This is a genomic window from Nocardia sp. NPDC003979 (assembly GCF_053605015.1).
Window position 1 is genome coordinate 1 of sequence record NZ_JBSGIJ010000008.1, and the last position, 56427, is coordinate 56427.

The 56427-nt window shown below is 68.7% G+C and carries 53 protein-coding genes, 1 rRNA gene and 1 pseudogene (1 of these 55 only partly in view); 24 read left to right on the forward strand and 31 right to left on the reverse strand.

Translation table 11 applies throughout. The annotated features are described in order from the left end of the window. The 4 genes from rrf to ACWEVR_RS18235 form a co-directional block, all read left to right on the forward strand. Window positions 1–85, forward strand: a 5S ribosomal RNA gene (rrf, locus tag ACWEVR_RS18220); the annotation flags it as partial. A 161-nt stretch (window positions 86–246) separates the two neighbouring features. Continuing rightward, the gene (locus ACWEVR_RS18225) at window positions 247–894 is read left to right on the forward strand and encodes a YdcF family protein (protein WP_452467899.1); all 648 of its coding nucleotides are present in this window, start codon (window positions 247–249) and stop codon (window positions 892–894) included. Window positions 895–980: 86 nt separating this feature from the next. Then, the gene (locus ACWEVR_RS18230; protein WP_067496887.1) at window positions 981–1790 is read left to right on the forward strand and encodes an SAM-dependent methyltransferase; all 810 of its coding nucleotides are present in this window, start codon (window positions 981–983) and stop codon (window positions 1788–1790) included. Window positions 1791–1838: 48 nt separating this feature from the next. Next, window positions 1839–3158, forward strand: a complete 1320-nt coding sequence (locus tag ACWEVR_RS18235; RefSeq protein WP_067496892.1) for a sensor domain-containing diguanylate cyclase — start codon at window positions 1839–1841, stop codon at window positions 3156–3158. Here ACWEVR_RS18235 and ACWEVR_RS18240 read toward each other — a convergent pair. Further along, window positions 3146–4132, reverse strand: coding sequence for an acyl-ACP desaturase (locus tag ACWEVR_RS18240; RefSeq protein WP_452467900.1), 987 nt, complete (start codon window positions 4130–4132; stop codon window positions 3146–3148). The two genes, ACWEVR_RS18235 and ACWEVR_RS18240, sit on opposite strands and share 13 nt — an antisense overlap. Window positions 4133–4313: 181 nt before the next feature. On the opposite strand from ACWEVR_RS18240, the gene ACWEVR_RS18245 reads away from it, so the two are divergent. After that, window positions 4314–5534, forward strand: coding sequence for a KasA/KasB family beta-ketoacyl-ACP synthase (locus ACWEVR_RS18245; protein WP_452467901.1), 1221 nt, complete (start codon window positions 4314–4316; stop codon window positions 5532–5534). Further along, a complete protein-coding gene (fadD32, locus tag ACWEVR_RS18250) occupies window positions 5534–7408 on the forward strand; it encodes a long-chain-fatty-acid--AMP ligase FadD32 (RefSeq protein WP_452467902.1) in 1875 nt (624 codons plus the stop codon). Before ACWEVR_RS18245 ends, fadD32 begins: the two co-directional genes overlap by 1 nt. A gap of 66 nt (window positions 7409–7474) precedes the next feature. Here fadD32 and ACWEVR_RS18255 read toward each other — a convergent pair whose 3' ends face one another. From ACWEVR_RS18255 to ACWEVR_RS18275, 5 genes are all read right to left on the reverse strand, one after another. After that, entirely contained in the window at window positions 7475–8923 is a 1449-nt protein-coding gene (locus ACWEVR_RS18255; protein ID WP_452468078.1) for an LCP family protein, read from the reverse strand. Between the two features lie 125 nt (window positions 8924–9048). Continuing rightward, complete coding sequence (locus ACWEVR_RS18260) at window positions 9049–10251, reverse strand: L,D-transpeptidase (RefSeq protein ID WP_452467903.1); 1203 nt, start codon at window positions 10249–10251, stop codon at window positions 9049–9051. A gap of 26 nt (window positions 10252–10277) precedes the next feature. Then, window positions 10278–10823: a YceI family protein gene (locus ACWEVR_RS18265; protein WP_452467904.1), complete on the reverse strand. Its 546-nt coding sequence runs from the start codon at window positions 10821–10823 to the stop codon at window positions 10278–10280. Between the two features lie 90 nt (window positions 10824–10913). Then, a complete protein-coding gene (locus ACWEVR_RS18270; protein ID WP_452467905.1) occupies window positions 10914–11108 on the reverse strand; it encodes a hypothetical protein in 195 nt (64 codons plus the stop codon). Beyond that, window positions 11105–12304: an MFS transporter gene (locus ACWEVR_RS18275; RefSeq protein WP_452467906.1), complete on the reverse strand. Its 1200-nt coding sequence runs from the start codon at window positions 12302–12304 to the stop codon at window positions 11105–11107. Before ACWEVR_RS18275 ends, ACWEVR_RS18270 begins: the two co-directional genes overlap by 4 nt. Window positions 12305–12409: 105 nt before the next feature. Here ACWEVR_RS18275 and ACWEVR_RS18280 point away from each other — a divergent pair, with 105 nt between their 5' ends. Further along, window positions 12410–13240 (forward strand): DUF72 domain-containing protein, encoded by an 831-nt coding sequence (locus ACWEVR_RS18280; RefSeq protein ID WP_452467907.1) that lies wholly within the window; start codon window positions 12410–12412, stop codon window positions 13238–13240. Between the two features lie 314 nt (window positions 13241–13554). After that, the gene (locus ACWEVR_RS18285; protein WP_067496918.1) at window positions 13555–13863 is read left to right on the forward strand and encodes an Rv3235 family protein; all 309 of its coding nucleotides are present in this window, start codon (window positions 13555–13557) and stop codon (window positions 13861–13863) included. Window positions 13864–13869: 6 nt separating this feature from the next. Here ACWEVR_RS18285 and ACWEVR_RS18290 read toward each other — a convergent pair whose 3' ends face one another. Next, on the reverse strand, window positions 13870–14358 hold the full coding sequence (locus ACWEVR_RS18290; protein WP_452467908.1) for a DUF4254 domain-containing protein: 489 nt from the start codon (window positions 14356–14358) through the stop codon (window positions 13870–13872). 96 nt (window positions 14359–14454) lie between these two features. Continuing rightward, window positions 14455–15600: an acyl-CoA dehydrogenase family protein gene (locus tag ACWEVR_RS18295; RefSeq protein WP_452467909.1), complete on the reverse strand. Its 1146-nt coding sequence runs from the start codon at window positions 15598–15600 to the stop codon at window positions 14455–14457. A 330-nt stretch (window positions 15601–15930) separates the two neighbouring features. On the opposite strand from ACWEVR_RS18295, the gene ACWEVR_RS18300 reads away from it, so the two are divergent. After that, a complete protein-coding gene (locus tag ACWEVR_RS18300) occupies window positions 15931–17217 on the forward strand; it encodes a hypothetical protein (protein ID WP_452467910.1) in 1287 nt (428 codons plus the stop codon). A 63-nt stretch (window positions 17218–17280) separates the two neighbouring features. Here ACWEVR_RS18300 and ACWEVR_RS18305 read toward each other — a convergent pair whose 3' ends face one another. From ACWEVR_RS18305 to ACWEVR_RS18350, 10 genes and pseudogenes are all read right to left on the reverse strand, one after another. Further along, window positions 17281–18759 (reverse strand): AIM24 family protein, encoded by a 1479-nt coding sequence (locus tag ACWEVR_RS18305; RefSeq protein WP_452467911.1) that lies wholly within the window; start codon window positions 18757–18759, stop codon window positions 17281–17283. Window positions 18760–18825: 66 nt separating this feature from the next. After that, window positions 18826–19386, reverse strand: a complete 561-nt coding sequence (locus ACWEVR_RS18310) for a GNAT family N-acetyltransferase (RefSeq protein WP_067642682.1) — start codon at window positions 19384–19386, stop codon at window positions 18826–18828. Next, window positions 19383–20357: an ABC transporter substrate-binding protein gene (locus tag ACWEVR_RS18315; protein WP_452467912.1), complete on the reverse strand. Its 975-nt coding sequence runs from the start codon at window positions 20355–20357 to the stop codon at window positions 19383–19385. Before ACWEVR_RS18315 ends, ACWEVR_RS18310 begins: the two co-directional genes overlap by 4 nt. 32 nt (window positions 20358–20389) lie before the next feature. Continuing rightward, entirely contained in the window at window positions 20390–21469 is a 1080-nt protein-coding gene (locus ACWEVR_RS18320; protein ID WP_452467913.1) for a FecCD family ABC transporter permease, read from the reverse strand. Then, the gene (locus ACWEVR_RS18325; RefSeq protein WP_452467914.1) at window positions 21466–22368 is read right to left on the reverse strand and encodes an ABC transporter ATP-binding protein; all 903 of its coding nucleotides are present in this window, start codon (window positions 22366–22368) and stop codon (window positions 21466–21468) included. The genes ACWEVR_RS18320 and ACWEVR_RS18325 overlap by 4 nt, the downstream gene beginning before the upstream one ends. Continuing rightward, window positions 22365–23351, reverse strand: coding sequence for a GHMP family kinase ATP-binding protein (locus tag ACWEVR_RS18330; protein ID WP_452467915.1), 987 nt, complete (start codon window positions 23349–23351; stop codon window positions 22365–22367). Before ACWEVR_RS18330 ends, ACWEVR_RS18325 begins: the two co-directional genes overlap by 4 nt. Further along, window positions 23348–24613, reverse strand: coding sequence for an MFS transporter (locus tag ACWEVR_RS18335; protein ID WP_452467916.1), 1266 nt, complete (start codon window positions 24611–24613; stop codon window positions 23348–23350). The genes ACWEVR_RS18330 and ACWEVR_RS18335 overlap by 4 nt, the downstream gene beginning before the upstream one ends. 299 nt (window positions 24614–24912) lie before the next feature. Beyond that, a pseudogene (locus ACWEVR_RS18340) lies at window positions 24913–25935 on the reverse strand (PLP-dependent cysteine synthase family protein); the annotation flags it as partial. Beyond that, window positions 25932–26753 carry a hypothetical protein gene (locus ACWEVR_RS18345; protein ID WP_452467917.1) on the reverse strand — a complete coding sequence of 274 codons (822 nt, stop codon included), beginning with the start codon at window positions 26751–26753 and terminating at the stop codon, window positions 25932–25934. The pseudogene ACWEVR_RS18340 and the gene ACWEVR_RS18345, both read right to left, overlap by 4 nt. Next, on the reverse strand, window positions 26750–28009 hold the full coding sequence (locus tag ACWEVR_RS18350) for an ATP-grasp domain-containing protein (RefSeq protein ID WP_452467918.1): 1260 nt from the start codon (window positions 28007–28009) through the stop codon (window positions 26750–26752). Before ACWEVR_RS18350 ends, ACWEVR_RS18345 begins: the two co-directional genes overlap by 4 nt. A gap of 100 nt (window positions 28010–28109) precedes the next feature. On the opposite strand from ACWEVR_RS18350, the gene ACWEVR_RS18355 reads away from it, so the two are divergent. After that, window positions 28110–28802: a hypothetical protein gene (locus tag ACWEVR_RS18355; protein ID WP_067642667.1), complete on the forward strand. Its 693-nt coding sequence runs from the start codon at window positions 28110–28112 to the stop codon at window positions 28800–28802. A 94-nt stretch (window positions 28803–28896) separates the two neighbouring features. Beyond that, window positions 28897–30321, forward strand: a complete 1425-nt coding sequence (locus ACWEVR_RS18360) for an amidase (protein WP_452467919.1) — start codon at window positions 28897–28899, stop codon at window positions 30319–30321. Window positions 30322–30325: 4 nt separating this feature from the next. Here ACWEVR_RS18360 and ACWEVR_RS18365 read toward each other — a convergent pair whose 3' ends face one another. Beyond that, complete coding sequence (locus ACWEVR_RS18365; RefSeq protein ID WP_067642662.1) at window positions 30326–30550, reverse strand: hypothetical protein; 225 nt, start codon at window positions 30548–30550, stop codon at window positions 30326–30328. 199 nt (window positions 30551–30749) lie between these two features. Then, window positions 30750–31199: a MarR family winged helix-turn-helix transcriptional regulator gene (locus ACWEVR_RS18370; RefSeq protein ID WP_452467920.1), complete on the reverse strand. Its 450-nt coding sequence runs from the start codon at window positions 31197–31199 to the stop codon at window positions 30750–30752. A 69-nt stretch (window positions 31200–31268) separates the two neighbouring features. On the opposite strand from ACWEVR_RS18370, the gene ACWEVR_RS18375 reads away from it, so the two are divergent. From ACWEVR_RS18375 to ACWEVR_RS18405, 7 genes are all read left to right on the forward strand, one after another. Further along, window positions 31269–31643, forward strand: a complete 375-nt coding sequence (locus tag ACWEVR_RS18375; protein ID WP_452467921.1) for a cupin domain-containing protein — start codon at window positions 31269–31271, stop codon at window positions 31641–31643. 67 nt (window positions 31644–31710) lie between these two features. After that, on the forward strand, window positions 31711–32640 hold the full coding sequence (locus ACWEVR_RS18380; protein WP_452467922.1) for a metal ABC transporter substrate-binding protein: 930 nt from the start codon (window positions 31711–31713) through the stop codon (window positions 32638–32640). Beyond that, window positions 32637–33365, forward strand: a complete 729-nt coding sequence (locus ACWEVR_RS18385; RefSeq protein WP_067642650.1) for a metal ABC transporter ATP-binding protein — start codon at window positions 32637–32639, stop codon at window positions 33363–33365. Before ACWEVR_RS18380 ends, ACWEVR_RS18385 begins: the two co-directional genes overlap by 4 nt. A 41-nt stretch (window positions 33366–33406) precedes the next feature. After that, a complete protein-coding gene (locus tag ACWEVR_RS18390) occupies window positions 33407–34234 on the forward strand; it encodes a metal ABC transporter permease (RefSeq protein WP_210740780.1) in 828 nt (275 codons plus the stop codon). Between the two features lie 31 nt (window positions 34235–34265). Next, window positions 34266–34616, forward strand: coding sequence for an MmcQ/YjbR family DNA-binding protein (locus tag ACWEVR_RS18395; RefSeq protein ID WP_067642645.1), 351 nt, complete (start codon window positions 34266–34268; stop codon window positions 34614–34616). Between the two features lie 13 nt (window positions 34617–34629). Then, entirely contained in the window at window positions 34630–35172 is a 543-nt protein-coding gene (locus tag ACWEVR_RS18400; RefSeq protein ID WP_452467923.1) for a YaeQ family protein, read from the forward strand. Between the two features lie 85 nt (window positions 35173–35257). After that, window positions 35258–36169 carry an alpha/beta hydrolase fold domain-containing protein gene (locus ACWEVR_RS18405; RefSeq protein WP_452467924.1) on the forward strand — a complete coding sequence of 304 codons (912 nt, stop codon included), beginning with the start codon at window positions 35258–35260 and terminating at the stop codon, window positions 36167–36169. Here the strand turns inward: ACWEVR_RS18405 and ACWEVR_RS18410 are convergent. Then, on the reverse strand, window positions 36160–36741 hold the full coding sequence (locus ACWEVR_RS18410; protein WP_067642643.1) for a TetR/AcrR family transcriptional regulator: 582 nt from the start codon (window positions 36739–36741) through the stop codon (window positions 36160–36162). The genes ACWEVR_RS18405 and ACWEVR_RS18410 overlap by 10 nt on opposite strands. Window positions 36742–36834: 93 nt before the next feature. Between ACWEVR_RS18410 and ACWEVR_RS18415 the strand changes: the two genes are divergently transcribed. After that, the gene (locus ACWEVR_RS18415; protein ID WP_452467925.1) at window positions 36835–37872 is read left to right on the forward strand and encodes a beta-ketoacyl-ACP synthase 3; all 1038 of its coding nucleotides are present in this window, start codon (window positions 36835–36837) and stop codon (window positions 37870–37872) included. Here the strand turns inward: ACWEVR_RS18415 and ACWEVR_RS18420 are convergent. Both ACWEVR_RS18420 and ACWEVR_RS18425 read right to left on the reverse strand, forming a co-directional pair. Further along, window positions 37869–38333: a CinA family protein gene (locus ACWEVR_RS18420; RefSeq protein ID WP_452468079.1), complete on the reverse strand. Its 465-nt coding sequence runs from the start codon at window positions 38331–38333 to the stop codon at window positions 37869–37871. The two genes, ACWEVR_RS18415 and ACWEVR_RS18420, sit on opposite strands and share 4 nt — an antisense overlap. Continuing rightward, window positions 38282–38653: a hypothetical protein gene (locus ACWEVR_RS18425; protein WP_157105087.1), complete on the reverse strand. Its 372-nt coding sequence runs from the start codon at window positions 38651–38653 to the stop codon at window positions 38282–38284. The genes ACWEVR_RS18420 and ACWEVR_RS18425 overlap by 52 nt, the downstream gene beginning before the upstream one ends. Window positions 38654–38938: 285 nt before the next feature. Here ACWEVR_RS18425 and ACWEVR_RS18430 point away from each other — a divergent pair, with 285 nt between their 5' ends. Both ACWEVR_RS18430 and ACWEVR_RS18435 read left to right on the forward strand, forming a co-directional pair. Next, entirely contained in the window at window positions 38939–39583 is a 645-nt protein-coding gene (locus ACWEVR_RS18430; RefSeq protein ID WP_452467926.1) for an MspA family porin, read from the forward strand. A gap of 34 nt (window positions 39584–39617) precedes the next feature. Further along, the gene (locus ACWEVR_RS18435) at window positions 39618–40283 is read left to right on the forward strand and encodes an MspA family porin (protein WP_067496968.1); all 666 of its coding nucleotides are present in this window, start codon (window positions 39618–39620) and stop codon (window positions 40281–40283) included. 195 nt (window positions 40284–40478) lie between these two features. Here the strand turns inward: ACWEVR_RS18435 and ACWEVR_RS18440 are convergent, their stop codons facing one another. The 6 genes from ACWEVR_RS18440 to ACWEVR_RS18465 form a co-directional block, all read right to left on the reverse strand. Next, on the reverse strand, window positions 40479–41861 hold the full coding sequence (locus ACWEVR_RS18440; protein WP_452467927.1) for an ATP-binding protein: 1383 nt from the start codon (window positions 41859–41861) through the stop codon (window positions 40479–40481). Beyond that, entirely contained in the window at window positions 41848–42549 is a 702-nt protein-coding gene (locus tag ACWEVR_RS18445) for a response regulator transcription factor (protein ID WP_452467928.1), read from the reverse strand. The genes ACWEVR_RS18440 and ACWEVR_RS18445 overlap by 14 nt, the downstream gene beginning before the upstream one ends. Further along, on the reverse strand, window positions 42546–43073 hold the full coding sequence (locus ACWEVR_RS18450; RefSeq protein ID WP_452467929.1) for a TerD family protein: 528 nt from the start codon (window positions 43071–43073) through the stop codon (window positions 42546–42548). The genes ACWEVR_RS18445 and ACWEVR_RS18450 overlap by 4 nt, the downstream gene beginning before the upstream one ends. 15 nt (window positions 43074–43088) lie before the next feature. Further along, entirely contained in the window at window positions 43089–44378 is a 1290-nt protein-coding gene (gene nhaA, locus ACWEVR_RS18455) for a Na+/H+ antiporter NhaA (RefSeq protein WP_452468080.1), read from the reverse strand. Window positions 44379–44534: 156 nt separating this feature from the next. Continuing rightward, window positions 44535–45116 (reverse strand): TerD family protein, encoded by a 582-nt coding sequence (locus tag ACWEVR_RS18460; RefSeq protein ID WP_067496979.1) that lies wholly within the window; start codon window positions 45114–45116, stop codon window positions 44535–44537. Between the two features lie 56 nt (window positions 45117–45172). Next, on the reverse strand, window positions 45173–47245 hold the full coding sequence (locus tag ACWEVR_RS18465) for an acyltransferase family protein (protein ID WP_452467930.1): 2073 nt from the start codon (window positions 47243–47245) through the stop codon (window positions 45173–45175). A gap of 170 nt (window positions 47246–47415) precedes the next feature. On the opposite strand from ACWEVR_RS18465, the gene ACWEVR_RS18470 reads away from it, so the two are divergent. Beyond that, the gene (locus tag ACWEVR_RS18470) at window positions 47416–48477 is read left to right on the forward strand and encodes a hypothetical protein (protein WP_452467931.1); all 1062 of its coding nucleotides are present in this window, start codon (window positions 47416–47418) and stop codon (window positions 48475–48477) included. Here the strand turns inward: ACWEVR_RS18470 and ACWEVR_RS18475 are convergent, their stop codons facing one another. Continuing rightward, on the reverse strand, window positions 48478–48846 hold the full coding sequence (locus tag ACWEVR_RS18475; RefSeq protein WP_452467932.1) for a MerR family transcriptional regulator: 369 nt from the start codon (window positions 48844–48846) through the stop codon (window positions 48478–48480). A gap of 1 nt (window position 48847) precedes the next feature. Further along, window positions 48848–50365, reverse strand: a complete 1518-nt coding sequence (locus ACWEVR_RS18480) for a SulP family inorganic anion transporter (RefSeq protein ID WP_452467933.1) — start codon at window positions 50363–50365, stop codon at window positions 48848–48850. A 306-nt stretch (window positions 50366–50671) separates the two neighbouring features. On the opposite strand from ACWEVR_RS18480, the gene ACWEVR_RS18485 reads away from it, so the two are divergent. Further along, a complete protein-coding gene (locus ACWEVR_RS18485) occupies window positions 50672–51700 on the forward strand; it encodes an Acg family FMN-binding oxidoreductase (RefSeq protein WP_452467934.1) in 1029 nt (342 codons plus the stop codon). Window positions 51701–51991: 291 nt separating this feature from the next. Then, window positions 51992–56427 carry the 5' portion of an ATP-binding protein gene (locus tag ACWEVR_RS18490; protein WP_452467935.1) on the forward strand. Its footprint extends 1021 nt past the window's final position, so the window shows 4436 of its 5457 coding nt (coding positions 1–4436); it begins with the start codon at window positions 51992–51994; its stop codon lies off the right edge, out of view.

Consider the following 56427-nt stretch of genomic DNA (forward strand, 5'->3'; position numbering starts at 1 on the left):
TCCCATTCCGAACCCGGAAGCTAAGGCCACCTGCGCCGATGGTACTGCACTCGACAGGGTGTGGGAGAGTAGGACACCGCCGGACAATCATTCACGAAAGCCCTCTGACTACGGTCAGGGGGCTTTCGTCGTTTCCGGGGGTAGTTCCGGGCACGAAACAGAACCGACCAGCGAATGTTTCGGATTCGGCAACGGCGGAAGCGCTTGTCCGTCACCATGATGCGACGTCGCTCTGGAGGTTGTCGCATGGACCGGCTCGCTCATCAAGTTCTCCGTCGCGGCGCTGCCGCGCTCGTGCTCCCCGCCGCCCTCATCGGGGCGGTCCTCACCGCCGCACCGGTAGTCGCCGAACCGAAACCCGACCCGCTCGCGGGCATCACCGACCGGGTCACCGCCGACATGCTCGGCGCCGCGAATTCCCTTGCGGGGGTGGCGGGAATCGACCTGCCCGAAACCTACGGCCCCGAGACGGCGATCGTCGTACTCGGCTACGGCCTGCAACCCGACGGCACCATGCGTGCCGAGTTGAGCAACCGGCTGCACGCCGCGCTTGTTCAGGCGTACATGTCACCCGCCTCGCCGGTGATCGTCACCGGCGGCAATCCGCGCAACGGGGTCACCGAGGCGCAGGTGATGGCCGACTGGCTGAATGCTCGGGGAGTAGCCAGGCACCGGCTGCACGCCGAAACCGAAGCCGGTTCCACCGTGCAGAACGCGAAATTCTCGGCACAGCTCATGGCGGCACTCGGCGTGCACAAGGCGGTACTCATCACTTCGGCCGACCATATGCGCCGGGCGCTGGAGAACTTTCTGGCAGCCGGGGTGCCGGTCGTCGCGACGATGACGCCGGACGTGGCGCCGCTGTGGGCGCAGCCCTACGGTGCGGACAAATGAACCGAACCGCGCCGATGTCGGTGCCGGAGTTTACGATCATCGAATGCCGCCGGGGCGCGGCACGGAAAGACAGGGGTTGATCGGCGATGGACAGGCCTGCCTGGGCACCGGACGGTGTCGATATGCAGCAACCGAGCCCGGCTCGGATGTACGACGCACTACTCGGTGGCTCGCACAATTTCGCGGTCGACCGGATGGCTGCCGAAATGGGAACCAAGTTGGTGCCGGATCTGCCGCGCTTGGCGCTGAGCAACCGTGCGTTCCTGCGGCGGGCGGTCCGCTTCATGCTCGACGCGGGCATCCGCCAGTTCCTCGACATCGGCTCCGGAATCCCCACCGCGGGCAATGTGCACGAGATCGTGCACGAACTCGACCCGCAGGCCCGCGTGCTCTATGTCGACATCGATCCGGTGGCCGTCATGCATTCGCGCACGATCCTGCACGGGAACGAGCGGGCGGGCGCGATCGAGGCCGACCTGCGCAAGACCGACGACCTGCTGGCCGCCGTCCGGGAGACCGGGCTGATCGACTTCGCGGAGCCGGTCGGACTGCTGCTGATCGCGGTGCTGCATCTGGTGTCCGACGACGACGATCCGGCGGGGAAGGTGGGCGCGCTACGCGAGGTGCTCGCGCCGGGCAGTCTCGTCGCCATCTCCCACCTGACCTCGGAATTGCGGCCGGAGGACGCGGGTAAACTGAGCGCCAACGCGGCGAACGAGAACCGGGTCGGTATCCATTTCCGGCCCAAGGACGCGATCGTCGCCATGTTCGATGGTTGGGATCTGGAGTCGCCGGGCGTGGTAGAACTGCCGGCGTGGCGACCTGAGTCGGAGCGAGATCAGCACGAGAAGCCCGGGCGTTCGCTCGGTCTCGGTGGGGTCGCGCGCAAGGGCTGAGCCCGTCGTCACGGCGGTGCGAGAGACGACGACAGGGGCGGATGAACGGTGGGGTCATGGGAGCTGGCGCAGCGGTGGGCTGACGCGCTCGACGGTGTGGTCGCTCCCACCCTCACCCGCTCCCAGATCGAGGACATGCTCGCCGCCCTCTGCACAGGTCTCATCGATGCCGCGCGCGGTGGTGAAGACCCCGATGTGGCCCGGCAGGCGGCGCGCATGCTGGTCGCGGTGAACTACCGCGACCCGGCCGCGGTGAGCCGCACGGTTCCGGTGCTGTGCACCGACCTCGTCGAGCACGCCGCCGCCGGCTCCGACGATCCCGCACTACCCGAAATACGCAGTCGGGCAGTCGCTTTGGCGGCCGACTTCGCGGCCGGTTTCACCGCCGCGCTGCGGGCGGCGGCACTGGCCGAACAGGAACAGACGCTGGCCGCGGTGCTCTCGGCCGCGCAGGAGGCCGAGGACCGCCGCGCCCTGTCGGAGGCCCGTTTCGAGGCCGTTTTCGACGGTGCGCTGGTCGGCATCGGCACCGTCGACATGACCGGCAGCGTGGTGAACTGCAACCTGACCCTGGCCGAAATGCTCGGACAGACCCCCGAGTCGATGGTCGGACGCACCGTCGCCGACATCCTCGGCCCGGCGAACCTCAACGATGCCTTCATCGAACTGCAGCGGATGGTCGCGGGGGAGTCGGAGAGCTTCCGGACCGAGACCGAACACATTCGCGACGACGGTCGGGTCACCTCGATCGATCTGTCGATGTCGGCGGTTCGTGACGCCGAGGGCGCGATCCGGTTCCTGGTCGGCGTCGCGGTCGACGTCACCGAGCGCAAGCAGCTGGCCGACCGGCTGTGGCACGACGCCAACCACGACGCGCTCACCGGCCTGCCGAACCGGTCGCACCTGTTCAGCCGCCTCGCGGGTGCCGAACCACCGGTCGGCGTGTGCTATCTGGACCTCGACGGCTTCAAGGAGATCAACGACCTGTGGGGCCACACCATCGGTGACCGAGTGCTGCGGGTGGTCGGCGACCGGCTGCGCGACACCCTCGGCCCCCGCTCGGCGCTGCCTGCGCGTATCGGTGGCGACGAATTCCTCGTGCTCGTCGAAAAGTGTTCGGGTGAACAGGCATTGACGGAGCTGGCCGACGAGCTTATGGCGGCGTTGTCGGCGCCGCTCGAGGTGGACGGGCACATGCTCGCCGTTGGCGTGAGCATCGGCACCGCCTTCTTCGAACAGCCACCGGCCGCCGCCGACGAACTGCTCCAGGCCGCCGACGCCGCGATGTACCGGAACAAACACCATGCGCGAGCGGCGATCCGGCCACAGGTGCACCGGTCGCCGCCCGCGCTCGATCAGACCAGCTGACGTTGCTTCGCGCGCGCGAGTGAACGATCGCGCTGTTCCTCGAAGCGCACCACGTCCTGGCGCAAGCGGTCGAGGAAGGCGGCCAGATCTTCGCGCGCCTTCTCACCCCGCGGACCGAAATCGGTGCGCTCGAAGATGTTCCATTTGCGCAGCACCGGCAGCAGGACTTCCTCGAGGTGCTGGCGCAGATCGTAGATGCCGTGCTTGGCCATCAGCACACCGTTGCGGCGCCACCCGGGCATGCCCGCGCCCGGCATCTGGAATCCGGCCACGATGGTCGCGATCGCCTCCATGGTCTGGTCGGGTGCCAGGTCGAGGGCGGCCGCGCACAGGTTGCGGTAGAAGATCATGTGCAGGTTCTCGTCGGCGGCGATGCGGGCGAGCATGCGGTCGGCGATCGGATCGTCACAGACACGGCCGGTGTTGCGGTGGCTCACCCGGGTGGCCAGTTCCTGGAACGTCACATAAGCCACCGAGTACAGGAGACCGGCGCCGGAGGTGTCGCGCACATCGAAGGCACCGGCCTTCTCGTCGACCACCGACATGGCCGAGTAGCCGTTGGTCATGTGGATCATCCGCGCGTTCTCGAGTGCCACCGGGTCGACGCCGCGCGTCACGACCAGATAGTCACGCATCACGATGCCGTGCCGGTTCTCCTCGGCGGTCCAGCGACCCACCCAGGTACCCCAGGCGCCGTCCTGGGAGAAGTTCTCGGCGATCTCCCGGTGATAGGACGGCAGGTTGTCCTCGGTGAGCAGGTTGGTGATCATCGCCGCCTTGGCGACCTCGTTCAGCGCCGATTGCTCGGGCGCCCAGTCGATTCCGCCCATCGATGCGAAATTGCGGCCCTGCTCCCACGGCACGTAGTCGTGCGGGTGCCAGTCCTTGGCCATCGATAGATGACGATCGACATTGCGCGCCGCAACATCTTCCAATTCGATCAGCAGTTCCAGCTGGGTGAGGTTCCTGGCCACGCTCGTGCCCTTTCGCTGCAGGGAAAAGCAAGAGTCGGTAATGTTGCCGGTCGTCGCCGAGAATAGACCCGGCACAAGGCACCTGGCGAAACGCGGTGCCATTCTCTACGCTTCACCAGTTCAGCTCCATCAGCGGTTCCCGTTCAGTCGTGGCATAGCTAGAGAGAGTGAGCGAAGAATTATGACGGACATCGTGGTCACGAGCCTTGCGGCGACCACGTCGATCGCGGGCGACGTCGACTCGACCTGGAAAGGTCTGCTCAACGGCGAGAGCGGGATCGACGTCCTGGAGGACTCCTTCATCGACGACTTCGACCTTCCGGTGCGGATCGGTGGTCACCTGAAGGTGTCGCCGGCGGCCTCGCTCACCCGCGAGGAGGCGCGCCGGCTGTCCTACGTCGAGCAGATGGCTGTGGCGCTCGGCCGTGAGGTCTGGCGTAACGCGGGCAGCCCCGAGGTCGACCTGGATCGGCTCGGCGTCTCCATCGGCACCGGGCTCGGCGGCGCCGAATCCCTGCTGTACGCGCGGGACAAGCTGTCCAACGGCGGCTACCGCAAGGTGTCGCCGCAGACCGTCGCGGCCATGATGCCCAACGGCGCCGCCGCGTGTGTCGGCGTCGAATTGGGTGCGCGCGCAGGCGTTTCCACGCCCGTTTCGGCGTGTTCGTCGGGTTCGGAGGCCATCGCCAACGCGTGGCGGATGATCGTGATGGGCGATGCCGACATGGTGGTGACCGGCGGGGTGGAAGGCTGCATCCAGGCGGTGCCGATCGCGGCATTCACCCAGATGCGTGCCATGAGCACCCGCAATGACGACCCCAAGGGTGCCTCGCGTCCGTTCGACGTCGACCGCGACGGCTTCGTCTTCGGCGAGGCCGGGGCGATGATGGTGATCGAGACCGAGGCCCATGCCAAGGCGCGCGGGGCGACGATCCACGCGCGCCTGCTCGGTGCGGGAGTCACCTCCGACGGCTTCCACCTGGTCGCGCCCGACCCCGACGGCACCGGTGCGGCCCGGGCGATGACGCGGGCCATGCAGACGGGCGGCATCAGCCGCACCGACGTCACCCACATCAACGCCCACGCCACCGCCACCCCCATCGGCGACACCGCCGAGGCCAACGCGATCGGCAAGGCCATCGGGTCGCATGCCTCGGTGTACGCGCCGAAGTCGGCGCTCGGGCATTCGATCGGCGCGGTGGGTGCGCTGGAATCGGTGATCACCGTGCTCAGCGTGCGCGACAGCATCGTCCCGCCCACATTGAACCTGGAGAACCAGGACCCCGCGATCGACCTCGACGTGGTCTCGGGTCAGGCGCGGCCGGGCCGCATCGATTACGCGGTGAACAACTCGTTCGGCTTCGGCGGGCACAACGTGGCCCTGGCCTTCGGGCGGTTCTGATGATCGGCGAGACACTCGACGACTACCTCGACGAGCAGGGCGCCATCCGCATTCCTGGTAACCAGACGCTCATCGATTTCGTCGACAAGCACAGCGAGGCCAACGGCGACGAGCTGGCCTACCGGTTCATCGACTACTCGCGCGAACGCGACGGCGAGTACCAGGAGCTCACCTGGCGTGAGTTCGGGGTGCGGTTGCGGGCGGTTGCGGCGCGCTTGCAGCAGGTCACCGAGCCGGGTGACCGGGTGGCGGTTCTGGCGCCGCAGGGGCTCGACTACGTGGTGGCGCTGTTCGCGGCGGTGTACGCGGGCAATGTCGCGGTGCCGCTGTTCGATCCGGAGGAACAGGGGCACAGCGACCGGTTGCACGCGGTGCTCGGCGACTGCGAGCCGGCCGCGGTGCTCACCGTCACCGGTTCGGCGGCGGGGGTACGCAACTTCTTCCGTGAACAGCCGAACACGCGCAGGCCGAGGATCATCGCGGTGGAGGCGATTCCCGACGCTGTGGGGTCGCGTTGGCGCAGGCCCGACATCTCGATCGACAGCGTGGCCTACCTGCAGTACACCTCCGGCTCCACCCGGGTGCCCGCCGGTGTGGAGATCACCCACCGCTCGGTCGGCACCAATTTGCTGCAGATGATCGACGCCATCGGCATCACCGAGAACGCGCGTGGTGTCACCTGGCTGCCGCTGTTCCACGACATGGGTCTGCTCACGGTGATCCTGCCGACCATCGGCGGCAAGTTCATCACCATCATGTCGCCGAGCGCATTCGTCCGCAGGCCCTCACGCTGGATCAAGGAACTCGCCGCGCAGGCCGACGGGGCCGAGATCTACTCGGCCGCACCGAACTTCGCGTTCGAGCACGCGGCGGTACGCGGGTTGCCCAAGGGCGACGAGACGCTCGACCTGTCGAACGTGATCGGGCTCATCAACGGCAGCGAACCGGTGTCGGTGGCCTCGATGCGCAAGTTCAACGAGGCGTTCGCGCCGTTCGGGCTGTCCAAGACCGCGATCAAGCCCTGCTACGGGATGGCCGAGGCGACGCTGTTCGTGTCGGCGACCCGCCGCGAGGACGAGGCGCGGGTGGTCTATGTGGACCGGGGCAAGCTCAATGCCGGGCGCATGGTCGAGGTCGACGAGCATGCCGCGCAGGCGGTGGCGCAGGTGTCGTGCGGGTATGTCGCCAGGTCGCAGTGGGCCGTGATCGTCGATCCGGAGACGGGCATCGAGCGGCGCGACGGCGAGGTCGGTGAGATCTGGTTGCACGGCGACAATATGGGCATCGGGTACTGGGGGCGGCCGGAGGAGACCGCGCAGACCTTCCACAACCGGGTGACCCGCAATCCGACCGGCAGCCGGGCCGAGGGCGCGCCGGAGGACGCGACCTGGATGCGCACCGGCGACTTCGGTGCCTACTACGACGGGGAACTGTTCATCACCGGCCGGGTGAAGGACCTCGTCATCGTCGACGGACGTAATCACTACCCGCAGGACCTCGAGTATTCGGCGCAGGAAGCGAGCAACGCGCTGCGGCCGGGCTTCATCGCGGCGTTCTCGGTTCCGGCCGGAGAATTGCCCGCGCCGGTGCGGGTGGCCGACGCCGACGACATCGCCGAACACTTGGTGCTGGTGGCCGAAAGAGGTTCGGGGGCGGCGAAACTCGATCCGCAGCCGATCATCGACACGGTGCGTGCGGCGATCTCGCGCAGGCACGGTGTGACGGTGCGTGATGTGCTGCTGGTGCCTGCCGGTTCGATTCCGCGGACATCGAGCGGCAAGATCGCTCGGCGCGCGTGCCGGGCGGCGTACCTCGACGGGACGCTGCGTGGGGGTTACCGGCAGCAGGACTATCCGGACGCTCCGGTCGACTGACGTCATCGAACGGCTCGGCCGCTGGGTAACTGGTGGCCGAGCCGTTTGTCGTAAGCCGTTAAGCGCTCAGTTCACGCAGGGGATCGTGTCGCCGATATTGGTGGTGAGTGGTTTCCCGGCGTCCGGCAGGGGCTGTCCGGCGACGCTGGTTGTCGTGGTGACGGGGCGGGTGGTGGTGGTCGGGCTGAGTTCGGCCGGGGGAGTGAAGTCGGTGCCGAGGATGACGCGCACGTGGCCGTCCTCCACCCAGGGTGACGCGGAAACCGGTAGCCCACCGAGGATTTCGGCGACAGCACGAGCGTCATGGATGGCGCCGGGGCCGTAGGTGACCGCCGAATAGGGTTCGTCGTTGCCGTCACCGCCGCCGACCTCGCCCTCGCCGTAGCCGCGCGCGGTCAGCATCTTCGACACCAGGGCCGCCTGCCCGGTCGTCGAGCCGACATTGTGCACGTCCACCACGGCATCGGGATTCGCCGCCGTCACAGTGGTTGTCGGGGCCTGCTGACCGAAAGCGGCACGTACCTCGCGTTTGATGGCCGCCGGGTCGACGATATTGACGTCCTGACCGTCGATCACGTCGTAGCGCAGCACCGGCAGGGTGCGGAACTCGACCGGGATGCTGCCCGCCGCACCGAGATCGCGGACGAATTCGAACAGGTCCCAGCCCTGCGACAGCACGATGTCGCGGTGCGCGGCATCCATCAGGGCGGACAGCTTACTCAGATCGGTGAGCGTGCCGGAGTCCTTGAGCGACTTGGCAACCGAGGTGAGGAAGGCCTGCTGACGGTGGGTGCGGTCGAGGTCGCCGTTGGGCAGACCGTGGCGCTGGCGCACGAACGCGAGGGCCTGGGACGCGTCGAGATGCTGACGGCCCGCCGGGAACACCGCGCCGGAGAACTCGCTGTCGTCGACGGCGTTGGTCAGGCACACATCGACGCCGCCCACCGCGTCGGCCAGGTCGTAGAACCCGGCGAGCGAGATCTCGGCGAACCGATCGATCGGCACCCCGACCAGGTTGCGCACCGTGGTGACGATGGATTCGCGGCCCGCCTCCCGGCTGCGGCGCTCGAGTTCCACCGGGTCGTCGACGCCCTGCTCCATCAGTTTCGCCTGCACCACAGCCTTTTTCAGGCCGTACGCTTCTTTGATCTTGATGCGCGAGTAGCCGGGGATGCCGGTGACCGCCACATAGTTGTCGCGGGGGATGGAGAAGGCGACGATCTTGCTCATATCGGCTGGAATGTGCAGCAGGATCAGTGAATTGGCGTTGTAACCGCCTTCGCTGCCGTCACCGGCGTGCAGCTGATCGAGGATCGCTTTCGGCAGGTCCTTGCCGTCGAGGTCCTTGCGGGTGTCCAGGCCGATCAGCAGGACGTTGACCGCGCCGTCGAGCGAGCGCGGCGCGTCGTCGCCCAGCGCGTCCGAGTGTAGGAAACCGGCATCGAAACCGTTCTTCGCCGACCAGGCGAGGCCGGTACCCGCCAGCACCGCGAGCGCGGCGGCGGCGACGACCATCCTGGTGACGATCGAGCCGATGCGGCGCAACCGGGCATGGCCGGTCGACCGGGGGACGGGTGGGGCGCCGATACGCCTGGGTGGCTCCCGGCGCGGCCAGGGCGCCGGTGGTTCATCGATCCGGTTCACCTCAGGGCACTACCCGCCAGCCACTGGTCCCAGGGCACGCTCCAGTCACCGTTCTGCCACACTTCGAGCGGTGCGCCGCCGGTATTGCGGATCTCCACCACATCGCCGGGCTGGGAGAACTCGTAGAACCAGCGTGCGTTCTCCCCGCTGAGGTTGAGGCAGCCGTGCGAGACGTTGGTGTTGCCCTGCGCCCAGATGGTGTCGTCGAGTTGGTGCAGGTAGATGCCGTCGGTGCTGATCCTGGTCGCCCAGCCGATGGTCTCTTTGTAGCCGAGGCGCGAGTTCACGGGCAGACCGTAGGTGGAGGAGTCCATGACGACCGGGTTGGCCTTGTCCATCACGGTGTACACGCCGGGTTGGGTCCAGAAGGAGATCGTCTTGCCCGCGACTACTTCGCTGCCGCCGCGACCCATCGAGGTCGGCATGGTGCGCACGAGCGTGCCGTTCTCGTAGACCTGCACCTGTTTGGTCGTGTCGTCGACGATCGAGACGTGGGAGGGGCCGATGGTGAAGGTGGTCTTCGTGTCCTCCTGGCCGTAGAGGCCGCCGCCGAGGTCCTTGCCGTAGATGTCGGCGGCGAGCGTCACGCGGGTGCCCGGCTCGTAGTAGTTCTGCGGGCGCCAGTGGGCGTTGCGGTCGTCGAGCCAGTACCAGGAGCCGGTGACGGGCGGGTCGGTGGTGACCGACAGGTGCCGTTCGGCGGTGGCGCGATCCGGCACGTTCTCGTCGAAATGGGCGACGACGACCGTGCCGACGCCAAAGGTCCCCTGCGGTGAGAGGGCCGTGCCGCCCGTGGTGCGGAAATACACCTTGGTCTGGTTGTTGGGGGCCAGCGTGGTGAACGTCGAGGTGGTCGGCTCGGTGCCGCGATCGGTCGCGGCGGTGATCGTGTAGGTGCGGCCGTAGCCGAGGGGTTCGGTCGGCTTCCACGCGGTGCGGTCGGGGGTGAAGACGCCCTCGACCTCGTTGCCCTGCTCATTGGTCATCGTGACCGAGGTGAGCGTGCCTTCGCTGGTGCTGACCCGGACCGGGGCCAGCGGGTCGATCTCGGTGGCGCCCGACTCGGGCGACACCGAGACGACGGCCTCGGGCGGGGCCTCGGTCGACGACCCGGAGTCGGTGGTCGAGCCGCCGCAGGCCGCGACCAGCAGCAGCACGAGCACGGCGGCCAGCGCGGCCGAACAACGTAGTCGGATCATCTGCCCCTCCCTCGGTCCGGTTCCGCTCAGCTCTGCAGGCCGACCTCGATGTCGAGGGACAGGTTGATCTTGTCGCCGATCACCGCGCCGCCGTCGGCCATCGGCATGTCGATGGTGAGGCCGAAATCGCGGCGGTTCACGGTGGCGGTCGCGGTGAAACCGGCGACCGGCGCGTCGGCCATGCCCGGGCCGGTACCGAGGAACTCCACGTCGAGGGTGACCGGGTGGGTGATGCCACGCACGGTGAAATCACCGGTGACGCTGAATTCGGTGCTCAGGGCCTTGAATCCGGTGGCCTTGAAGGTGGCCGTCGGATAGTTGGCGGCGTCGAAGAAGTCGGCGGTGGCCAGGTGGGCGTCACGCTGGGGGTTGTCGGTGGTGAGCGAGGCGACCTGGATCTCGGCTTCGGTGTCGGCGGTGCCGTCGTCGTGGACGACGAGGGTGCCGGAGAAGTCGGTGAACCGGCCGCGCACCTTGCTCACCATGAGGTGACGAACCGAGAATTGGAGGCTGGAGTGGGCGGGGTCGATGACCCAGGTTCCCGCGGCCAGTCCCTTGGCAGGTGCCGACATGATCTCTCCTCACTTGACGATCCGGCCGAGGGACGGCCGACGGGGTGTGAAGCGATAACGAACCCAGCCTAGCCCGGCGGAGAGTATCGGTCAGCTATCGCTGCTCGTCCGTTCGCCGAGGAATCGCAGCAGCGCGGGGTCGGCGGAGGTGAACCGGTCGACCTCCTGGCCGCCGGTGCATTCGAACAAACCGATGGTGACGCTGTCGGCGCGCCGGGCGAGCACCCGCCAGATCGCGCCCGAATCAGCCCAGCGACGCAGGGTTTCGACCGGGTCGGTGCTCATACCCGTTCACGATAGTTGGCCGCGACCAGCGCGAGGCAGGCCGCGGCGATCACCGCGGTCACCAGATACATGGCGGGATAACCGAAGCCGAAGCTGCCGTGCAGCGCCGACAGGATCGCGGGCACACCGAAACCGAGGTAGCTCACCGAATAGAACACCGCGTTGAGCCCGGCCAGGTCACCGGGGCCCGCGATCCGCTCGATCTGCTGCAGTCCCGCGACCAGGCCGATGCCGTAACCGCTGCCGAGAACGACGGCGGTGAGCAGCGTCGCGCCGATGGTGAGGGTCGACGCGGTCCACGCCGCGAGCAGCATGCCGGCGGTGAGCAGCACGAGCGCGAGTACCGCGGCGCGAGCGGTGCCGGGCCGGTCGATGCGGCGCGCGACCGATTGAATGGTGAAACCGCAGCCGAGCGTGACCATGGTGACCAGGGCCGAGAACGCGATCGGGGCCTCGCCGACCTGCCCGAGCATGAGCGTGGGCAGCACGGCGTAGGCGGTGGCGTTGGCGGTGAACAACCACAGGGCCACGGGCACCGCGACCCGCAGGAAGCGGCGGTGACCTGCGGCGGGGATCTTCAGATCGTCGAGCAGCCGGCCCGGATGTGTCTGTCGGCGCACGGTTTCCGGCGCTCGCACCAGCCAGGCTGTGGCCAGGACACACAGCGCCACATTGACCAGATACGCGGTGGAATCGGGCAGCGGACCCCACTGCGCGAGCACACCCGCCACACCCGCGCCGAGGGCGAAACCGGCGGTCAAGCTCATCGCCGAGCGCCGGGCGCCGACGCCCGGCCCGGACAATTCCTTGAGCCAGCTGCCGCCGACGGCCATCGCCAACCCGAGCGCGACACCGCACAGCATCCGCCCGGCCGCGAGCATCGGCACCGACGACGCCCCCGCCGCCAGCAACAGCGAACCGGCCGCGGCGATGAGCGGGGCGGGCAGCATGAGCGGGCGCCTGCCGAATCGGTCCGACAGCGGACCGCCGATGAGCAGGGCGGGCACGATGCCGAGCACGTAGTAGAAGAGCAGCAGATCGACGGCCGTGGCGGCCAGCCCGTGCCCCTTGTACATCACCAGCAACGGGGTGAACTCGTTGCCGCCCCAGGCGATCGCCACCACGGCGGCCGAGACCGCCTGCCAGGCGCGGGTCGCCGGGACAGCACGGGGCCGCTCGCTGGTGAGAATCGCCATCACAGGCCCTTTCCGTCGTGCGCGCACCGGGGAAACGCGCACGGGCGAAATGGTGGCAACCGGTCTCATTTTAGGGACGGGCGCTGGCTGTAATACGGTCGGGTGGTGCGTGAGCTGCGGGTGGGGTGTGCGATGTGGACTCATCCGCAGTGGCCCGCGTCGGCCGAGAAGCTGCGCTCCTACGCCGCGCACTGCGGTGCCGTGGAGGGCAATACCACCTTCTACGCGACCCCCTCGGCGTCGACGGTGCAATCCTGGGCGCGTCAGACCGCGCCGGACTTCCGGTTCGTCCTCAAACCGCCGAGGGCGATCACGCACGAACGCAGGCTCGTCGACGCGCGCGCCGAACTCGCCGCCTTCCTGGACGTGATGGCGCCGCTCGGTTCCCGGGTGCACGCGCTGTGGCTGCAGCTGCCCGCCTCGTTCGGTCCCGGTGATCTCGGCGCGCTCGCCCGGTTCCAGCGTGAGCTGCCCTCGGGGCTGCGCTGCGCCGTCGAGGTGCGGCACCCGGCCTTCTTCACCGACGACCACGCCGCCGTGCAGCTGGAACGGGTGCTCGGGCGAATCGGCGCCGAATGGGTGCCCTTCGATACGACGGTGCTGTTCGACGGGCCGTCGGCCGACGCGGCCGAGGTGGAGGCGCGGGCTAAGAAGCCTCGGGTGCCCAGGCGTACCCGAGCGCTTACCGAGTACCCGATCGTGCGCTATCACGGCCGTTCCGACGAGGAGCGCACGGTGGCCGGGTGGGAGCCCTGGGTGGCGACGGTGGCGCAGTGGTTGCGGGAAGGCCGGTCGCCGACGGTCTTCGTGCACACGCCCGACAATGCGGCCGCACGCGACCTGGCCCGCCGGTTCCACGCCGAGGTCGCCGCGGTGGTTCCCGAACTCCCACCGCAACCCGCGGGCGGGACCGAGGAACCGATGACACTGTTCTGACCAGCCTGTCCGCGTCGATTCCGCGCACACTTGTCGGAGGGTCGTGGCATGCTGTGCGCCAGCACTGGGGAGTGTGTGGGCGGGACTCGAGGGGACAGCCCATGTCTGGGTCGATGGACGGAACGTCGTTGTTGCCCGCGCCGCACTGTGAGCCGCGCTTGGAGCACGGCGGGCGATCGGAAGAGGTTGTGCCGCACCGGGTTATCCGGGCGCGCACGCGGCGGTCCGGGCACGGCACGCCCGCCGGGATCAGGCGCGCGGTACGCGGTACGTGTGTGGCGCAGCCGCCGGTCGTCGAAGCACGCACGGAGACAATGCGATTCGCCGAGCAGGTGCTGCGGTGGGTGCTCGAGGTCCTCGACCGGCGGCGGTCGGTCACGCATCTGCGACCCTTCGCCGATCCGCTGGTGGTGTCGGCGGTCGCCACCATGCTCGCCCAGGATCTGGTTCCCGGAAAGGGATTGGGCGCCGCCAATCTCACGCGTGTCCGGCAGACCTCGGCCGAACCGGGAGCAGCCGAGGTGTTCGCCCTGTATCAGCGGGGCGACCGCACCCTCGCCATCGCCGGACGGATCGAATCGGGCAAGGACACCTGGCGGTTGGTCGCGCTGCGAATGTATTGAAGGAGGCTATTCGGTGCCCGGCCGATGCTGGTCGGCCTGGTCGCGGCCGCTCCCGGGCGCATCGTCGGAGCCATCGGGCAGGCGGCGCGTGCCGTTGGCCACCTCGGCGACGAGATCGTCGTAGCCGCAGGCCAATTCGTGCAACCGCTGCTGGGCGGCGCGCAATTCGGCCTCGGCGCCGCAGGCCAGCGCCCGGTAGGTGAGCGCGGCGAAATGGGCCATGCGATCGACGACGGCGCCGATGCTCTCGGTGTGCATCGGCGCCGTCGTCGGTGGTTTCGGCGAGCGGAGCAGCACCCAGCGGTCGATCTCACAGACCAACCGGGCACGCTCCCAATCGATGTCGCTGGTGTCGCCGGGCATCAGCTGTTCGCGGCGTTCGTGCAGGACCGCCAGTTCGTGCGCGGCCGCGAGCACGGGGTCGGCGGACCCGGTGACCCCGCACACGGCACGCATCATGTCGGCGCGGGCAGGCAGTCCCGGTTCCCTGTCCACGTTTCGCCGCACCGTCCTCGTCCTGTCCGTACCGCTTTCCGAAGAACATTCGTCCCGGTTGCGGATACGGATAGGTCGGACGGTTCGGCCCGCGGCCTACAGGCTGCGCGCGATGATCTCCTTCATGATCTCGTTGGTGCCCGCGTAGATCAGCTGCACGCGGTTGTCCACCCACATGCGCGCGATCGGGTACTCGTTCATGTAGCCGTAGCCACCGAACAGCTGCAGGCAGGTGTCGGCGATCTGCATCGCCTTGTCGGTGCACCACCACTTGGCCATCGCGACGGTGGGGATGTCGAGTTCGCCGCGCAGGTGCTTCTCGATGCAGTCGTCGATGAACACGCGCGCGATGCGGGCCTCGGTGGCGACCTCGGCCAGCTTGAACTTGGTGTTCTGGAAACCGAACACCGGGCGGCCGAACGCCTCGCGCTCCTTGGTGTAGCGCAGCGTGTGCTCGAGCGCGACCTCCATGCCCGCGACCGCACCGTGCGCCACGATCAGGCGCTCCTGGGGCAGCTGCTGCATCAGCTGGACGAAGCCCTGGCCCTCCTGGCTGCCGAGCAGGTTGCTCACCGGCACGCGCACGTCCTCGAAGAACAGCTCGGAGGTGTCCTGGCCCTTCTGGCCGATCTTGTCGAGCACGCGGCCGCGACGGAAGCCCTCGCGGTCGGCCTCGACCAGCACCAGCGAGACACCCGCGGCGCCCTGGGTGGGGTCGGTCTTGGCGACCACGATGATGAGGTCGGCCTGGGCGCCGTTGGTGATGAAGGTCTTGGAGCCGTTGATGACGTACTCGTCGCCGTCGCGGATCGCCTTGGCCTTCACGGCCTGCAGGTCGGAGCCGGTGCCGGGCTCGGTCATGGCGATGGCGCCGACGACCTCACCGGAGGCCATCTTGGGCAGCCACTGCTTCTTCTGCTCCTCGGTGCCGTAGGCGAGCAGGTAGTGGGCGACGATGCCGTTGTGCAGGCTCACGCCCCACGAGGTGTCGACGGCGCGCGCCTGCTCCTCCATCAACACCGCCTCGTGGGCGAAGGTGCCGCCACCGCCGCCGTACTCCTCCGGGATCGACAGACAGAGCAGACCGACTTCGCCCGCCTTGTTCCACAGGTCGCGATCCACATGGTGCTGCTCGCGGTACTTGTCGATATTCGGGACGAGTTCCTTGGCCAGGAAGGCGCGGGCGAGGTCGCGCAGGGCGTCCAGATCCTCGTTCATCCAGCTGGACCGATTGGCGGCCATCGAGTCTCCTTATACGGCTCGGCACAGCACCGGCCTCAGGCGTGACCGGTGGTTACGGATACAGTGTGTACCAATATTGGCGGAGTGACAATAGCGGCTTCGATCGGGGTGGCGAACGGTGTTCGACAACATTTGAGCCGCAGTGAAGTGAAAAGTGGGCTGTTTCGGCCGCAGGTGTGAAATGCGCGTGTCGCTCGCGGCGCGCCGCATTTGGGCAGTGGTGTGGGAGCATCGGTTTCGCGCCGGAGGGTGAATGCACTAAGAATGGCGTGTGCCGTTCACACGTGTGCTCACCTGTCTGCCATCGCGATCCCGGGGCGGTGGTCTGGCATGACCAGCGAATCGCCCCTCGAGGACGACGTCAGCCAGCTCGCCCAGCGCGTCGAACGGGCGCGCGGACGACTCGCCTACCAGTTCGACCCGGCGCTTACCGACGCCCTCTCCGAAGACGAACTGCGCGCCGAACGTGAACTCGCCGAACGCATCCGTGAACAGGATCGCGAACAGCGCTGGAAACACACCCAGGCGATGGCGCAGGCCTCGGACCGCGCAAGGCAGACCACCGAAGCTATCGAGAAGGCCGACATGCGAGATCTGCTGCTCGCCAGGAAGGCGATGGCCGCCCAGCGGCGCGAATCGAGCCCGCACGCCAAACTCGCCTCGCTGTATCGGCACCGGTCCTGGTCACTGAAGGCGCTGGCGGGCGTGGTCGCCGCGGGCATGCTGTGGTCGGCGGTGAACGTGCAGCAGAACATCGCGCCCGGCGGGCCGACGGACCCGCTGTTCTGGTTCAGTTACCTGCTCGAGGCCATGATCAGCGTGTGTCTGATCATCATCATGGTCGGTACCAACAAGGTGGCCGAATGGGGCGTCATCGACAACCGGCGCCAGGTGGCGCTGGCCGAGATGGCGCTGCTCTCGCTCACCGTCACGCTCAACACCTACCCCTATGTGCGTGACGGCCGCTGGTACGACGCCGCCGTGCACGCCGTCGCTCCGGTGATGATCGGTGTCGCGCTGCTCATCCACGACGCGGTGAGTGCCAGGTACGGACTGGCGATCACCCGGGCGACCAGCCAGGTCAGGGACCTGCCCGACCCCGCCGAGAGCATCCTCAACCGCCAGGCCGTCGACGGCGTGCGCCTCACCTACACCCCGCCGATGACCGGAAGCACCCGCATCGAATCGGCACCGCCCGCACCGTCGGTGACCGCACCGATCACCCGCGAACCCGCCTGGACCCCGTCGGAGCCGGTCTCCAACGGCAGGCCGGCCGAGAAGCGCAAGCGTTTCGGCATCGGCAAGCCGTCCTCGGGTGACAAGGCCACAGCGAAGAAGACCGTCGTCGCCGCGCCCGAGCCGGTGAAGGAAACGCCCAAGCCGGCCGAGCAGGTGAAGACCACCGACTCGGTCCCCGCCGCCCGCAAGAGCACGATCTCCGATATCGAGGCCCGCGTCGAAAAGGCCTTCGCCGAAGCCAACTTCGGCTACGAGGCCATCGAACCGACCAGCATCTACGACACCGGCCAGTTCCGCATCGCCGAGAGCCTGGAACAGGAACTCAACGAGATGCGCGAGGCCCGGAGGCAGGCCCGCAAGGAGCGCGCGGGGTCGTAGCCACTCCTTCCACACGCGCAAAACCGCCCTGGTTCCGAGCGAACCAGGGCGGTTTCGTGTGTGTCAGCCGAAGAGGCTGCCGCCGGTGCCCGCTTGCTGGCCGCCGCCGGTGCCGCCGAGGAGGCCGCCGGGTGGGAGTTCGGAGGGCTGGACGATCACGAAGCCGCGGCCGGAGAAGGACAGGGTGCTCGCTTCGCCGGTGCTGCGGCCGATGAGGCGGCCGAGACCGAAGGAGTCGTTGCGTTTGATGCCGGTCTGCAGGCTGGAGGACCAGGCCACGGCGGCGTTGGGGTCGGCGTAGGTGGCCTGGTCGACGGTGAGGACGACCGGGGTGCCGTGGGTGGTGATGGCGATGCGGCCGCGACCGGTGAAGACACAGTTGAAAAGGCCCGCGTTGGAGGCGATTCCGGCTGCGCCCTGTACCCGGCCGATGTCGTAGCGCAGGGTGGAGTCGAAGGCGAGCACGTTGGCGCCGTTGATGGTGAGACCGTCGGAGCCGTCGAGGTCGATGATGTGCACGTCGGCGGCGCTGTTGGCAAGGAACAGGTCGCCGCGCCCGCTCACCTTCATCAGGGGCACGCCTTCGCCGGTGAGGTGCTGCCGGATCGCGCGGCCGATGCCGCCGGAGCCGAGCGCTTCGAATTTCAGGTCACCCTGGTAGGCCACCATCGAGCCGGACCGCGCCATCACCTCCCCGTTCAACCCGACCTTGACCATCTTGCCGCCCTGCTTCTGGATACCGAGGCCGTTGACCTCGGCATGCGAGGGGTCGAACAGGTCGCTGTGCACGGGCGGGACTCCTTGCTGAGAGGCGTACGAGGATTGCGCACCAGGGTGAGCGGGTGGTGGGGAACCAGGCTGACCAGGCGGGGGGTAGGCGGCCGGTCCAGGGGTCGGGCTCTGCCCTGGTGGTGGTGGGTAACCACCCGGTGGTCCGGGCGGTGCGAACTGCCCGGGAGGCATCGGGGCGCCGGGATGCTGCGGTGCACCCTGTGGCGGGTGCGCGGGAAATGCTGTATTCCCCTGGGTCGCGGCGGGTTCCGGTTCATCGTCGAGGTTCACCCCGTAGGCCGAGGCGATGCCCGCGAGGCCGTCGTCGTATCCCTGGCCGATGGCGCGCACCTTCCACGCCCCGCCGCGCCGGTAGATCTCCACGCACACCACACCGCTCTCGGTGGTGAGCCCGGAGACAGGGAACGTGAGGGCGGTCGGCCCGGACTGAATGGTGGCGGTGAGGTTGCCGACGGCGGCGAAGGTCGCGGGTCCGCGTCCGTCGAGGCTTGCCGTGACCACCACCTTGTCCACGTCGGCGGGCAGCGCGGAGGTCTTCACCTGCACGATGTCGGGTCCGCCGTTGCCGTGCCGGTACACCACGCCCGGCCCGGTCGGCTGGTTGAAGAAGACGAAGTCGGCGTCGGAGCGCACCTTGCCCGCGGTGTCGAGCAACAGGGCCGACACGTCGACCGGGGCCGAACAGGCCACGGTGACGGTCAGCTCATCGCCCGGCGCGGGCCGGTTCTCTCCCGGTGCGAGCACGGTCACGACACGGCACCCGAACGCGGGCGGTTTCGCTGCTGTTCCACGAGTTCGATAGTGCCGTGTGTGCCGTCACCGCGCCAGTTCTCGATTCGGCCGGTCGAGGGGGATCTCGAGGTGCACCGTCTGGAATCCGTCGTGCGGACCGCGCGCGTCGTGGACGATGTGGCCGAAGGTGAGCCAGAACTCCAGGGCGCCCGGAGTCCGCGCGTCGGTGTGCAGGTACAGCCGGTCGAATTCCGGCGTGGCCCGGACAGTTTCGACGGCAGCGGTGACGAGTCGGGTGGCCAGCCCGCGCCGGTGGTGTTCGGGCCGGACGTAGACCCGGAACAGCTGGGCGGTGGTGTCGTCGGGATAGCGGCGTGCCAGCTCGGCCGGATGGGGTGGGTGCGCAGGTCCCTTCGCGCGGATCGCGGTGGTGCCGACGACGACTCCCTCGTGCTCGGCCACCCACAGCCGATTGCGCGGGTGACGCAGGTACGTGGCGTCGAGGTCGATCACGTCGTGGTGGTGTTCGGGCAGGTAGCCGATGCCGAACACCTGGTAGAAGGTGTCGAGCATGACGCTGCGCGCGCCGGTCAGGTCGGCGGGACCGGCCGGGCGGACGAGGTAGTCGGTGGTGGTCGCGGTCATCGCAGGCCGGCCAGTTCGCGGTCCAGCACTTCGAGACCTTCTACGGCGACCGGTCCCGGACCGGTGTAGCCGAAGGGTGCGACGATGATCCGGTTGTCGCGGATGGCGCGCAGCCCGGCCAGCTCGGGGCGCTGGCGAAGGGTGGTTCGCACCGATTCGGGGGTCTGGTCGCCCTGGGTGAGCAGGATGATCACCTCGGGGTCCTGGGCGATGAGCGTTTCGGTGTTGGCTTCGAAATTGCGTTTGGCGATGTCGCCGTAGATGTTGGACAGCCCGAGGATGCGCATCTGTTCGTGGACGGTGCTCTGGGAGCCGTAGGCCTTGAGCTGGGCCCCGTCGCGCGACAGGATCAGCGCGGCCGCACGTCGAGGGGTCGTTGTGCCGCTGTGCTTTTCGGTGACCGTTCGCACGCGCTGCCGCAGCGTGGCGACTTCGGCGTCGGCGGCCGCCGAGGTGCCGAAGAGCTTGCCGTAGAGCGAGATGTCGGCGAAGACGTCCTCGAAGGTGCCCGCCGCGTCGCGGCAGTAGCCACGGGTGACGATCAGCGGGATGTTCACCTGGGCAAGGTCGTCGGGGGTCACCGACAGTCCCTCGACGCTCACCACGAGGTCGGGGGAGCGGGCGATGATCTCCTCGCGAGCGAGTTCGGCTGTCGGGGCGGTGATCTCGATGTCTTTCAGGGCATCGCCGTACTGGCCGGGGAAAGCTGCGGCTTCGAAGGTTCGGGTGACGATGCGGTCGGCGGCACCGGCGGCGGCGAGCGTCGGCGCGGCGATGGAGCCGACGGTGACGACCCGCTGCGGTGGCGCGGCGAAGGTGACATCACGCCCACAACTCGAAACAGTCAGGGGGAAGCCGTCTTCCGCCGTGGTGGTGGCCGGTGCGGGCGCGCCGCAACCGGTGACCACGGCGGTGAGCAGCGCGAGGGCGGGGATCGCACGGTGGCGTGCGGAGGAGACACCTGTGAACACGGTGATCGGTATTCCTTTCGATGGAGCAGAAATCAGGAGGCGCGGGAGCGGCGGATCAGCAGCAGGAGCAGGGGCGCGCCGACGGCGGCGGTGACGATGCCGATCGGCAGTTCGCGCGGCGCGAAAACGGTGCGCGCACCCACATCGGCGATCACCAGGAACAGCGCTCCGAGCAGGGCACTCACCACCAGCAGGTGCCGGTGGGTTCCGCCGACGCACAGCCGCGCCACATGCGGAACGATGAGCCCGACGAAGCCGATCGCCCCCGCGACGGCCACCACCGCGCCGACGGCGAGCGCGACGATCAGCAACGCCCACAACCGGATTCGATTCGGGGCGAAGCCGAGCGTGCGCGCGGTGTCGTCACTCGCGGCGAGCGCGTCCAGGCGTGGCGCCATCAGCAGCACCGCCAGCAGGGCGCCCGCGACCACGGCGACGGTGGTCGCCACCGAGGGCCAGGCCGCCGGGGCGAGCGAGCCGAGCAGCCAGAACAGCACGGTCCGCGCGCCTTCGGGGCGGTCGGAGGCGAAGATCAGAAAGCTCGTGGCGGCCGAGAAGATGTAGCCGATGGTCACCCCGCCGAGCAGCAGGCGCAGCGAGGTGAGCTGCCCGTTGATCCGGGAGATGGCGAACAGCAGCACCGTGGCGATCAGTGCCCCGATGAACGCGCTCGCCGCGAGTGCGGCGGAGGTGGCCGCCGCGCTCACGCCGAACAGCAGGTAGACGGCGGCACCGGTCGAGGCGCCCGAGGTGACGCCGAGGATGTGCGGATCGGCGAGCACATTGCGCACGATGGTCTGCAGAACGGCGCCGGTGATCGCCAATGCGGCGCCGACGAGCGCGCCGAGCAGCACACGCGGCACCCGGACCAGCCAGACGATCGAGTCCTGCGCCGTGGTCCAATCGGGAGTCACCGGCCGGCCGAACGTGTGGTGGCCGATGATCCGGGCGACGGTGCCCGGCGGAACGGCCACCGGCCCGAGCCCGGCCGCCACCAACACGGTGACGGCGAGTGCGATGAGCAGCCCGCCGATCAGCAGCACTGTGCGCGTGCGGTGCCGTGCGTGATCGAGGTCGTCGACGATCTGCTCGACCTCCAGTGTCGCGGTCATCGCGTCGCCGCCTCTCGGGTCTCGGTCGACGGGGACCCGCCGTCATCGGTGAGTTCTGCTGAGCCGCCGTCAGTGTGGTCAGCCGGTGCGGGGTGGATCTCGGCGGCCTCCGCGACAACCGGGTTGTGTTCTTCCGCATCGTCGGCCGGCCCGAACAGGAGTTGGGTGGCGCCGAAGGCGGTGGTGCGGCGGACGGGGATGCGGTAAACGGGTTCGAGGGTTTCGGGGGTGAGGACCTCGTCGACCCGGCCCGCGGCGGCGACGCGGCCGTTGTCGAGCAGGACCAGGTGGTCGCAGTAGCGGGCGGCCAGGTTCAGGTCGTGCAGGACGACGATGGTCGTCGTCTTGTCGAGGCCGCGGACCAGGGCGAGCAGTTCGTGCTGGTAGCGGATGTCGAGGTGGTTGGTCGGTTCGTCGAGGAGCAGATGGTCTGCCTGCTGGGCCAGGGCGCGGGCGATGAGGACGCGCTGGCGTTCGCCGCCGGACAGGGTCGCGAAGGGGCGGTCGGCCAGGTCACGGGCGCCGACGCGGGCCAGGGCGGCGGCCGCGGTGATGCGGTCGACTCGTGAATACCCTTGGAAGGCACCGACCCAGGGCGCCCGGCCGAGCAGAACCGTCTCGGTGACCGTGATCGGTGTGTCCGGTGGTGATTCCTGGGCGACGACGGCCAGGCGTGTGGCGAGATCGCGTCCGCGTAGTGTGCCGACCGGCGTGGCATCGATCGTGATGGTCCCACCGGCCGGGCGCAGGGCGCGGTACAGCAGGCGTAACAGCGTCGACTTGCCCGACCCGTTCGGGCCGATCAACCCGACGGTGCTGCCCGGGTCTGCCCGAAAGCTGATGTCTTCCAGTGTGATTCGTCCGGCGTAGCCGAAGCGGACCTGTTCGATGGTGATCATGCGGGTAGCTCTCTGCTCGGGAGGCGCTCGTGCGGAAGCCGGTGTCCCCGGACCGGTCGGCGGGTGTGGTGCACGCTCACCGCGCAGCCGAACGAAGCGCAGAGCTTCTCCGCGGCAACGAGTCTGGTGCGATAGTCGCGGTCGTTCTCGCTCAGCAGGATTCCGGTCGTCGTGCCGCTGTGCGCGACGACGACACCCACCGCGCCGAGCGCGCGTGCTTCCCGGATGGTCGAGTCCAGATGCGGGCGGTGGCGGAACGCGGCACTGAGCACTGCGCTGCGGGTGGCCACCGCGCCGATCCCGGCCACGTCCCCGCGCACGATCGCGACACCGAGTTCGTCGAGCAATCCGGCGTATTCACGCTGGTGACAGGGGTCGAAAGACGGTTCGGTGCGGTTGAATTCGACAGTGTCGACCACGCCGCCCTCGTCGCCGGTGACGATGGTCAGCGGCGGCAGCGCGCCCAGGCGGGTGTGCAGACGCACCTCCCGATGGAAGTAGGCGACCGTGCCGGAATACATCACCCCGTCGGAGGGCTCGATGGCACGCAGGTCGGCTTCGAGTTCGGTGAGGCCGACCGTGCGGCCTTCGGCGTCGGCGACCGCGCGAGCTGTCGCCACCAGGTCGGCAGTGGAGCTGGCCAAACCTTTGCCCTCGGGCAGTTCGCTGCGCACGGTGAGTCGTCCACCGCGCAGCACCCGTGAGCGCGCCACCATCGCGCTCGCCAGGCGCCGAGCCTTCGACTTGTGCCCGGGGACGACGGTGATGTCGTCACCGCCTGGTTCGAAGACGGCGACGGAGCCGCGCTGGATGGGCAGCGTGACGAGGAAATGGCGGTCACCGTAGAGGACGCCTTGCAGCAGTTCCCCGCAGCTGCCGTTGGCGCGGCCGACGCCGATACCCGGAGTGTCGGCCGTCGGCGGTGTCCGGTGCTCGACGAAAGGCGTGCGCCACTCGCGCACCGGGTGGCGGGGATCAGTCATGTGCGGTCTCCCGAGTGAGCGATGTCGGCATCGGGCAGCACGGCCCGCCGATGCAGGCCGAGGATCGCGACCGCGGACAGCACACCCGTCCCGGCGCACAGCAGTGCGGGCGGCCAGGTGAGCGACCCGCCCGCCCAGTCGAGCACCGCGCCACTGAGCGAGGTCGCGACCACGGTGAACAGGCCCGATGCCAGGTAGAACGCCCCGAAATAGGTTCCGGTGAGCCGGTTTCCGGCAAAGCGGCCGATCGACTCGTTCACGAACGGCTGCACTGCCGTCACCCCGATGGCCAGCACCACCGCGCCCGCCACCACGGGAGTGACCCGCAGTACGGTCCCCGCGAGTCCGCTGCCCACGCCGGTGACGACACCCGCGGCGGCCGGGGCGATCAGGAACGACACGCCCATGATCGCCATCCCCGCCGCCATCGCGGGCCCGCGCCGAGGCCGACGGATGAGCACCGTGGTGACCCGAACCTGCAGGGCCACAACGGCTATGGTCTCCACCACGAACAGCGCGGCCACCGCCCCCGCGCGGTACCGGGGATCGGCGCTGTCCTGTGCCTGCAACGTGAGCAGAAAATAGATCTGGCTCTGCAACGCGAACATCGGCATCAGGGCGAGGGTGAACGCCCAGAAGCGGCGATCGGTGAACACGGTCGTGAAGTCGGCGCCGATCCCGCTCTCGTGCGCGGGCACCGGGCGCGCGGGCAGCAGCACCCACTGAACCACCGCCAGCACTACGAAAATCACGGCGGCGACCAGCGCGGATATCCGGAAGCCGGCCGCGATAAGCACGGTCCCCAACACCGGCCCGATCGCCGAACCAGCGTTGCCGAACACATTGAACAGCGCGAACGCCTCCGCCGACCGCGAACCACTGTCGGTGGCGATATACGCGCGCACGGCCGGATTGAACAGCGCGCCCGCGAAACCCGTGAGGATGGCCGCCGCGAGCACCACCGGCAGTGAACCACCGAGTGCGAACAACGCGAACCCGAGCGCCCGCACGGCCAGCCCCACCATGATCACGCCCCGCGCCCCCAGCCGATCCGCCGCCGACCCCCCGACGAGGAACAGGCCCTGCTGACTCAGATTGCGCACCCCGAGCACGACACCGACCACCGCCGCCGACAGCGCGAGGTCGTGCAGCAGATAGTCGGCGAGAAACGGGATCAGCAGGTAGAAACCGATATGCCCGACCAGATGATTGACCAGCAGCAACCGCACACCCTTGGGCAGCGCGAGGAAGGTTGTTCTCACCCGACCACCTCGGCAGCGTCATCCACCGCGGTGGCGGATTCGCGCACAGGCTCGGCGGTGCCGCGCACTTGGTCGGCGGGATCCTGCGCCCGGGACGGATCACGCATTTCGGTGGCCTGAGCCTGCGCGGCGGCATTGCCCTCTTTGCCGGTGAGCGCACGTGCCACCCCGGTTCCGGGTTCGTGGCCTTCGGCTGCGAGATGACGCGGGGCAGGGGTGGAGTGGCTCACCTCGGTGGTGAGCGCCGCCTCCGGGGTGCCAGGGCCGTGGCCTTCGGTAGCCGGATCGCCGGACGGAGCGGCAGGGTCGCGGACCACTGTGCAACGGCCCCAGCCGCTGACCTCGGCGCTGTCGGGGGTGAGGATGGTTGTGGGTTCTGGTGCGGGAGGGGCGAACAGGCCGTTCGCGCTGCACCAGGTGTCGTTGTAGATGGTTCGGAGGTAGCGGTGGGGGCCGTCGGGGAAGACGGTGAGTACGCGGGAATGCGGCTCGCGGTCGGCGATCCAGCCGGCGACCAAGGCAGCGGCACCGGTGCTCCAGCCGCCCGCGATTCCGGTGTGGGCCGCCAGTGCGCGGCAGGACGCGACGGCTTCGGCGGCGCCGACCCAGTGCACCTCGTCGAAGTCGGCATAGGCCACGTTGCGGGGGAGGATGCTGCTGCCGAGGCCGCGCATGAGCCTGCGGCGGTCCGGTTGCCCGAAGATGCGGGAGCCGACGGCGTCGACGCCGACCACCCGCAGCCGAGGCCAGCGGGTACGCAGGACGCGGGTGAGCCCCGCACAGTGGCCGCCGGAACCGATCGAGGCGACGAGCACATCGACGTCGTCGACCTGCGCGAGGATCTCCGCGCCCATGGCCTGGTAGCCACCGGCATTGTCGGGGTTGTCGTACTGGTCGGGCCAGTACGCGCCGGGCGTCGCGGCCAGCAGTTCGGCGAGTCGGTCGAGCCTGGCCTGCTGCCAGCCGCCGGTCGGGTGCGGGGTGGTGACCACCTCGAGGGTGATGCCGAACGCCGAGAAGAGACCGCGCAGGTCCGGTTCCAGTTCGTCGTCGACCACGAGCACGATCGGGTGACCGAGCGCCTTACCTGCCAGTGCTAGACCCAATCCGAGAGTGCCGCTGGTCGATTCGATGATCGTGGCGCCCGGTGCGAGTTCGCCTCGCGCGGTCGCCGCCCGCATCATCGACACAGCCGCACGGGCCTTCATCCCCGCGATGCTCGCCGATTCGAGTTTGGCTGTGTACCAGGCGTTTCCGGTGGGAACCTGGACGACCGGGGTGTTGCCGATCAGCTGCAGCAGGCCGGGTTGCGGTGCGGTCATGAGAGCTCCCGGTAGGTGACCAGGGTGCTCGCGGCACCGTCGAGAGAGAAGAACGGGTAGGGCTCGGCCGAGATCGCGTGCACGCCGGCGCCGAGGAACCAGGGCAGCACCGCGCTGCCCGTCTGGGCGAAGAGAACCAGGGGTAGTCCCCGCTCGCGCGCGATGGCACGGAATTCGTCGAATGTGCCGTTGCCCAGGGTCATTCCGGTGACGAGCAGCGCGTCGTAGTCCGACGGAGCCGTCGCCACGGAGTCGAAGATCGGTTCGCCCCACTCGGTGACGCCACCCGCCAGATCGCAGGGCACATAGGCGATGCCACGGTCGCGCAACTCGGCCAGCAGCGAACCGACCACCCCGACCACCAGCACCTTGGTGACTTCGGAAGGGAGCAGATCGACGACGGTGTTCGCGCGGCGCCGCGATTTCGTCAACGAGGTCGGCCCCGCCACCACCACGGGGCTACCGTGCAGACCCGCTGCCTTCGGATGCGGGTGCACATGCATCAGATAGGCATCGAGCGCCGCGACACGCACCGCCCCGACCTGGTGTTCGAGCAGGTCACCGACGGTCGCCGCGACACAGTCGTCGATCAGCTCGCCGGTGGCCGAACCGGGTTCGAGCCCGCACGAGCCGACCGCCGCACCGACCCGGATGCTGAGCACCTCGTTGCGGTAGGCGCGGGTGCGTCCCGCGTGCCTGGTGCCGTAGGTCGTGAGAAAGGCGGTCGATGCCTTCAGAGTGTCGGGGTCGGGGCCGAGTCGCCCGGTCCGTGCCCACGTGGTGAGCTCGGCCACCGAGGCGGGATGCGTCTGGATCACGCGACACCGCCGTCGAGCTCGACACGCAGCTCGGCGATCAAGGAATTCGCGAGTTTTCCTGCCTCACCGGTGTTTTCGGACGTTACGAGGACGTGACCGAGGTAGGTGTTGTTGTCGGTGGCCGGGCGGACCTCGGCGCCGGGCTCGGGGAGTTTGTGTTCCACGATGCGCGGATCGTCGGCCCAGCCGGCCACACCGGCGACACGGGTCACCACGCCTGCCCGGTCGGGCACGGCGAAGGCGACGGCGGCGCTCCCGGCATCGGTCTGCCGTGGGGTGAGCTCGGGTGTCCCACCCAAGACGGCCTCGACATGGACCCTGGTGAGGTCGATGCCGGTGACCCGGCGGACCAGTTCGGTGATCCGGTTGCCCGCGGGTCGTGGATTCACCTCGATCAGGCCCGGCCCGTCGGCTGTGAGCTTGACCTCGGTATGGGCGACGGTCGCGTCGAGACCGAGCGCCTCGACCGCCGCCACGGCGGTCTCGGTGACGGCCCGGCGATCGGTAGCCGACAGGTCGGCCGGGAACATATGGCCAGACTCGATGAAGGCGGGGGCGCCGGTGAGCTGTTTGTCGGTCACCCCGACGACAGTGGTCTGCCCGGCGACGGTCACCGTTTCCACACTGAATTCCGGTCCCTGCACGCATCTTTCGATCAGCACCTGCGGTGACCTGCGCTGCCCACGCGCGTTCACCGGGAACCCGGCGATGCGCTCCATCGCGGCGCGCAGCTCGGCGTCGCCGTCAACCCGGCACACGAACATCCCGCCACACAGGTCGATCGGCTTCACCACCAGCGGATAGCCCAATCGAGCTGCGGCACCGAGAATCTCGTCCATCGTCTCGGCTACGGCGAAGTCGGGCCCGGGGACTCCGGCCGCGCGACAGATCTCGCGGGTCCGGTACTTGTCGCACGCCGCGACCACCGCCTCCCGGCCGGGGCCGGGCAGGCCGAGATCGGTGGCGATCGCGGCCACCGTCGGCAGGTAGTAGTCGCACGAGGTGAGTACGCCGTCGAAACCGAAGAGCTCGTGCAGCTTTCGCACATACGGCAGCAGCGCGGCCTCGTCGTTGGTCTCGGCGGTGAACACATTGTCAGCGGCCAGCAGCGGGTGCGGCGACGGTGTGCCCGGGCGCAGGTAATGCCCGAGATCCCTGGTCAGGAAGCTGAATCGGTGTCCGCCGTCCTTGATTCCCTGCGGCAACAGGGTGCTCATCGAGCCGACCCAGCTCTCCACCATCAGCAGATGTCCCACTACGACCTCCCAGCCTCATCGAGATGATAATGATAACCATTATCGCTAGGATTGCCACCGCCGGTCACCGCGATCGGCTGAAATCGATGAGGAATCACCCATGTTCTTGAAGAAAATCGCTGTGCCCGTGGCCCTCTCGCTGTCCGCTCTGGCCGTCACCGCAGCCGGAGCCCAGGCGGAACCCGCGGCACCGCGGCCTGTCGAATACACCGCGCACACCGACGGCACCACCTCGGTCATCGAGATCGAGCACGGTTCGCTGGTGGTCGACAACGGCACCCTGCAGGTGCGCGACGCCGCGGGCACCGTCGTCGGCGCGACGCCGCTGACCTTCGCGATCGACGACTTCCAGTTCCCCATCGACGCCCGGGTCGACGGTCGAACGGCGACCCTCACCCCCGCGCTGAGCATGGACAAGGCCGTGTACAAGCCGGTCGCCCTGCCGTTCGAGGACAAGGCGCCGTGGAAGTCCGAATACGACCGTGAACAGGCCGCCTGGTCCCGGATGACGAGCACCATCTCCATGGGCGCCACCATCGGCACCCTCGTCGGTGGCATCGGCGGCGCGGCCCTCGGTTGCCTCGCCGGTGCCGCCGCGGGCGTCGTGCTCACCGGTGCCCTGCTCACCCTGTTCGGTGCGGGACCGCTGGCCGGTTGTGTCGCGGGTGCGGCCGCCGTCGGTTTCCTCGGTGTTCTCGCGGGTCAGATCTTCGTCACCGCGCCGGTCGCCATCGGCGCGGTGATCCAGTACGTCACCACGATCAACCAGCCGTTCACGGCGCCCGCCAAGTAGGCACACCCTCGTGCGGCTCGCCCACTGCCGGGCGGGCCGCACTGTCTGGCCGAAGTTCGTTACCCGCGCGTACGGTCGCGATTAGGCTGCGGTCATGAGCTCTGCCGTCCACGGATTCACCGACGACGCCCTCGGCGACCACGACGCCGTCGGCCTCGCCGCCGCACTGCGCGCCGGGGAGGTGAGCCGGGCCGAGGTGATCGAGGCCGCGATCGCCCGGACCCAGGCCGTCGACCCGCGCCTCGACGCCGTGCAGGTGCGCAGCTTCGAACGGGCCGCCTCGGCACCCGAAACCGCCGGGGTGTTCGCCGGCGTGCCCGCCTTCGTCAAGGACAACACCGATGTCGCGGGGCTGCCGAGCTGTCACGGGTCGGCCGCGTTCACGCCGCACCCGGTGACGGCGACCAGCGGGCCCGCCGCGCAATTCCTGCACTCGGGTGTGGTCGTGCTCGGCAAGTCGACGCTGCCGGAGTTCGGGCTCACCGCGAGCACCGAGTTCGTCCACCGCCCGCCGACGCGCAACCCGTGGAATCCGGAGTTCTCGGCGGGCGCGTCCTCGGGCGGGTCGGCGGCGCTGGTCGCGGCCGGGGCGGTGCCGATCGCCCATGCCAACGACGGCGGTGGTTCGATTCGGATTCCCGCCGCCGCGACGGGTCTGGTGGGCCTGAAGCCCACCCGGTACCGGCTGCTCGACCAGCCGGGCGCGCGCAAACTGCCGGTGCACCTGGTGGCCGAGGGTGTGCTCACCCGGTCGGTGCGCGATACGGCGTACTACCTGGCCGCGGTCGAGAGTTTCGGTGCCCATCCGAAACTGGTGCCGGTGGGGCTGGTGGAAGGGCCGAGCGCGCGACGACTGCGCATCGGCGTGGTCACCGCGGACGTGTTCGGCAGGCCGGTGCATCCCGACAACCGGGCCGTCCTCGATTCGGCCGTCCATGTCTTCGCGGGTCTCGGGCACGAGATCGTCGCGAAGCGGCTGGAGGTCGACCCGCGCTTCGTCGACGACTTCAAGCAGTACTGGGCGGTGATGGCCGCGGCGATGACGCTGTCGTTCCGGCTCGGTCATCGCGGACGCTTCGACGCGCGCAAACTCGACCCGTTCACCACCGGCCTGATCGGAATGGCCAAACGCAACCCACTGGGTTCCGCGGCGGCCGCATGGCGCCTACGCGCCGGAACCGCCGCCTACGACCGGCACTTCGCCGATATCGATGTGATGCTCAGCCCGGTGCTGTCGCATCCGGCGCCGCGCATCGGTGAGCTGGCGCCGGATCAGCCGTTCGACGACCTGTTCGCCAAGCTCGTCGACTATGTCGGCTTCACGCCGCTCAACAATGTCGGTGGGGGACCGGGCATCTCGCTTCCGCACGGACTGCTGCCGACGGGTCTGCCCGGCTCGGTGCAGCTGGCCGCCCCGCGCGGCGCGGAGCGAACCCTGCTCGACCTGGCCTACCAGCTGGAAGCGGCCAGCCCGTTTCCCCGGATCACCGACCGTCGCGCCGACGCGGGCGCGGCCTGAGGGCTCAGTTGTGGCGGGTCGCCACGTTGATCGGGCGGAGGCTGCCGGTGGTGCCCGCCTCGAACGCCCAGTGCTCGCCACGCCAGGTGGGGTGCTCGGCGCGCCAGCGGTCCACCAGCCGCGGGTCTTCGAGGGAGGCGACGACACCGGCGGAACCGGTGTACTGCAGCCGTTCGTACTTGTGGCGGGTGATGGTGTCGACCGAGGTGGCGGTCGCTAGAGCAGACATTCGAACTCCGAGATAGCGGGAACGGTGCGTGACGAGGCACTGCCCGGACCGGCGGCCCGGGGTGCTGCGGTGGCGCGTCACCGCTCGCAGCCGAGTATGCCGCTCGTCGCGATGCCGCGCGCGGGTTTCGAAAATCCTGTTGTTCGGATTAACGGATACCTGACAACAGATCGTTCGTCCGCCGCGAAGGGTTACGCCCTCACCAGCTCGGGCGGACCCGACTCGGGGCGACGACCCGCGCCAATACGTCCCTGACCTGGTCGAGGTCACCCGCGCCAAGGGTTTCGGACCAGTTTTCGGTGAGTTTGCCCAACGCCGCGTCGGCGGCGCGAGTGCACGCCCAGCCGCGATCGGTGAGCGTGATGAGCCGGGCGCGCGCGTCGCGTGGGTGCGGATTGCGTTCGACATAGCCCTTGGTGACCAGTTCGTCGACCAGTTGGCTCGCCGCCTGCTTGGTGACGCCGAGATGCTCGGCGATCTCACCGACGGTCGCCCCGTCGGGTGCCATTCGCACGAAGGCGAAGCCGTGTGTGGGCCGTACATCGGGGAAGCCGGCCGCGGCGACCCCGGCCTGGACCGCATCGGTCACCTGGGCGGCGGCCGCGAGCAGCAGTAATGGGAGGTCACCGGCAGGGGGCACGTTCGTCATTCTGGCACTTGACGGGATGGGAAAGCTACTTGACTATATAGACAAGTAAATTGACCAATAGGAGACGCAATGCCGGTAGTCCGTTCCGCCGACGCCCAGGTGCACGAAGTGCACAACGCCCGCTTCACCTCATTGATCCGCCCCGGTACCGGCAGTGCCGACCTGTGCGTCTGGCAGACCGAGGTCGCGCCCGGCACGGCCGGAGTCGCCCACCGGATCCTCGGAGAGGAGGTATTCGTGCTGCTCACGGGCGAAATCGTCCTCACCATCGACGGCGAGGCGGCCACCCTGCGACCCGGTGATGCAGCCGTGGCACCCGCCGGTTCCCTCATCGCGCTCACCGACGAGGCCGGGACTGGCGCGCGGCTGCTTGTCGCCGTCCGGACCGGCTTCGCCGCGGAGTTGCCGGATGGGTCGACCTTCGTCCCGCCCTGGGCATCATGACCGTTCACCACCGCTGTTTCGGTGGCAGAACTTGAAAGTTCGGTCACCCGAACAATATAATTCCGGGATGAAGGTTGGGTTCCACCGCTCGTCGCGGATGCTCGCGGCGTGCGTGCTGAGTGTCATGGTGTTCGCGCTCACCGCCTGCGGTGGCGTCGGCGCGTCCGACGACGACCGAAAGGTGGTCCTCACCACCTTCACCGTGCTCGCCGATATGGCGCGCAATGTGGCCGGTGAGCATCTACGGGTCGAGTCGATCACCAAGGTCGGCGCCGAGATCCACGGGTACGAGCCGACGCCGGGGGACATCAAGAAGGCCGCCAAGGCCGATCTCATCCTCGACAACGGCCTCAATCTCGAGGCCTGGTTCGCCCAGTTCGTCGCCGACCTCGAGGTGCCGCATGCCGTGGTGAGCGAGGGCGTGACGCCGATGAACATCAGCGAGGACGCCTACGCGGGCAAGCCCAATCCGCACGCGTGGATGTCGCCGGTGAACGCGCAGATCTACGTGGACAACATGGTTCGCGCGTTCACCGACCTCGACCCCGACCACGCCGAGGCCTACCGCGCCAACGGCGAGGCGTACAAGACCCAGCTCGGTGCGGTCCGTGACGAGCTGGTGGCCGCCGTCAGCACGCTGCCCGCCGACCAGAAGGCCCTGGTCACCTGTGAGGGAGCGTTCTCCTACCTGGCCCGCGACGCGGGACTGACCGAGAAGTACATCTGGCCGGTCAACGCCGAACAGCAGGCCACACCGCAGCAGATCGGATCGGTGATCGACTTCGTCCGCCAACGCGGGGTGCCCGCCGTGTTCTGCGAGTCGACGGTGTCGGACGCGCCCATGCAGCGCGTGGTCGAGGCGACCGGTTCGCGCTTCGGCGGCACGCTGTATGTCGACTCGCTGTCGGAGGCGGACGGCCCCGTGCCGACCTACCTCGACCTGATCCGGCACGACGCCGACACCATCGCGGCGGCACTGGCAGGAGCACCGAAATGACCGAGCCGGTAGTCGAAATCCAGGACGTGACAGTTCATTACGGTGATGTGCTCGCCCTCGACAACGTCGAACTCACCTTGAAATCGGGTCGGGTGTGCGGCCTGATCGGGATGAACGGGTCGGGTAAGTCGACACTGTTCAAGACCGTCATGGGACTGGTGACGCCCGACCGCGGCCGGGTGCTGGTCAACGGTGGCGCGCCCGCCGCCGCACGCAAGGCGGGCGCACTCGGGTACGTGCCCCAATCCGAGGACGTGGATTGGACTTTCCCGCTGTCGGTGCGCGATGTGGTGATGACCGGGCGCTACGGGAAGATGGGGTTCACCCGGCGCGCGAGCAAGGCCGACAAGGCCGCCGTGGAGGAGGCGCTGGCCCGGGTCGAACTCACCGATTTCGCCGACCGGCAGATCGGGCAGCTCTCCGGTGGCCAGAAGAAGCGGACCTTCGTGGCGCGCGGTATCGCGCAGGAGGCGACCATCCTGCTGCTGGACGAACCGTTCGCCGGTGTCGACAAGCGCTCCGAGGCCACCATCACCGCATTGCTGCGTGAGCTCGCCGCCGGTGGTGCGACGATCCTCGTGTCCACCCACGACCTGCACGCGCTGCCTCGATTGGCCGACGAGGCTGTGCTTTTGAACCGCCGGGTGCTCGAACACGGCGACCCCGACGTGGTGTTGCGGCCCGAGAACCTGGCCAAGGCGTTCGGATTGGACACAGACCAGTGAACCTCGAAGAATTCTTCCTCGACCCGTTGCGCTACGAATTCATGGTCCGAGCGCTGGCGACCACCGTCACCGCCGCCGTGGTGTGCGCGGTGCTGTCGTGCTGGCTGGTGCTGATCGGCTGGTCGCTGATGGGTGACGCGGTGTCGCACGCGGTACTGCCCGGGGTGGTGCTCGCCTACATCGTCGGCTGGCCGTTCGCGGTGGGTGCGGTGATCTTCGGGTTCCTCGCGGTCGCGTTGATCGGGGTGGTGCGCGATACCAGCCGGGTGAAGGAGGACGCGGCCATCGGGATCGTCTTCACGACGCTGTTCGCGTTCGGGTTGGTGCTGGTTTCGGTGACACCGAGCCAAACCGACTTGAACCACATCGTTTTCGGCAATCTGCTCGGGGTGAGCCGCGAGGAGATGATCCAGATCATGATCCTCGCGGCGATCGTGCTCGTGGCGTTGGTGCTGAAGCGGCGCGACTTCACCCTGTACGCCTTCGACGCCACCCACGCCCACGCCATCGGCCTCAACCCCCGCGTGCTCGGCACCGCGCTGCTCGCACTGCTCGCCCTCACCTCGGTGGTGGCGTTGCAGGCGGTGGGAGTGGTGCTGGTGGTGGCCATGCTCATCATTCCAGGTGCCACGGCCTACCTGCTCACCGACCGTTTCTCGCGGATGCTGCTGATCGCGCCGACCGTGTCGGTGCTGTGCGCGGTCACCGGTCTGTACATCAGCTACCACCTCGACACCGCCGCGGGCGGGATGGTGGTGGTCACCCAGGGCGTCGCCTTCACCCTGGTCTACCTGTTCGCGCCGCGCCACGGCATCATCGGCCGCCGCATCACCGCGAGCCGGGCCCGTTCGGCCAAGCTCGCCGTCTGAACCTGTCGGTGCGTTTTGAGATGATCGGGTCATGACAGTCACCGGGGACGACGTCCGCTCGTTCGCCTTGTCCCTGCCCGGCACGGCGGAGGAATTCGCCTGGGGCATGCCGATTTTCAAGGTCTCCGGCCGCCTGTTCCTCACCCTCCCCGAGAACGAGACCTCGATGGCCGTCCGCTGCCCGATCATCGACCGCGACGAACTGGTCCAGGCCGAACCCGCCAAGTTCTGGATCGCCTCCCACGAGGCGAACAACGCCTGGGTCCGCGTCCGCCTCTCAGCCCTCGACGACCACGACGAACTCACCGCCATCATCACCGACTCCTGGACCCAGGCCGCCCCCCGAGCCCTCCTGGAGTCTCATGAGTCCGCTACCAACTAGGGTGGCGGGTCTTATGGGAATCAGCGCTACTGTGCACACTTTTGCTATTCAGCTCGCCGATGTGGATCGGGGGGTTTATGAGGAGTTGGAGTTGCGGGTGGCGCGGCATCCTTCCGAGACGCTCGAGTACATGGTGACGCGGATTCTGGCGTACTGCCTGCAGTACGAGGAGGGGATCGTGTTCAGTGAGGGTGGGATCTCGGCTACCGACGAGCCCGCGGTGCAGGTGCGGGATCTGACGGGGCGGACGACGGCCTGGATCGAAGTGGGGGCGCCCGACTCGGAGCGGATTCATCGGGGGAGCAAGCTGGCTGGGCGGGCGGCGGTGTACACGCATCGGGATCCGGTGAAGGTGCTGGCGCAGTACGCGGGCAAGAAGATTCACAACGCGGCCTCGATCCCGCTCTACAGCTTCGATCGGGCGTTCATCGACGAGGCCGCGCGGCTGGTGGACCGGCGCAATTCCGCGAGCCTGTCGATCACCGAGGGTGTGGTGTACCTCGACCTCAACGGAACGAGCCTGCGTACCGAGATCATCGAACAACCGCTGGGCTGACTCCCGCCCGTCGCGCGCGGCCGACGGGTATTTTGGCGGGAACCCGTGTCGTCGCGGGGGAGTGGAGGTCGTGGTGGCGACAGTGATGAGTCGGTTCGTGATTCCGGGGTTCCTCCGTGTCGCCCGCCGCAACCGCAACTACATCAATGCCGAACGCGCCGAGGCGAATATCCGCGAACTGGCGCTTCGTCCTTTGCCTTACGGCCCACCGCGCACCCTGCGCGGAGTCGACATCACCGTGGTGCGCGAGGCGGGTTGGCCTGTGTACACCCTCACCCCGCGCGCCGGTAGAGCACGCGGCGGTCTGGTCTACGCGCACGGCGGTGGCTGGGTCGGAGAGATCGCGGTGCAGCACTGGCGCCTGGCCGCCATGCTCGCGATCCGCGCCCGGCTCAGGGTGACGGTGCCGATCTACCCGCTCATCCCGTTCGGCACTGCCGCCGAGGTGATACCCCGCGTGGCCGACCTCGTCCGCACCAGCGCCGACGAACACGGCCCCACCTTCCTCGCCGGTGATTCGGCCGGCGGCCAGATCGCCCTGTCCACCGCACTGCACCTACGCGACCTCGGCGCCACACTGCCGCGCACCGTCCTCATCTCCCCGGCTCTCGACCTCACCCTCGAGAACCCGCAGATCGATGTCGTGCAGCAGCGCGACCCGTGGCTCGGTCGCGACGGCGGCCTCGTCTACGGCCGCCGGTGGAGCGGCGAGCTGCCGATGAAGGACCCCATGGTGAGCCCCCTGTTCGGCGATCTCACCGGCCTCGGTCCGATCACCCTGTTCACCGGCACCGACGACATCCTCAATCCCGATGCCCGCTTGCTGCGGGACAAGGCGCGCGCGGCCGGTGTCGACCTGGACTTCATCGAGAAACCGGGTCTGGTGCACGTGTATCCGCTGACCCCGAGTCCCGAAGGCGCAACGGCCCGCCGCCACATCGTCACCACGCTGTGCGCGGATCTCAATGGCGCACAGGATGTTTCACCTCAACGCTGAGACAGGTGATAGTTGAACAGGATGGTCAGCTGGGTGACCGCCTGATCGAACGGATGCGCCGACTTGAGCGCCCGGCTGTGCACGATGGTGCCCTCGATGGTGGTGAGCAGGAACCCGGCCAGTGACACCGCCGTCGCCCGTTCGATCCCGGCCGCGACGATGCCGTCGGCCAGACGCGCGGTCCATTCGGCGAAGGCCTGCCCGGCGATCGACTGCACCACCGGATCGCTTTCGTCCAGCGCGGCGGCCATCATGAACGAACCCGCCCGGAACTCGCTCTGTTCGAGCGGCACCCGCCAGAAGGCGAACAGGTCGGTCAGCCACTGCTGCGCCGACGGCGCGGTCTGCAGGGCGTCGGCCACGGCGCTGACGTGCGAGTACACCAGCCGCGACACGATGCGGGCCGCGGTCTGCACCAGTTCGCTCTTGCCGGAGGGAAAATGCTGGTAGAGCGAGTTGCGTGAGGTATTGCTCCGCTTGAGCAGTTCGCTCAACGCTGCCGCGTGCACACCGTGCTCCTGCACGGTCGCGATGGTGTGCTCGATCAGTCGGGCGCGTGGTCCGGCCGGCATCCGACTCTCCTCCCCGAAACGCTTGATTGAACCGATCGGTTCATGTTAGACCTTATGACGGATGAACCGATCGGTTCACATGGAGAGGATGTCATGCCAACCCCCATCGCCACCTCGATTCCGATCACCCACACGGGAATTCTCGGCCTCGGCGTGTACCGGCCGCGCCGCGTCGTGCCCAACTCGGAGATCGTCGAGGCCATCGACTCCTCCGACGAATGGATCAAGACCCGATCCGGCATCGCCGCCAGGCACTGGGCCGAAGACGACGAGACCATTGTGTCGATGAGCACCGCCGCCGCCCGCGACGCCCTCACCGCCGCGGGCATCACCGCCGACCAGGTCGACGCCGTGCTGCTGGCGACCTCGTCGCAGATGGTGCTCGGCCCCTCGGCGGGTGCGGTGGTCGCCACCGAACTCGGCATGCACGACACCGCCGCCTACGACATCTCCGCCGGGTGCGCGGGGTTCTGCTACGCGCTGGCCGATGCCGCCAACCTGGTCCGCTCCGGTCAGGCGCGCCACGTGCTGGTGATCGGTGTGGAACGGCTCTCGGACCTGCTCGACCGCACCGATCGCGGCACGGCGTTCATCTTCGCCGACGGCGCGGGCGCGGTGGTCGTCGGCGCCGCCGAGCAGGAGGGGATCGGCCCGGTGGCGTGGGGCTCGGACGGGTCACGCACCTCGGCGATCAAGCAGGACAAGGACTTCCAGGAGTACTTCGCCGAGGTGGCGGCCGCCGAGGCCAGTGGCGGTACGACGGTGCGGCCCTACATCCGGATGAACGGCACCGAGGTGTTTCGCTGGGCCGTCACCTTTCTGGAGCAGGCGTGCCGGGAGGCCTTGAAGCTGGCCGGTGTCACCGCAGCCGACCTGGACGCCTTCGTGCCCCACCAGGCCAATATCCGCATCACCGACGCGCTGGTCCGCACCCTCGACCTGCCCGACACCGTCGCCGTGGCGCGCGACATCGTCGACACCGGTAACACCAGTGCCGCCTCGATTCCGATGGCCATGGAACAGTTGCTGCGCACCGGCGCCGCCGAACCCGGCCAGACCGCGTTGCTGCTCGGCTTCGGTGCGGGTCTGGCGTACGCGGGCCAGGTGGTGCACCTGCCACCGATCGTCTAGCCGGTGAAGCGCTTCTCGCTCTCGCCCAACATCTCCAGCGCGCATCGCACCGACTGCTCGAGCACCTGCTCGGGTTCGCCGTCGAAATCGCGATGCACGGCCCAGGAGGTGTCGCGGGTGGCGACAGCGCACCACACCGACCCCGCCGGTTCGCCGTCCTGATCGCCCGGCCCACCGACGCCGGTGGTCGCGGCGGCGATATCGGCGTCGGTCAGGGCCCGCACGCCTTCGGCCATGGCCAGTGCGGCCGTCTCCGATACCACCGGCACGTCGGGCACGCCGAGAACGGACTGCTTCACCGTCACGGAGTACGCGACGACCCCGCCGCGGAACCATTGCGCGGAGTCGGGTGCCGCCGCGAGGGCGGCGGCGAGGTTACCGCCGGTGAGGGATTCGGCTACGGCGACTGTCAGCCCGTGACGCTTGGCGAAGTCGCCGACATCTGCTGCGGTGGTGATGATGGCCTCCTCTGACGCGCCTGATCGCTCACTGGAACAGCGTAGGCCGCTCCGTCGCGGATGCCGAACTCGAACCGGCACGGGAACAGCGACGGCAGGCCGGTGGCGCGCAGGTCGTAGTTCGCGGCGAGGGTCTGCATGGCCCAGTTCTGCAAAGAATCCGGCAGTCGCAGGGTGGTGCCGTCGACGCAGGAAACATAGGCGTGGGTCTGTTCACCGTCGACCGGAAGCGGGTTGCGCAATCCGACCGCGCCGATGTCGAGAATTCGTCCGGAGTTGTGGGGAGAAGCGACGCTCGGCAAATCCAACTCGATGTCGTCCATGTGGGAAACCGTAATGCAGCAACTATCCAGGGAACATCGAAATCATGCCCCCTATACCGAACTTCGCAACATTGGCTGAACGCCGCATGTGTGACGATCGGACTGCGCCCATCGCAACACCATCGCAAAGAACCGGAAATCTTCTCGTTCCGTGAGCTTCATCGCCGGGTCCTCGACTGGTTCTCACCCCGCCATGGGGCGCGTGAATGCTTCGATCCGGCCCTCGACGCGCCCTGCCAGGTGCCGACGTCGAGGCGATACCGCTCGAACCTGATGAGGGGAAGAATGACAATCAAACGCTTCTACGTGGCCACGGCCGCCGCGGTCGCACTCGGTGGTTTCGCCGCCGGTTCCGCCGGCGCCGACGCTTTCGTCCCGCTGCCCGACGGCCAGAAGGCAGGCCCGGGCGTGACGATCACCCGCACCGCCGAGCGCGCCACCGTTTCGCCGTCGCTGGCGGCCAACGGCGCCGGCCGCGTCGCCTGGGTCTCGGGCACCGTTACCGCCGACGTCACCGCGACGCCGGAGGGCGAGGTCGGCCCGTTCAACGGTCCGTCGGGCAAGGACGGCTCCAACAACTCCTCCACCCACGGTGCCTCGCAGCTCAACACCGGCTACATCGTCGGTTGCCAGGTGGCCATCGGTGACGACGCCATCTCCGCGGGCGTCTCCGGCGGCATCGACCTGTCCGGCGGCAGCATCGGCGGCTCGGTCGGCCTCGACCTGGGCCCCGGCGAGGTGAAGTTCGTCCAGATCGAGAAGAAGGACATCCTGAAGGCGGGCGTCTACTCGGTCGAGTACCAGGACGTCGAGATCGAGATCCAGGGCTGCGCCGGTTACGCCCAGGCCCGCGCCTACTCGGTCGTGGAGATCATCGGCGACCACTACTCCAAGACCACCCTCTACGGTGCCCCGTTCAGCATCGGCTGAGCGCATCCGACTTCGATCGCAAGGAATGACACACATGATCGACCGTAAGAATTCGGCCCGCATGGCCGGTCTGGTCGGCGCGGCCGCCGTGACCTTCGGCCTGCTGTCCGCCGGTGCCGCCAACGCCGACACCTTCGTTCCGCTGCCCGGCGGCGAGATCGTCAAGACCCTGTCCGACGGCTCGACCGTCACCGTTCGCCTGGTCGGCGAGTCGGCCCTCATCAGCCCGTCGATGGGCTCGACCCCGGTGCACCGCAACGCGTGGGTGTCCGGCTCCGCGCAGGTCGAGGTCTCCGGTAACGCCAAGGGCGGCAAGATCTACCCCGGTTACGTGGTGGGCTGCCAGGTCAACATCGACGGCGGCGGCGTCGAGGGTGGTGTCGAGGGCGAGAGCAGCTGGGACGGCGAGGACGTGAGCGTCGGCGCCGAGTCCGGTGCCGAACTGAGCCTCGGCCCCGGCCAGGCCAAGTCGTTCTACATTCTCGACATCGAGAAGGCCGACGACTACGGCAACGAGGACCACGGCACCAACAACAAGTTCAAGGGCAAGAGCGGCTCGGTGACCTGGGCCGACTCGACCATCGGCCTGAGCGGCTGCGCCGGGTACGCCCAGGCGCGTGCCTTCGTGAAGGTCAAGGTGGAGACCGAGAACGTGAGCTCGGTCGTCACCCTGTGGGGCCAGCCCTTCAGCATCGGCTGATCCTGACAACCCCAGCGGGGCCCGGCGTCCGAGTGGCGCCGGGCCCCGCCGCGTTGTGACGAGAAGTCACCGGTGTCGGTGTCGCGCGACGACTTCGGGAATCGGCCGCGTGCCGTGGCAGCGCGACTTGTCCTCCTCCAGCCCGAGGCCGTGGCGATCACCCGACCCGGTGACCGTGACGAGAATGGATCACTTTCATTGCGGCGGCTCGGACGTTTTCTTTGCGATCACGTGACGATCCAGCGCGGGCAGTGTCAACTCGAAGCGCGCACCACCGCCCGGCCGCTCCGAGCAGCGGATCCGGCCCTGGTGTCCCGCAACGGTTTCGGCGACGAGAGCCAGGCCGATGCCGGTGCCGCCCGTGCGACGCGAGGCGGTGACGAAGCGTTCGAAGATGCGTTCGCGGTCGGCCGCCTCGACACCGGGGCCTTCGTCGTCGACGGTGACGCGCACGTCGTCGCCGTCGCGCTCGACGCGCACCGCGGCCACACCGCCACCGTGACGTTCGGCGTTGACGAGCAGGTTGAGCAGGGCGCGTTCGAGTTCCATCCGCCGCCCGCGCACCAGCCCCGGGTCGGTGGCCGTGAGCACCTCGGCCACGACGCGACGGCTCGCGAGCAGGTGGGCCAGCAGTTCGGCCAGCGACAGCGGCGCCGGGTCGGAGCGGTGGATGCCCGCCTCGGCGCGCGCGAGGGCGAGCATGTCGTCGAGCAGACCGCGCAGGTAGGTGGTCTCCTCCACGAGCAGTCCCAGGGCGGCGCGCGGTCTTTCGGACAGTTCGTCGCGATGCCCGGCCAGCACGGTCGCGGTGGTGGTCAGGGTGGTGAGCGGGGTGCGCAACTCGTGACTGAGGTCGGAGACGAGCCTGCGTTCGCGTTCGATGCGCCGCTGCAGGGAGTCGACCATGGCGTTGAAGGCCTCGACGGTCGGCGACAAATCGACGTCTTCGGGCCGCGACAAGCGCAGGTCGAGGTCGCCCGCGGCGATGCGCGACGCGGTGCCCGCCACCTGGCGCAACGGGCGCAGCGCGAGGTGCGCGGCCCAGGCGCCGAGCGCGGCGGCCACCGCGACGGCGAGCACCGCGCAGGCGAAGAGGATGGTGCGCAGCATCTTCAGGGTGTCCTCCAGCTCGCGCAGCGGCGCGAATTCCTGGAGGACGGCACCGTTTTCGACGTAAGTCGCGGTGCGCAGATAGGGCTCGCCCGCGATGCGCACACGGGTGGCGGGCGAGGGCACCTCGGCGGCCCGTTCGAGCGTGGCGACGGTGGCCTGGTCGGCCCCGAGCACGCCGGTGCCCGTTGTGGTGTCGAGGAGGGCGATGGTTCCGGCGGGCAGCCGCAACGATTCGAGGGCCTCCTGCCCCGTGGCCAGCGATTCCATCCGCAACCGCAGGATCTCGGCGTGCACCCCTACCGCGCGTTCGACCGTCCGAACCCGTTGGGACTCCATGTAATTGGTGCTGATGGCATACACCGAACCCGACAGCAGCACCGCGACGAGGCTGGCGCTGAGGACGAACGCCGCTGTTACGCGACCACGCAGGCCGCGTAACCGGGTGGGCAACTCAGGACCCGGCATCGAGGCGATAGCCGAGCCCGCGCACGGTGACGATCAGGCGCGGTTCGGCGGGATCGCGTTCGATCTTGGTGCGCAGGCGGCGGATGTGCACGTCGACGATGCGGTCGTCGCCGAAGAACCCGCGGTCCCAGATCTTGTCGAGCAGCACCTGCCTGCTCAGCACGAGCCCGTCGTTCTGTGCCAGTTCGCACAGCAACCGGAATTCGGTGAGCGTCAGGTGCACGTCTTCGCCCGCCAGCCGCACCGAACCGCGCTCCGGGCAGAGGATGAGCTGCCGGTCGGCGTCGAGGACGAGTTCGACCACCTCGCGTTCGGTGTTGTTGCGGGTGCGTCTGCCCACGGCCCTGATCCGCGCGGTCAGTTCCTTGACCTCGAAGGGTTTGGTGACGAAGTCGTCGGCGCCCGCTTCCAGGGCGGCGACCACGTCGTGGGTGTCGTCACGGGCGCTGACCACGATGATCGGTACGTCGTGTTCGCGGCGCACTTCCCGGATGCAGGTGAAACCGTCCATGCCGCCGAGCATGAGGTCGACGATGAGGACGTCCGGCACGCCGACTTTGTGCACGTGTTCCAGCGCGTGTTCGGCGCTTTCGGCCTCGGCGACGATGTACCCCTCGTCCTCCATCGCCAGCCGCAACGACTCCCGAACCCGGGTGTCGTCCTCCACGATCATCAACTGCGCGCTCATACCGGGCCCAAATATACGGTCAGCTGGGGCAGGGCGACGGTCGGGTGATCGGCGAAGATCGGGTCACCGATCATCGTGAACTCCCAGCCCGTGCCGGTGCGGTGCAGTTTGCCGAGGACGAAGCCGGTGTGCGAGGTGGCGCTCGACAGGTCGACGCGCACGAGCTCGACCCCGGTGACGCTGTCGGCGACGCGGCAGAAGCCGTTGACGACCTGCTCGAAGGTCTGTCCGGTGTAGCAGGTGACGAGGAAGACGATGGTGCTGGTCGCGGCGTCGACGCGGGTGAGGTCGACGGTGATGATCTCGTTGTCGCCGTCACCGTCGCCGGTGACGCTGTCGCCGAGATGGCGCAGGGCGCCGTCCCGGGAGGTGAGCTGCTCGTGGAACGCCGCGTCGACGAAGTCGTTGCCCGCGAATGCCAGGGCCGTCACATTGAGGTCGATGTCCTTGCGGGTATTGCCGAAGGGGCCGCTCGGAGGCGCGGGGTCCCAGCCGAGGCCGACGGTCACGTGGGTGAGAGACATGGTGGAGCTCCTGGATCAGTGTGGGGTCTGCTGATAGACGTCCGGGATGCCGTCGCCGTCGGCGTCGACGTGTTCGGCCTCGTCGAGGCGGCGGTAGACGCGGTTGCGCGCGCGCAACACGATGGTCGCCAGCAGGGCCGCGGCCAGCGTGCCGCCCAGCACGCCGATGCGGACGTGGTCGGCGCGGGTGTGGTCGTCGGCGAAGGCCAGTTCGCCGACCAGCAGCGACACCGTGAAGCCGATGCCGCCGAGCAGCGCGACACCCGCGACGTCCACCCAGGCCAGGTCGGCGTCGAGTTCGGCGCGGGTGAGTTTGGCGGTGAGGTAGGTGGTCGCGGTGATGCCGACGAGCTTGCCGACGACCAGGCCCGCGATGATGCCGAGCGTCACCCGGTCGGCGAGGGAATCGGTGAACCCGCTGAGACCGCCGATGGTGACACCGGCCGCGAAGAACGCGAACACCGGCACCGCCACCCCGGCCGAGAGCGGGCGGATGGTGTGTTCGAACCGTTCGGCCAGGCCGTGTTCGGTGTCGGTCTCGCCGCGTCCGGCCAGTACCGGAACGGTGAAACCGAGCAGCACGCCCGCCACCGTGGCGTGCACGCCGGAGGAGTGCACCAGCCACCACGTGACCAGGGCCAGCGGCACCAGCAGGAACGGCGAACTGATCCGGCGCTGCACGGCGACGGCGAACAGGGCGATCGGGATCAGGGCCAGCGCCAGGTAGGGCAGGTGCAGTTCGCTGGTGTAGAAGACGGCGATCACGGTGACGGCGAGCAGGTCGTCGACCACGGCGAGGGTGAGCAGGAAGGTGCGCAGCGCGGTGGGCAGGTGGGTGTTGATCACCGCGAGCACGGCGAGCGCGAAGGCGATGTCGGTGGCGGTGGGGATCGCCCAGCCGTCGACCGCGCCGCCCCGGTTGATCGTGAAGTAGATGAGCGCGGGCACGGCCATTCCGCCGACGGCCGCCACCACCGGCAGCGCGGCGCGGCGCGGATCCCGCAGGTCGCCAGCCACGAACTCGCGTTTGAGTTCGAGGCCGACGACGAAGAAGAAGACGGCGAGCAGCCCGTCGGCGGCCCACTGGCTCAGCGTCAGGTTCAGGTGCAGTGATTCGGGGCCGACGCGGTAGTCGCGCAGTGCCACATAGGCATCCGCCCATGGCGTATTGGCCCAGACCAGGGCGACGATCGCCGCGACGATCAGCAGGACGCCGCCGACCGTTTCGCGGCGCAGCACCTCGCTGACGCGACGGGCCTCGGGCCAGCTGCCCCGGGTGAGAACGGTGCGGCGTGCTGCGCGGATCATCCGTGCCGGGGAGTGGTAGGTGCGGACATGTGGGTTCCCGTCTTCGCTCGAACCCCACTCGACGGAATTCGAGCCGGGCTGCCGACCAGACTTCCCGGCGCACCGAGCCTAACTTTGCCGCACCGACCCACCCGGTGCAAACCGTGCGCGTCGCTAGCCGAGGGCGAAACGCAGCAGCGCCTGCTTGTCGCCCTGCTTGATCTTGCCCTTGCGATCGAGCACCTCGAGCTGCCACACCGGGCCGTTGCGGAAGGCCCGCGCGATGGCGTTGGCGTTCTCGGCGCCGAGCAGCGACGGCCAGATATCGGCCACCGGCTGGCTGTCGGCGCCGGTGGCGTCGTAGATCTTGAACGAGACGTTGTTGGCCTTGTCGAACGAGGAACCCTTCTTGAACGCGGCCGCGACGAACACGATGGCGTCGATCGCGGTCGGCACATTCGCGAAGGTGACGTGCACGGTCTCGTCGTCGCCCGCGGCCGCGCCGGTCTGCTCGTCACCGGTGTGCAGCACCGCGCCGTTGCCGAGCGGGTCGAGCGAATCGAGACCGGCGAAACGCACCGGCTCGCCACCCTGCATCAGGACGGCGACGAGGTCGAGGTCGACGCCGCGCTTGCGCCGGGCGATGCCGAGCAGTCCACCGCTGGAACCGGCCGACGGGTCCCAGCTCACCCCCACGCTCATCTTGGTGATACCGGCGAGATCGGCCGCGCCGTCTTCCTTCTTCAGAGTAATCACAGCTCCGAGGCTACGGACTTCCCGAGTTGCCCGCATGCCCAAGCGATTTCGGTGCCTCACCACCATCCGAGCACGGGGCCGATGGCGCGGCCGAGCGCGTCGGCGAGGGTGCGCGAGTAGGTGGCGGTGAGGTGGTGCTCGTCGTGGTAGATCAGCACATTGCCCTCGGCGACGGCGCAGACGGTCGGGCCGCACACGGCGTCGGTGAGGTCGACGGGGAAGACGTGCGGGAAGGGTGCCGCCGCTTCGCGCTGCGGGTCGATCGGGTCGAGTGCGTCGCTGCGGCGCATGCCGCAGCTGATGCGGTCGCCGCCCGAGGCCAGGCAGTCGGTGGCGCGGTAGCGCACGCCGTCGCGGCGCAGCCACGGTGTGTCGCGCAGGGTGAGCACCGCGAGGCCGCGCTCGGACAGGGCCGTCCACACATCGAGGAATTCCGGCGGGGTCTCGTCGCCGCCGGCGTCGCGGGGCCGGGTGCCGATGGTGAACACCCAGTCGGGGCGGTCGGTGCCGAGCCGGTCGATCACCTCGCGCGACCAGTCCCGGCAGTCGGGGATGGGTTCGCCGTTGTAGGTGGCGTCTTCGGCGAGGGTGAGCGGGCACCCCATCTTCAGATACACCTGGATGCGGAAGGAATGCTCCTCGGCCAGCACCTGCAGCGCGGGCAACCAGTGTTCGACGTGGGAGCTGCCCGCCATGGCGATGGTGCGTTCGGCGTCGGGGTCGCCGTAGGTGCAGGTGACGACGGAGCGGGTGTTCCAGTCGGCGATGCAGCCGTCGAGCGTCGGCGGCGGCTGGTCGTTGCGGGCCTCGAAGAGGTTGGGCCGCAACGGTTCGGGCGCGACGGGGGTGTTGGCGGTGAGTGCTCGCGCCCCGGGGTACCTGGTCGCCTCGACGTCGGTGGTCGCGGCCGGTGGCGCCGCTCGCACGACGGCGAACTCCCAGGCCGACGCGGTCGCCACCACGGCCGCGAGCAGTGCCGCGATGCCCGCGGTGACCAGGCGCCTGCCGGGCCTGCGGGTCTTGGCGCGCAGTGGTTTCTCGATCAGCTGGTTGGTGAGCCAGGCCAGTGCCAGCGACACCGCGATCACGCCGGTGCCACCGAGCAGGTCGACGTCGGTGCTGTCGCGTTCGGTGAGGAAGAAGATGAGAATCGGCCAGTGCCACAGGTACAGCGGGTAGGCGAGTTCGCCGAGCAACCGCATGTGCCGGTGCGCGAGCAGCCGGTTGGGGCCCTCCCATTCGTGGCGTGGCACGTTCGCGACCGACACGATTACCGCGGCTGCGGCGAGCACCGGAAGCAGGGCGGCCGGGCCGGGGAAGCGGTTGGCGGCGTCACCGATCAGCCAGCCGCACAGCACGACTCCCGCGATGCCGAGGGCGGCCAGCGGCGCCCGGCACCAGCGCGGCAGCACCAGGTACGGTGCGGCGACCGCGAGTGCCGCGCCGATCAGCAGTTCCCAGCCGCGCGCGAAGGTGTCGTAGTAGTTCCAGCCCTGATGGGTCGCGGTGCCCCGGGTCGCGTACACGAATGATGCGGCGGCAGCGGCGATCACGATCACTCCGACCACGGCTCGCGCCTGGCGCAGTCGTGCGCACACCGCGACGAGGATCAGCGCGACCAGATAGAACTGGCCCTGCACCGACATCGACCAGAGGTGTTGCAGTGGGCTCACCGACGGGTCGGCGGCCAGATAGTCGGCCCAGGTGAGCGCCAATTCCCAGTTCTGCGCGAACAGCAGCGAGGCGAGCGTCTGCGCCGCGACCGCCGACCACTGGGTGTAGGGCAGCAGCAGCGTGGAGGCCACCAGTACCCCGGCCAGCACCACCGCCATGGCAGGCAGCAGCCGCCGCGCGGTCCGGCGCACCACCGGCCACACCCACCCGCGTGGACCGTGCTCGGCGCGGCGCAGCAGCATCCCGGTGAAGAAGTAACCGGACAGCACCAAAAAGACGTCTACGCCACCCGACACCCGGCCGAACCAGATGTGGAAAACCACCACCAGGGCGATCGCGAGGCCACGCAGACCGTCGAGGTCGGAGCGGTATTGCACTGTGCCGCTGCGTTGTTCGGCCGTCGAGCCCGAACCTGCCGAGGTCTCCGGCGAGAGAACCGAGGGTGACCACGCCATGTCATGTGACTATCACGCGGCCCGCGTGGATGTCACATCGAGGCATCGAAAACCGTGCGCCGCAGCGAAGATGGTGCGACGGGTTTGCCTTCCACCCGAACAGACGCCAAAATTTCGGGAAGGGACGCGGACATCACCGAATCGATGCCGCGCGGGGCTGGGAGAGACCTGTGACACGCGAAGATCCGCCCGCCGGGGGTGCCGACGATCAGGGTTCGTGGTGGATGACACCGCGTGCCGACGGACAACAGGCCGATGCCGCCCCGCCGACGGTGCGCGCGGATGCGTCCGGTTTCGGGCAGCAGCCCCCGCCGAGCCAGCCGCAGTGGCCGGTCGGTCAGCAGAGTCAGCCGTGGCAGCAGCCGCCGGTGAGTCAGCCGTGGCAGCAGCCGATGCCCGGTCAACCCATGCAGGGTCAGCCCATGCAGGGTCAGCCGATGCAGGGTCAGCCGATGATGGGGCAGCCGCAGTGGCAGCAGCCGCGGCCGCCGTACGCGCGGTCCGGATCGTCGTCGACGCCGTGGCTGATCGGCGGTGCGGTGGTCTGCGCGTTCCTCGTGCTCATCGTGATCGCGGTGGTGATCGGCGGCAACTCCGATTCCGATTCGCCCGTCGTCGCCGCGGCCACCACCACGTCCTCGACGGTGCCGTCCACCTACTCCACCACCTCGGCCGCACCGACCTCGAAGCCGTTCGACTGGAACTCCCTCGACAGCGCGTCCACCGACGACACCCCGCTCACCGTGAAAGCCCTGCTGCCGCAGAGCTTCACCGACTCCAAGGGCGTGCTTTACACCCTGCGCGCCAGCGGCGAACACGGGTGCGACCAACCGGGCAACTCCGACAATGTGTCGTCCGCGATCACGTCCAACGGGTGCACAACCAATATCACCGGCTCCTACATCGACAAGGACGACCACATCCTGGTGTCGGTGAACGTGCTGGTGTTCCCCTCCGACTCCGCCGCCCGCTCCGCCTACGACACTCTCGACGGCCAGACCCAGGACTGGGGAATCTGGTGCCCCACCACGGGTCTGGCCAGCGATACCTGCCACGGCGACATCATGTCCGCCACCCGGGTGCAGTGGTCGGCCTACAGCCACCGCTACTTCACCCAGGCCACCGGCATCTATATCGACCTGTCCGACAACAGCAGTCTCGAGGAATGGTGCAAGGCGGGCGCCAACGCGGCGGCCACCACCGTCGGCCCGAAGAACTACTGGCAGAAGTGATCAGCGCGGTCGTCGCTCGGCGAGCAACGCCGTGAACTCCTCGGCGTAAGCGAGCTGGCGGCGTAGTTTCGCGACGCTGTCCTCGGCTTTGGCGTGCAACGCGGCGAGCAGTTCACGGGCCGACGGGTTACCGAGATCGTCGAGCGCGGACAGCAATTCGCCCATCTCGGCCAGGGTGAAGCCGAGCGGCTTCATCCGGCGGATCACCAGCAGCCGGTCGATATCGTCCTCGGTGTACAGGCGGAACCCGCCCACGCTGCGTGCCGAGGGCCGCACCAGGCCGACCTCGTCGTAGTGCCGAATCGTCTTGACCGACAACTCCGTTCGTTCGGCGACCTGACCGATCTGCAAATGCGCGCGGGCGGGCATCTCAGTGCCCTGCCAGGTGCCCGGAGAGCCTGCCGTGGCGCTGTTCGGAGGCCGCGTCGAGCCCGACGATCTCGACCTTCTTGCCCTTGGACTCGTACTTGGTGGTGATCGCGTCCAAGGTGGCGACCGTCGAGGCGTCCCAGATGTGCGCGTCGGACATGTCGATCACGATATTGCGTGGGTCGTCGACATAGTCGAATTGGTACACCAGGTCGTTGCTCGAGGCGAAGAACAGTTCGCCGCGCACCTTGTAGACCCTGGTGTCGATGTCGCCGTCGTGGTCGATATCGGCCTCGCCGATCTTCTCGACCTCGGTGAAGTGGGCGACGCGGTGGGCGAAGGCAACCATCGCGGTGAGCACGCCGGTGATCACGCCGTAGGCGAGGTTGTGCGTCGCCACCGTGACGGCGACGGTGACCAGCATGACCGTGGTCTCGGCGAAAGGCATGCGGCGCAAGGTTTTCGGGGCGATCGAGTGCCAGTCCAAGGTGCCGACCGACACCATGATCATCACGGCGACTAGGGCGGCCATCGGGATCAGGGCGACGATGTCACCGAGCCCGACGACCAGGATCAGCAGGAACAACCCGGCCAGGAACGTCGAAATCCTGGTGCGCGCACCGGAGGACTTCACGTTGATCATCGTCTGGCCGATCATGGCGCAGCCGCCCATACCGCCGAAGAAGCCGGTCACCACATTGGCCACACCCTGGCCCCAGCCCTCGCGGGTCTTGTCGGAGTGGGTGTCGGTGATGTCGTCGACGAGCTTGGCGGTCATCAACGACTCGAGTAGGCCGACCAACGCCGTCGCCAACGCGTACGGGGCGATGATCTTCAGCGTTTCCAGCGTGAACGGCACATCGGGGATCAGCCAGGAGGGCAGGCTCGACGGCAGCTCGCCCTCGTCACCCACGTTCGGGACGTCGAGCGAGAACACGAGGGTCGCGGCGGTGAGCAGCACGATCGCCACCAGCGGGGCAGGGACGACGTCGGACAGCTTGGGCAGCAAGACCATAATCGCGATACCGATGGCGACCATCGGATACACCAGCCACGGCACCCCGAGCAGGTGCGGGATCTGCGCGGTGAAGACGAGGATCGCCAGCGCGTTGACGAACCCGACCATCACACTGCGCGGGATGAACCGCATCAACCGCGCGACCCCGATCACGCTGAGCACGATCTGCAGCACACCGGCGAGGATGACCGTGGCGATCAGGTAGTCCAGTCCGTACTGCCGCATAACGGGTGCGATCACCAGGGCGACAGCGCCGGTCGCGGCCGAGATCATCGCCGGGCGGCCACCGACGAACGCGATGGTGACGGCCATGGTGAACGACGCGAACAACCCGACCCGCGGGTCGACCCCGGCGATGATCGAGAACGAGATGGCCTCGGGGATCAGTGCGAGCGCGACCACCAGCCCGGCCAGTACTTCCGTGCGGAGCCGGCGCGGGCTGCGCAGCGCGGCCATCACCGACCCTTCGGTCTGTCTACTGGCGGACACAGGTGTCCCCATCGGCTGCTCCCAACGAAAAAGTGTCGCTCTCACGGCGCTCGGCCGGCACGAGCGGACGCCCGTGCGATCGACCGACTCTACCCTCCCGTAAGGGTAGAGTCCGTCGCCGGTGGTCACGAGGAGATAACCCCGGGGTGCGAGCTTCGCCACTGCCGCCCGCGCTCGTGACGGGGGAGTGGGCGCTGGATTCGGCGATCGACGGGGGTTCTCGCGCGATCCGCGCCCAGGTCACGAACTGGTCAAGGGCCCAGATCACATGGAAAGTGCCAGGTGGCGCGCCTAGGGTCGGTTACCGAGCTCGACGAAATGGAGTATTCGCCAAGAGGAAGTCGGGGGCGGACATTGCTTCGCAAGAGACCCAGTACACAGACGTGCCGTGACGCGGTGGAGTTGGCTGTGCGGGCACCGTCGGTGCACAACACCCAACCGTGGCGGTGGCACATCGGGCACGGCCGCGTCGACCTGTTCGCCGATTTCGGCCGTCAGGTCACCGCGACCGATCCGCGCGCTCGCGCGCTCACGGTGAGCTGCGGTGCCGCGCTGCACCATCTGACCGTCGCCTTCGCGATGCTCGGCTGGCACGCGGTCGTCGAACGGTTGCCCGATCCCGCGCGGCCCGATCACCTCGCGCGGGTGGAACTCACCCCGCGCTCGCCGAGCGATCACGACATCCGGTTGGCCGCCGCCATCCATGAGCGCCGCTCCGACCGGCGCCGCTTCCCCGACCTGCCCATCCCGGCACGCGACCTGCGGACGGTGTCGCGCTGTGCCTCCCGGTTCGGCGCCGCGGCCCGCCACGTCCCCGACATGCTGCTGCCCGAGCTGGCCGAACCCATGCGCTCGGCCGCCGCCCGGCACGCCGTCGACGGTGACTACCTCGCGGAACTGAGCGAGTGGAGCGGTTGCCACGGTGAGCTCACGGGAGTGCCCGCCCACAACGCCCCCGCGCCCCGCCGCCCCGACGAACTACCGGTGCGGGTCTTCGCCGACGCGCAGCTGTCGGAATTCACCGACGAACCCGACGCCGCGCACTGGCTGGTGGTGTGTACCCCGCGTGACACCCGGCTCTCCCAGCTGCGCGCGGGCGAGGCGACGAGCGCCATCCTGCTCGAAGCCACCCGGCTCGGTCTCGCCACCAGTCTGCAGTCCGAACCCCTCGGCATGCTCGACCTGCGCGACCAGATCCGCACCACGGTCCTGCAGGAATGTGCCTTCCCGCATGTGATGGTCCGCCTCGGCGTCATGCCCCACGCCGCCGCACCCCTGGAATCCACTCCTCGCCGCCTCGTGGACGACGTCATAGAGTACGACGAAACCGTGTTCGCCATGGCCTAGTTCTCCGCCCGGCAGTCCCCGTCAGCGCCGCCGCCCGATCCGGGTGCGCGGCGCTGACGTGCGTTCGGGCTCGAACGAAATCGGCTCGCCATCCGTAATCATCTCCATGACACGGCGATATACGACTGTATCGCCAGACGCGTACTGCCGCTTCGGACAACGATACGTGCGGGTAACCCTGCCTCGCGGTACACATACGTGGCAGAAGAAGGCAGACTGCCAGCAATCGCGAGTTTCGCAACCTCACCCGTCCGGGCCAGGTCCTTGGAGAATTGTGGAAGGAGTCGGCGAGTGTTCAGCCGTATCGCCATCGTGAATAGGGGAGAGGCCGCTATGCGCCTCATCCATGCCGTGCGTGATCTGGCGGCGGCGACAGGACTACCGATCGAAACGGTGGCCCTGCACACCGACGTCGACCGCACCGCGACCTTCGTGCGCGAGGCCGACATCGCCTACGACCTCGGGCCCGCCTCGGCCCGCCCGTACCTCGACCTCAAGGCGCTCGAGAAGGCACTGGTCGCCACCAAGGCCGACGCCGCCTGGGTCGGCTGGGGCTTCGTCGCCGAGGACCCCGCCTTCGCCGAGCTGTGCGAGCACATCGGTGTCACCTTCATCGGCCCGAGTGCCGACGCCATGCGCAAGCTGGGCGACAAGATCGGCGCCAAGCTGATCGCCGAGGAAGTCGGCGTCCCGGTGGCGCCGTGGAGCCGCGGCCCGGTCGACACCATCGACGACGCCATCGAGGCCGCTGGCCGCATCGGCTACCCGCTGATGCTGAAGGCCACCGCCGGTGGTGGTGGGCGCGGTATCCGCGTCATCACCAACGAAGCCGAACTCGTCGACGCCTACGAGCGCACCAAGCAGGAAGCCGCCCGCGCCTTCGGCAGCGGTGTCGTGTTCCTCGAGCGCCTGGTCACCGGTGCCCGCCACGTCGAGGTCCAGGTGATCGCCGACGGTCAGGGCAGCGCGTGGGCGCTCGGTGTGCGCGACTGCTCGGTGCAGCGACGCAACCAGAAGGTCATCGAGGAATCGGCGTCGCCGGTGCTGAGCGCCGAGCAGACCGCCGACCTGAAGGCCTCGGCCGAGCGGCTCGCGATCGCCGTCGGCTACTGCGGCGCGGCCACCGTCGAATTCCTCTACCACCCCGGCGATCAGCTGTTCGCCTTCCTCGAGGTCAACACCCGACTCCAGGTCGAGCACCCGATCACCGAGATCACCACCGGTTTCGACCTCGTGCATGCCCAGATCCGCGTCGCCTCCGGCATCAAGCTCGAGGGCACAGCGCCCGCCGAGCGCGGCCACGCCATCGAGGCCCGCCTCAACGCCGAGGACCCGGATCGCGACTTCGCGCCCGCCCCCGGCCGCATCGTCCGCCTCGACCTGCCCGCGGGCCCCGGTATCCGCGTCGACACCGGTGTGAGCGAGGGCGACACCATCCCCGCCGACTTCGACTCGATGATCGCCAAGATCATCGCCTACGGCCGCGACCGCGACGAGGCGCTCGGCCGGTTGCGCCGGGCCATGGCCGAGACCCGCGTCGTCATCGAGGGTGGTGCCACCAACAAGAGCTTCGTACTCGACCTGCTCGACCAGCCCGAGGTGATCGACGCCAGCGCCGACACCGGCTGGATCGACCGCGTGCGCGGCGAGGGCCGCCTGGTCACCCACCGCCACTCCACCGTCGCCCTTGCCGTCGCCGCGATCGACGCCTACGAGGAAGACGAACGCGCCGAACAGCACCGGCTGCTGTCCACCGCGTCGGGTGGCCGTCCGCAGGTGCAGCATCAGAGCGGTCGTCCGCTCGACCTGAAACTGCGCGGCGCGAGCTACCGCGTGCGGGTGGCGCGCATCGGCGCGCACCGTTTCCGCGTCGGCATCGAGGCCGGTGCCGATTTGCGCACCGCCGATGTCGATCTCGATCGTTTCGATCGCCACACCGGCCAGATCGTCGTCAACGGCACCCGGTACCGCCTGATCACCGGCACCCACGGCCCCACCCACGTGGTCGATGTCGACGGCATCACCCACCGCATCAGCCGCGACGAGGGCGGCGTGGTCCGTTCGCCCGCGCCCGCGCTGGTCGTCGGCACCCCGCTGGAAGTCGGCGCCGAGGTCGAGGCCGGTGCGCCGGTGCTCGTGCTCGAGTCGATGAAGATGGAAACCGTGCTGCGCGCGCCGTTCCGCGCCCGCCTCAAGGAATGCGCGGTCTCGGTCGGCACCCAGGTGGAGACGGGCGCGCCGCTGCTGCGCCTGGAACCGCTGGCCGACGACGACGCCGAGGACACCGCCGCCACCGGCACGGTCGTCCTCGACCTGCCCGCCGAGCCGACCCCGCGGAGCCCGCACGAGCGGATGTCGCGTGGCCTGCAGGACCTGCGCAGCCTGCTGCTCGGCTTCGACGTCGACCCGCACGACAACAGTCGCGTACTCGACGACTACGTCATCGCGCGCAAGGAAACCGTCGCCGACAACATCCGCCCGCTCGGCGAGGAACTCGAACTGGTGCAGGTCTTCGCCGACCTCGCCGAACTGAGCCACAACCGCCCGGCCGACGACGACGGCGCCCACAGCCACGTGCACAGCGCCCGCGAGTACTTCCACACCTACCTGCAAAGCCTCGACGTGGAGCGGGCCGGGCTGCCCGAGTCCTACCAGGCCAAGCTGTCGGCCGCGCTCGGCCACTACGGCATCACCGAACTGGACCGCACGCCCGATCTCGAGGCCGCCGTCTTCCGGATCTTCCTGGCCCAGCAGCGGCCCGCCGAGACCGGCGCGGTGATCACCACCCTGCTGCGCGAATGGCTCACCGAACCCATGCCCGATCAGGTGCTGCGCGAACCGGTGGGTCTTGCCCTCGAACGGCTCGTCGCCGCCACCCAGGTCCGTTTCCCCGTGGTCGCCGACCTGGCCCGCGGCCTGGTGTACGCCTGGTACGGCCAGCCGCTGCTGCGCCGCAACCGCGCCCGCGTCTACACCAATGTCCGCAGGCACCTGAGCTACCTCGACGCCAACCCGCAGGCCTCCGACCGCACCGAGCGGATCGCGGAGATGGTGCGCAGCACCGAACCGCTCGTCCGCCTGCTCGGCCAGCGGTTGCAGCGCGGCAAGGGCGACCACACCGCCATGCTCGAGGTGCTCACCCGCCGCTACTACGGCAACAAGGGCATCACCGGGGTTCGCACCGAGCAGGTCGGTTCGACCACCTTCGTCGTCGCCGAACGCGCCGGGTCGAGCCTGGTCTCCACCGCGGTGAGCTTCGCCGCGCTCGGTACCGCCCTGGACGGGCTGGCCGAGCTGGCCCGCGGCGCGGTGTCCATCGACGCCGACATCTACCTCAGCTGGGAGGACCAGCCCGAGGACTTCGACGCCATGGCCGTTGCCCTGCAGGAAGTGCTCGGCGCGCACCCGCAGCCGAACCAGGTGCACCGCATCACCGCCACCGTCGCGGGCAGCGGCGGCTCGGTCATGCACCACCACTTCACTTTCCGTCCCTCGGTCACCGGCATGGCCGAGGAGCGGCTCATCCGTGGCCTGCACCCCTACATCGCGCAGCGCATGCAGATGGAGCGGTTGCGCAAGTTCGACCTCACCCGCCTGTCGTCCTCGGACGAAGAGGTCTACCTGTTCCGTGCCGTGGCCAAGGAGAACCCCTCCGACGATCGCCTGATCGCCTTCGCCCAGGTGCGTGACCTGGCGGCGCTGCGTGAGCAGGACGGCAGGCTGGTCGCGCTGCCGACGGCCGAGAGCGCCATCGCCACCTGTGTCGATTCGATCCGCCGGGCCCAGTCGCGGCGCCCGTCGGCCAAGCGGCTCAACACCAACCGCATCGTGATGTACATCTGGCCGCCGATGGATGTCACCCGGGCGGAACTCGAGACCATCGGTGGTCACGTGCTGCCGTCGGCGGCGGGTGTCGGTCTCGAGGAGATCCTGCTCATCGCCCGCCAGCGCGATCCGCAGACCGGCGAGCTGAACAAGATCGTTGTGCGGATCTCCTTCGACGCCACCGGCGGCACCGAGGTGACGGTCGGTGAGCGCACCGACGAAGCTGTCGAACCGCTCGACGAGTACCGCCAGAAGGTGCTGCGCGCGGCGGCCCGCAACACGGTCTACCCCTACGAATTGACCGGGCTGCTCGGCGAATTCACCGAGTACGACCTCGACGAGAACCACGCGCTCGTCCCCGTCGACCGGCCGAAGGGCCACAACAAGGCGGCGCTCGTGGCCGGTGTGGTCACCACGCCGACCGCGCGTCACCCCGAGGGTGTCACCCGCGTGCTGCTGCTCGGTGACCCGACGAAATCCCTTGGTGCCCTTTCGGAGCCGGAGTGCCGCCGGGTGATCGCCGCACTGGATCTGGCCGAGCAGATGCGTGTGCCACTGGAGTGGTACGCCCTGTCCTCGGGTGCCCGTATCTCGATGTCCTCGGGCACCGAGAACATGGACTGGGTCGCGGCCGCGCTCAAGCGGATCGTCGAATTCACCCAGGACGGCGGCGAGATCAATATCGTCGTCGCGGGCATCAATGTCGGCGCCCAGCCGTACTGGAACGCCGAGGCCACCATGCTCATGCACACCAAGGGTGTGCTGGTGATGACGCCGGATTCGGCGATGGTGCTCACCGGCAAGCAGTCTCTGGACTTCTCCGGTGGCGTGTCGGCCGAGGACAACTTCGGCATCGGCGGTTACGACCGGGTGATGGGCCCCAACGGTCAGGCGCAGTACTG

What these genes read in the sequence shown, in the direction of transcription:
- ACWEVR_RS18450 (WP_452467929.1), bottom strand. Translation starts at nt 43,073, where the DNA reads ATGTCTCTCACCCACGTGACCGTCGGCCTCGGCTGGGACCCCGCGCCT.
- ACWEVR_RS18425 (WP_157105087.1), bottom strand. Translation starts at nt 38,653, where the DNA reads ATGGACGACATCGAGTTGGATTTGCCGAGCGTCGCTTCTCCCCACAAC.
- ACWEVR_RS18265 (WP_452467904.1), bottom strand. Translation starts at nt 10,823, where the DNA reads ATGTCGGCACCTGCCAAGGGACTGGCCGCGGGAACCTGGGTCATCGAC.
- ACWEVR_RS18415 (WP_452467925.1), top strand. Translation starts at nt 36,835, where the DNA reads ATGCCAACCCCCATCGCCACCTCGATTCCGATCACCCACACGGGAATT.
- ACWEVR_RS18355 (WP_067642667.1), top strand. Translation starts at nt 28,110, where the DNA reads ATGTTCTTGAAGAAAATCGCTGTGCCCGTGGCCCTCTCGCTGTCCGCT.
- ACWEVR_RS18225 (WP_452467899.1), top strand. Translation starts at nt 247, where the DNA reads ATGGACCGGCTCGCTCATCAAGTTCTCCGTCGCGGCGCTGCCGCGCTC.
- ACWEVR_RS18405 (WP_452467924.1), top strand. Translation starts at nt 35,258, where the DNA reads ATGAGTCGGTTCGTGATTCCGGGGTTCCTCCGTGTCGCCCGCCGCAAC.
- ACWEVR_RS18260 (WP_452467903.1), bottom strand. Translation starts at nt 10,251, where the DNA reads ATGATCCGACTACGTTGTTCGGCCGCGCTGGCCGCCGTGCTCGTGCTG.
- ACWEVR_RS18300 (WP_452467910.1), top strand. Translation starts at nt 15,931, where the DNA reads ATGACCAGCGAATCGCCCCTCGAGGACGACGTCAGCCAGCTCGCCCAG.
- ACWEVR_RS18295 (WP_452467909.1), bottom strand. Translation starts at nt 15,600, where the DNA reads ATGGCCGCCAATCGGTCCAGCTGGATGAACGAGGATCTGGACGCCCTG.
- ACWEVR_RS18465 (WP_452467930.1), bottom strand. Translation starts at nt 47,245, where the DNA reads ATGGCGTGGTCACCCTCGGTTCTCTCGCCGGAGACCTCGGCAGGTTCG.
- ACWEVR_RS18270 (WP_452467905.1), bottom strand. Translation starts at nt 11,108, where the DNA reads ATGAGCACCGACCCGGTCGAAACCCTGCGTCGCTGGGCTGATTCGGGC.
- fadD32 (WP_452467902.1), top strand. Translation starts at nt 5,534, where the DNA reads ATGATCGGCGAGACACTCGACGACTACCTCGACGAGCAGGGCGCCATC.
- ACWEVR_RS18385 (WP_067642650.1), top strand. Translation starts at nt 32,637, where the DNA reads ATGACCGAGCCGGTAGTCGAAATCCAGGACGTGACAGTTCATTACGGT.
- ACWEVR_RS18360 (WP_452467919.1), top strand. Translation starts at nt 28,897, where the DNA reads ATGAGCTCTGCCGTCCACGGATTCACCGACGACGCCCTCGGCGACCAC.
- ACWEVR_RS18255 (WP_452468078.1), bottom strand. Translation starts at nt 8,923, where the DNA reads ATGGTCGTCGCCGCCGCCGCGCTCGCGGTGCTGGCGGGTACCGGCCTC.
- ACWEVR_RS18325 (WP_452467914.1), bottom strand. Translation starts at nt 22,368, where the DNA reads ATGATCACCATCGAACAGGTCCGCTTCGGCTACGCCGGACGAATCACA.
- ACWEVR_RS18410 (WP_067642643.1), bottom strand. Translation starts at nt 36,741, where the DNA reads ATGCCGGCCGGACCACGCGCCCGACTGATCGAGCACACCATCGCGACC.
- ACWEVR_RS18330 (WP_452467915.1), bottom strand. Translation starts at nt 23,351, where the DNA reads ATGACTGATCCCCGCCACCCGGTGCGCGAGTGGCGCACGCCTTTCGTC.
- ACWEVR_RS18430 (WP_452467926.1), top strand. Translation starts at nt 38,939, where the DNA reads ATGACAATCAAACGCTTCTACGTGGCCACGGCCGCCGCGGTCGCACTC.
- ACWEVR_RS18230 (WP_067496887.1), top strand. Translation starts at nt 981, where the DNA reads ATGGACAGGCCTGCCTGGGCACCGGACGGTGTCGATATGCAGCAACCG.
- ACWEVR_RS18370 (WP_452467920.1), bottom strand. Translation starts at nt 31,199, where the DNA reads ATGACGAACGTGCCCCCTGCCGGTGACCTCCCATTACTGCTGCTCGCG.
- ACWEVR_RS18285 (WP_067496918.1), top strand. Translation starts at nt 13,555, where the DNA reads ATGCGATTCGCCGAGCAGGTGCTGCGGTGGGTGCTCGAGGTCCTCGAC.
- ACWEVR_RS18440 (WP_452467927.1), bottom strand. Translation starts at nt 41,861, where the DNA reads ATGCCGGGTCCTGAGTTGCCCACCCGGTTACGCGGCCTGCGTGGTCGC.
- ACWEVR_RS18380 (WP_452467922.1), top strand. Translation starts at nt 31,711, where the DNA reads ATGAAGGTTGGGTTCCACCGCTCGTCGCGGATGCTCGCGGCGTGCGTG.
- ACWEVR_RS18400 (WP_452467923.1), top strand. Translation starts at nt 34,630, where the DNA reads ATGGGAATCAGCGCTACTGTGCACACTTTTGCTATTCAGCTCGCCGAT.
- ACWEVR_RS18395 (WP_067642645.1), top strand. Translation starts at nt 34,266, where the DNA reads ATGACAGTCACCGGGGACGACGTCCGCTCGTTCGCCTTGTCCCTGCCC.
- ACWEVR_RS18485 (WP_452467934.1), top strand. Translation starts at nt 50,672, where the DNA reads ATGGAGTATTCGCCAAGAGGAAGTCGGGGGCGGACATTGCTTCGCAAG.
- ACWEVR_RS18475 (WP_452467932.1), bottom strand. Translation starts at nt 48,846, where the DNA reads ATGCCCGCCCGCGCGCATTTGCAGATCGGTCAGGTCGCCGAACGAACG.
- ACWEVR_RS18275 (WP_452467906.1), bottom strand. Translation starts at nt 12,304, where the DNA reads ATGGCGATTCTCACCAGCGAGCGGCCCCGTGCTGTCCCGGCGACCCGC.
- ACWEVR_RS18375 (WP_452467921.1), top strand. Translation starts at nt 31,269, where the DNA reads ATGCCGGTAGTCCGTTCCGCCGACGCCCAGGTGCACGAAGTGCACAAC.
- ACWEVR_RS18435 (WP_067496968.1), top strand. Translation starts at nt 39,618, where the DNA reads ATGATCGACCGTAAGAATTCGGCCCGCATGGCCGGTCTGGTCGGCGCG.
- ACWEVR_RS18320 (WP_452467913.1), bottom strand. Translation starts at nt 21,469, where the DNA reads ATGACCGCGACACTGGAGGTCGAGCAGATCGTCGACGACCTCGATCAC.
- ACWEVR_RS18390 (WP_210740780.1), top strand. Translation starts at nt 33,407, where the DNA reads ATGGTCCGAGCGCTGGCGACCACCGTCACCGCCGCCGTGGTGTGCGCG.
- ACWEVR_RS18445 (WP_452467928.1), bottom strand. Translation starts at nt 42,549, where the DNA reads ATGAGCGCGCAGTTGATGATCGTGGAGGACGACACCCGGGTTCGGGAG.
- ACWEVR_RS18310 (WP_067642682.1), bottom strand. Translation starts at nt 19,386, where the DNA reads ATGACCGCGACCACCACCGACTACCTCGTCCGCCCGGCCGGTCCCGCC.
- ACWEVR_RS18365 (WP_067642662.1), bottom strand. Translation starts at nt 30,550, where the DNA reads ATGTCTGCTCTAGCGACCGCCACCTCGGTCGACACCATCACCCGCCAC.
- ACWEVR_RS18245 (WP_452467901.1), top strand. Translation starts at nt 4,314, where the DNA reads ATGACGGACATCGTGGTCACGAGCCTTGCGGCGACCACGTCGATCGCG.
- ACWEVR_RS18480 (WP_452467933.1), bottom strand. Translation starts at nt 50,365, where the DNA reads ATGGGGACACCTGTGTCCGCCAGTAGACAGACCGAAGGGTCGGTGATG.